We start from the raw sequence: 57,671 nt of genomic DNA, 5'->3' as shown, positions 1-57,671 counted from the left end.
CGGCACGGCCCGCTTCAGGCCGATCGGGAACACGGCGATGCCGCAGCCGATGTCGGAGCCGACGAGCAGCGGGTACAGCACCGTCGACGCCATCGCGGCGCCGATCGGCGCACCCTTGCCGGGGTGCAGGTCGGGCATGCCGGCGACGTGCAGCATGCCGTCGAGCGCGGCGACCTGGTGGCACTGCGCGACGGCGTCGGACTCGATCCAGCTGCCGGGGCCGGCGAACACGGAGACGGTGGCGGACATGGTCCTCGCTTCAGCGGGAGGAGGGGCATGGCAACACGGGATGTCCGTCAGCGCGTCATGCCGTCCATGATCGTTGGAACCCGCCGGCCGCGGCAACCGGTTTTCGGCGCCCCCCGGCACCCCGGCGCCCCGGGATCGCCGGAGCGCCGGAGCGTGCGTCGCGCTCAGTCGAGGGTGAAGGTGGCGTCGGCGCGGCTCGTGGCGTCGGTGGCGGTCTGCACGAACAGGTCGGCGCCGCTGTGCCGCACGTACCGGCCGGGGAAGTTCTGCGACTCGAACGACACCGCCGCGTCGCTGCCAGTGCCAGTCGAGAGCCCGGCCCGGCGGAAGAAGCTGGCGTCGGCCTTGAACGTCGCCGAGCCGTCGTTGCGCTCGACCCACACCTCGAAGTTCCTGTGCCGCAGGAAGTAGCCGGGGAAGTTCGTCGACTCCAGCGACACGGTGCCGCCGCCGTTGAGGCCGGTCACGATGCGGAACTGCGCGTCGGCGAGCGGCGTGACGTTCGCCTCGATGCGGGCCCGGAAGTTGTAGTGCCGCACGAAGCTGCCCGCGGAGTTGTACGACTGCAGCCGCACCGGCGTGACGCCGTCGGGCACCGGGATGCCGAAGTTCGGGGTGCCGTCGGCGTTCCAGTACAGCTTCTGCACGCGGGTGCGGCGGTTCGGGTCGTTGAGGGGGTCGCCGCTGATGTCGCGGTAGCTGCGGTCGTGGTAGACGAGGATGTCGCTCTGGCCGTCCTCCGACGTCGTGAACGAGTTGTGCCCGGGGCCGTACTGGCCGGTCGACGCGTTGCTGGTGAAGACCGGCTGCGGGCTCTTCACCCACGACGACGCACTGAGCAGGTTCGCCGACGCGGACGCGGTCAGCAGGCCGAGGCAGTAGTTCGCGTCGGTGGCGCTGGCGGAGTACGTGAGGAAGATCCTCCCGTTGCGCTGGATGACGGTCGGGCCCTCGTTGACCGCGTACCCGCGCTTCTCCCAGTCGAGGGTCGGCGTCGCGATCCGGACCGGCGTGCCGGTGATGGTCCACGGGTTGCTCATGCGCGCGATGTACACGTTGGAGTTGGTCGCGATGCCGGGCTCGGACTGCGCCCAGATCAGGTACCGGACGCCGCCGGCGACGAACGTCGAGGCGTCCAGGGCGAACGTGTCCCAGGCGGTGGTGATGCGGCCCTTCTCGGTCCAGGTCGCGGTGAGCGGGTTCGCGCCGGTGCCCTCCAGCACGTACATGCGGATCGCCCAGACGTTGTCGGTCGCGCCGGCGGCGAAGTACACGTACCACTTGCCGTCGATGAAGTGGATCTCCGGTGCCCAGATGTGCGCGCCCATGACGCCGCTGGAGTGCTTGCGCCAGATCACGGTCTCGGCCGCGGTCGACAGCCCCTGCAGGGTCGTCGCCCGGCGCAGGACGATCCGGTCGTACTCGGGGACGGTCGCGGTGAAGTAGTAATACCCGTCGGTGTGCTTGACGATCTGGCTGTCGGCGCGCTGGTTGACCAGCGGGTTGGTGAACTGCACGGCGGGCGACGCGGCGGCGGGCCCTGAGGTGACCACGAGCGTGACCACCAGCGCGGCGGACGTGACGATCAGGGCGGCAAGGACCGCGAGCAGACGGCGGCGCATGAAGACTCCTCGTGGCGGCGGGGGTACGTCATGTTTGCGCTCACATCGGCTCTTGTCAACGGCCCGGCGCTGTCGTCGTGTTCTTGCGCGCTCCTCGTGTGAACGCGAACATGACTGGTGCCTACGGCACCTGGTCGACCGTGCCCCGCGGGGTCGACGCGTTGCACCGGCGGATCCTGGCCGCGGTCAGCCGCGACCCGACGACGAGCCCGTAGCGGCGCACCGCCTCCATGCCGTAGTTGCTGCACGTCGGGATCTGCCGGCACCGCGTCGGCAGGTGCGGCGAGAGCCAGCGCTGGTACCCGCGGATCGCCACCATGCCGGCCCGCCCCGGCCCGCTGGCCCGGCGCAGCGGCTTGCGCGTCGGCGCGCTGACCGCCATCGTGCCGAGCAGCATCGTGCCCAGCATGAAGTTGCAGTCACAGCCCGGCACGTCGCAGCCGTCGCACCCGTCGCAGCCCGGCACGTCGCAGCCGCTGAGGCCGTCGCATCCGTCGTACCACTTCGACCTGCGCTGGCCCTCGTTCTCCGTCTCCACGGGCGGCATTGTGTCGTGCCCCCGCAACGTTGATCAAGCCTGCTGTCCGCTGTCCGTCCGTACTGGACAACGGACAGCGGACAAGCCCGGCCCTCCCGCCTGAGGGTCAGCGGCTGTGCAGGTGGGGCAGGTGCAGCTCGGCCGGCTCCGGGGGCAGGTCCTTGACGCCGGCGGCGACGGCCTCCTCGTGGCGGCGGTGTGCGGACGGCAGGGCGAGCGAGGCGACGACCGCGAGGACCGCGACGCCGGCGCAGACCCAGAAGCCGGCGGTGAAGGCGGCGTCGGTCGGCAGCCCGCGCGGGGTGCTCTTGGACGTGATGACGGCGGCCACGACGGCGGTGCCGATGCTGCTGCCGATGGTGCGGGCGATGGTGTTGACGCTGCTGGCCTCGCCGGTCTGGGCGGCCGGGACGCTCTCGATGATGGCGTTGGACATGGCGGCGAAGGACAGGCCGATGCCGGCGCCGGTGAGCACGCCCGAGGCGAGCACCTGCCAGACGGCGCCGTGGGCGACGGCCGGGAGGGCGAAGGCGGCGACGACCGCGGCGGCGCCGAGGAACATCGGGACCTTCGGGCCGAAGCGGCGGTTGAGCAGGCCGGCGATGGGGCCGAAGACGACCATCATGAGGACCGTCGGCAGCAGGAAGAGGCCGGACTCCGACACCGACTTGCCGAAGCCGTAGCCGGTGGCGGCGGGCAGCTGCAGCAGGGTCGGCACGAGCAGGAACGTGCCGAACATCGCGAAGCCGAGGATCAGGGCGACGAGGTCGGTGGCCCACACGCCGCGGATCGACATCAGGCGCATGTCGACCAGCGGCTCCTTCACCCGCAGCTCGACCAGCACGAAGCCGACGAGGGCGGCGACGCCGAGCGCGAGCAGGCCGGTGGTCTTGCCGTCGGTCCAGCCCCACGACTGGCCCTTGCTGATCGCGAGCAGCAGCGACACCAGCGACACGGACAGGATCCCGGCGCCGAGCACGTCGAGGCGGCCCGGGGTGCGCACCGGCGACTCCGGCATCCCGAAGATCGCGCCGAGCAGCGCCACCACGACCAGCACCAGGGGCAGCCAGAACAGCCAGTGCCACGACAGGTGCTCGACGATCGGCCCGGCGCCGACGATGCCGACACCGGCGCCGACGCCGAAGATCGCCGACAGCAGGCCGACGGTGACGGCCACCTTCTCGCGGGGGAGCTCGTCGCGGACGATGCCGATGGACAGCGGCAGGATCGCGCCGGCGGCGCCCTGCATGGCGCGGGCGACGATGAGCACCGCGAGGTTCGGGGCGAGCGCCGCGAGCAGGGTGCCGGCGGCGAGCACGGCCAGGACGCCGATGAGGACGCGGCGCTTGCCGGCCATGTCGCCGAGGCGGCCGAGGATCGGGGTCAGCACGGAGGCCGACAGCAGGTATGCGGTCAGGATCCAGCTGATGTCCGCGGTCGAGGCGTTCAGGTCGCGGGCGATGGTCGACATCGCGGGCGCCACCAGCGACTGGAGCACCGCGAAGGCCAGGCCGCCCAGCGACAGGTAGACCACCAGCAGCGTGCTGTTGGCGTGCCGGGCGGTGGCCGGCGGTTCCAGGGTTCGCGTCATGAGGTCCTCGCGGAGCTATGTAAACGATTGCTGACTTGCCAAGTATGGGCGGCCCGCGAGCTAAGTCAACAATCGTTTACGTCACACCGGGCGGCGTCTACGCTGGTGGCGTGACGAGTGAGGACGCGACCGGGGTGCGCCGCCGGGACGCCGCGGCGACCCGCCGGCTGCTGCTGGAGGCGGCCCGCCGCCGGTTCGCCGCGGACGGGTACACGGCCGCCACCGTGCGGGACATCGCCACCGACGCGGGCGTCAACGTCGCGCTCATCAACCGGTACTTCACGTCGAAGGAGGGCCTGTTCGAGGCGTGCCTGACGGGGGTCGGCGACGAGCTCGGCCGCACCGTCCGCGACGTGACGCTGGACCGGATCCCGCACGACATCGCGGCCCGCCTCGCCGGCCCGCACGCCGCCCAGCACCGCGCGCAGCTGCTCCTGCTGCTGCGCTCCTCCGGTGACGAGAAGGCCGAGGCGATCCGGGTCGACATCCTGCGCCGCTTCGCCGAGAAGATGACGGCGGCCGCCGGCCTGCGCCCCGACGACGCCGGGATCCTGCGGGCCCAGCTGGCCCTGGCCGCGTCCATCGGCATCGCGCTGCTGCGCGCCTCGACCGCCCTCGAGCCGCTCGCCTCCGCCGGTCAGGACGACCTCGTCGGCCCCCTCACCGACATGTTCACGGCCCTCATGGCACCACGCGACGCCTGAGTGTGCCACTTGGGCACACGATGGCTTGCTCGTGTGCCACTGGCGTGCCATAGTGGTGCCATGGACCTGAACTCGTATGTGGCCAACCTCGGACGTGAGTTCGCCACCCTCGCCGAAGCCGGCGGGGAGGAGGCGCGTGCGGTGGTCGAGCGGCTGACCGGGCCGCTCGAGTCGGCGATCCGCATGACGCTGCTCGAGGCGCTGTCCGCGGCCGCCGACGAGATCACCCTCGACCTCGCGCCGGGCTCGGTGGAGCTGCGGCTGCGGGGCCGCGACCCGAACTTCGTCGTGACCCTGCCGCCCGCCCCGGCCCCGGCCCCGGCCGACGCCAAGACCACGACGGCGGCGGACCTGGCGGCGGCCGAGCCGCTCCTCGCCGAGGACGGCCCGGCCGCACGGATCAACGTCCGGCTGCCCGAGCAGCTCAAGGCCGCGATCGAGGAGGCCGCCGCGAAGGAGGGCCGCTCGGTCAACGCCTGGCTGAGCCGGGCCGCCGCCGCCGCGCTCCAGCGGTCCGACCCGCGCGCCGAGCCCGCCGCGGCGGCGCCGCAGGCCAGGCAGGCGCTCACCGGCTGGGTGCGGTAGCCCGCACCGTTTCGTCATCACCCGCGCTCCACCACCACTGAGCTGCGTAAACGGCTCACCTACCCATGATGTGGGGACCACCATGCCTGAATTCAGTACCCCCGAATCGATCTCCGTCACTGTCGAGCTGGGCGTCGGCGACGTGCGCATCGTCGCCAGCGACCGCACCGACACCGTCGTCGAGGTCCGCCCGAGCAACGACGCCGACGAGTCCGACGTGCAGGCCTCGAAGCAGGTCCGGGTCGACTACGCCGACGGCGTGCTGCGGGTGACCGGCCCGAGGTCGCGGCTGTTCGACTTCTCCCGCAGGACCAGGTCGGTCGACGTGTCGATCGAGCTGCCCAGCGGCTCGCAGGTGTCCACCGAGCTCCAGGTCGGCGGCGTCCGCGGCGACGGCCGGCTCGGCGAGTGCCGCGTGCGGACCGGCGCCGGCAACGTCTCGCTCGCGGACACCGGCCCGCTGCGCCTGGACACGGCGGCCGGGCACGTCACCGTCGGCGGGGTCGCCGGCAACGCCGAGATCCACACCGGCACCGGCAAGGTCCGCGTCGGCGACGTGCGGGGCAGCGCCGTGGTCAAGAACTCCAACGGCGACACCACCATCGCGTCCGCCGCGGGTGACGTACGGGTGCGCAACGCCAACGGCGACATCGCCGTCGAGCGGGCCGGCGCGGGCGTCGACGCGAAGACCTCCAACGGCGCCATCCGCCTCGGCGAGATCGCCCGCGGCTCGGTCGTCCTCGGCACCGCGATGGGCGACCTGGAGATCGGGATCGCCGAGGGCACGGCCGCGTGGCTCGACGTCACCACCGGCTTCGGCCGCGTGCACAACCTGCTCGACAGCGCCACCAAGCCCGAGCCCACCGACGAGACGGTCGAGGTCCGCGGCCGCACCACGTACGGCGACATCACCGTCCGCCGCTCCTGACCTCTTTCGCAATGGAGGAACCGCCATGTTCGACAGATGGGGCAAGTTCGTCGTCCGGCGCGCCTGGTGGGTCATCGCCGGCTGGCTCGTGGGCGCGGCGCTGATCATCGGCCTGCTGCCCGGCCTCTCCGACATCACCAGCGGCGACCAGGGCAGCTTCCTGCCCGACAGCTACGAGTCCGTGCAGGCGATCAACCTGGCCAAGGCCGCGTTCCCGGAGCAGGCCACGTCCACCGCGATCGTCGTGGTGAAGCGCGCCGACGGCGGGCCGCTGACCGCCGCCGACCAGACCCGGGTCGGCGCCCTCGCCACCGCGATCGACGGCGCGCACGTCGCCGGGATCGGCAAGGCGCAGACCGGCCCGCAGGCCGTCGCGCCCAACGGCCTGGTGCAGCTCGTCACCGTGCCCATCACCGCCGCCCTGACCGACGCGCAGGGGCAGCTGGACGCGGTGACCGGGACCCGCGACGTCATCAAGGCCGACCTCGCCGGCACCGGGCTCAGCGCCGGCGTCGCCGGGCAGGTGGCCCAGGTCGTCGACAACAACGACACGTTCAACACCGCGTTCGCGGTCGTCGGCGCCGCCACGTTCGCGCTGATCATCGTGCTGATCCTCATCATCTTCCGCAGCCCGATCGCCGCGCTGCTGCCGATCGTCGTCATCAGCGTGGTGCTGCAGGTGTCGTCGAACCTGATCGCGGCCGCCGGCAAGGCGTTCGGCTTCAACGTCGACCAGAGCCTGCAGACGCTGCTGCTGATCGTCCTGTACGGCATCGGCACCGACTACCTGCTGTTCCTGCTCTTCCGGTACCGCGAACGGCTGCGCGCCGGCGAGGACCGCAAGACCGCGATGGTGCACGCCGTCGCCCGGGTCGGTGAGGTCATCACCTCGGCCGCGGCCGCCGTCATCGTCGCCTTCCTGGTGCTGCTGCTGGCGAGCTTCGGCGGGTTCGGCTCGCTCGGCCCGGCGCTCGCCATCGCCGTGTTCGTCATGCTGGTCACCGGCCTGACCCTGATCCCGGCCCTGGTGAGCCTGATCGGCCCGGCGACGTTCTGGCCGTCGAAGGCGTGGCGGCGCGAGCCGAAGGGCACCGCGTTCCTGCGCATCGGCGCGGCGCTCGGCCGGCGGCCCGCGGTCGCGGCGGTCGCCTCCGGCGTGGTGCTGGTCGCGCTCGCCGGCGGCGTCCTGCTGTACAAGGCGGACTACGACTTCGCGGCGGGCTTCCCGAGCACGACCGAGTCGGCGAAGGCCGCCGCCGACCTGGAGCGCGGCTTCCCGCAGGGCGCGCTGGACCCGACCGAGGCGTACCTCACCACCGGCGACGGCAGCCGGCTCACCCCCGCGCAGCTCGACCAGTTCGGCGCCGCCGCCGCCAAGGTGGCCGGGGTCGGCGGCGTCCAGCCACCGGTCACCGCGGCCGGCGGGACCGTGTCCCGCTTCGCCCTGCTGCTGTCGGTCAACCCGGCCTCCAACGAGGCGATCGACCTGGTCCACGACCACCTCCGCGCCGACCTGCACGCCGTCGCGCCGCCCGGCACGAAGGTCCTCGTCGGCGGCACCACGGCGATCTACGCGGACATCAACGCGGCCAACAACCGCGACCTGTCGGTGATCCTGCCCGTCGCGGCGCTGCTCATCGCGGTCATCCTCGGCCTGCTGCTGCGCAGCGTCGTCGCGCCGCTCTACCTGGTGGTCGCGGTGCTGCTCAACTTCGCCGCCACCCTCGGCGCCGCGATCTACCTGTTCCAGAGCCTTGCCGGGCGGCCGGGGGTGACGTTCCAGCTGCCGATCGTGCTGTACCTGTTCGTCCTGGCGATCGGCACCGACTACAACATCCTGATGATCGCCCGCCTGCGGGAGGAGGCGCGGGCCGGCAACGAGCCCCGGGCCGCCGCGGCGCTCGCCGTCCGGCACGCCGGCCCGTCCGTCGCCGCGGCCGGCCTGATCCTCGCCGGCACGTTCGCGGTCCTCGCCCTCGCCCCGGTGTCGTTCCTGCGGCAGATCGGGTTCTCGGTGGCGGCCGGCATCCTGCTGTCGGCGTTCGTGATGTCGATGTTCCTGGTGCCGGCGCTGACCGCGCTGCTCGGGCACGCCGCATGGTGGCCGGGGCACGGCGACGCCGCCCGGACCGCCGCCGTCGACCTCGGCAAGCGCCAGGAGGCACCGGCCGGGTCGCACTGACCAGGAAGGCCGCGAACGGCAGCGGCGGCACCGCCCCGGACCCGACCGTCCGGGGTGGTGCCGCCCTGTTGCCGTCGTCGACGCGGGGGTCAGTCGTCGTCGACGGCGACGCCGTGCAGGGTGGCGAGTCCGGCGAGGCCGTGGTCGTACCCCTGCCCGATCGCCCGCAGCCGCCACCGGCCGTCGCGCCGGTAGACGGTGGCGAGCAGCAGGCTGCGTTCGGTGGTGGCCGCGTCGAGGGTGGCGCGGGCGTGGGTGGCGCCGTCACCGGCCCGCGCGACGAACTCCACGGGTCCGAGGTCCCCGAACGTGTGCGTGCCGGTGATGGCGGCGGCGAGCACGATCCGGGTGACGTCCTCGGGGATCCGGCCGAGCCGGACGTCGACGAGCGCCTCGTGCGGCACGTCGAGGGCCAGCTCCACCGACCCGTCCGCCGCGGCGGGCTGGTTGTAGAAGACGAAGTCGGCGTCGGCGCGGACCTGCTCGTCCTGGTCGGTGAGGAACGCGACCACGTCCACCTCGGCGCCCGCGCCCGCCGGCCAGCTGACGGCGACCGTCCAGTCCTCGACGTCGTCGGGCAGGTCGATGACGGCGCCCCGGGACAGGACCACCGCCGCGGCCGGCGGCGGCTCGACCACCGCGGCGTCGGGTGCGGCGTCCGGTGCGGCGGCCGGCGGTTCGAGGGCGTCCGAGGTGTGGACGGGCAGGGCGAGGGCGGTGACGGTGGCCCAGCGGCGGTCGTTGTCCGCGCCGGGGAGGGCCACGACGCCGTTGACCCGGGCCGTCAGGTTGACCGCGGCGATCCCGCCCAGGTCGGCGATCCGGTTGCGGACCTCCGCCGCCTCGGCGTGGGTGCCGCCGAGCACGAGCAGGCACCGCCCGGCGAGCGGCCCCGCCGGTGCGGCGGCCCGCTGCGACGGCACGCCGGCCCGGGGGCGGTCCGCCGGCTTCGGCGTCCCGGGCTCCACGTCCGCCAGCAGCGACGCGAACGTGGCCTCGGAGACGACCGGCACGGCGTACATGGCGGCGGCGCGCAGCTTCGAGGTGGCGGCGGTCGCGTCGTTGGTGACGAGCAGGCCGGTCCTGCCGCTGACGGTGTTCATCACGTCGAGCCCCGCCTCGGTCGCGCGGGCCGCGAGGGCGTCCCGGGCCGTCGCGGTGCTCCCGGTGATGGCGACCTTCGCGCCCTGGATCAGGCGGCGGCCCTGCGTCCAGCGGCCCGGCCACGCCCACGGGCAGACGGGCCGCGGCAGCCGGGCCGGGTAGACCGGGTCGGCGGCGGCCGGGTCGCAGGCGCTCAGCGGCAGCTCGACCGCGAGGGTGTCGGCGGCGGCGAGGCTGTGCCGGAGGATCTCGGTGAGGACCCGGGTGTCGTCCTCGGCGTCGTGCGGCCGGGCCTGCGTCACGCCCCAGTGCGCGGCGAGCGCCGCCAGGGACAGGCTCGCCGTCGGCAGGTCGAGGCGGCGGCTCAGCGCGAGCGTGCACAGCCGTTGGCTGACCGGGAGGTGGTGCACGGCCCGGTGCGCCTCCGCGGCCAGGAACTTCCAGTCGAACGCGGCGTTGTGCGCGACCAGCACCCGCCCGTCGAGCAGCCGCGCGAGGTGCCCGACGACCGCGTCGAAGCGGGGCGCGCCGGCGAGGCGCTCGCGCGTGATCCCGTGGACGTGCACCGGGCCGGGGTCGCGCCCGGGGTCGACCAGGGTCGACCAGACCTGCCCGAGGGTCCCGTCGGACTCCATCTGCGTGACGGCGATCTGCAGCACCCGGTCGCTGGGCGCGTGCAGGCCGGTCGTCTCCACGTCGACGACGGCGTACCGCAGCGGGTACCGCGTCGCCGCGCTGGCCGGCAGGGTCAGCATGACCGTCACAACAGGGTCCTTCCGGTGGGCGGGAGGCGATTGTGAACCCACCGCGCCGCGGAACCCGGCCGCACCGCGCGGCGTGTCGCCGACCCGCGCCGAACGGTGGCGGGCCCGCGGGCGGAACGGTCACCCGCCATGCCCCGAACGGCGGTGGCGGTGGTGACGGCATGCGTTACCGTGCGGGAGGTGCAGAACGAGATCGTCGCGGTCACCGTCTATCCCCGGCAGGCCCGCGTCACCCGGCGCGGCCAGGCCACCCTCGAGGCCGGCGAGCAGCTCGTCGAGATCGGCCCGCTGCCGATGGGCATGGACACCGACTCGGTCCGGGTCAGCGGGCGCGGCCCGGCGACCGTCCTCGGCGTCGACGTGGTGCTCAAGCGCCACGCCGAGCCGTCCGACGGCACCGTGACGGCCGTCCAGGAGGAGCGGCGCGCGCTCGAGGACGAGCTGGCCGAGATCGCGGACACCGAGACGGTCCTGCGGCAGCGGCAGGCGTTCCTGACGACCCTCGGCGAGCGGGCCAGCGGCGCCTACGCGCGGGCCCTCGCCACCGGCGACGCCGCCGCGGAGACGGTCACCGCGTTCACCGCCACGATGGGCGGTGAGCTGTCGTCGGTCCTGGCCGGCGTCCGCGACCTGCAGCGCCGGCGCACCCGGGCCGCCGACCGGATCGCCGCCCTGGACCGGCAGCTGGTGGACCTGTCGGGCAAACGGGAGCCGGACGCGCACTTCGCGGTCGTCGCGCTCGCCGTGTCGGCGGCCGGGCCGGTCCAGCTGGACCTGTCGTACCAGGTGCCCGACGCCGGCTGGCGCTCCACCTACGACGTGCGGCTCACCGGCGAGACGCTGCGCCTGACCTGGTTCGGCCTGGTCGAGCAGCACACCGGCGAGGACTGGCCGGAGTGCGAGCTGGCGCTGTCGACGGCCCGCCCGTCCGGCGTCGTCGGGATCCCCGAGCTGCAGCCCTGGTACCTCGACCTGCTGATGCCGCCACCGCCGAGGCCGCCGATGCAGTCGTTCGCGGCCTACGGCGCCGCGCCCGGTGGCGCTCCCGCGCCCGCGATGGCCCCGGCGCCCCGCGCGATGGCGAAGGAGCAGTTCGACGGGTTCGCGGAGGTCGAGATCGCGCAGGCCACGGTCGAGGAGGGGCCGGTCGCGGCCACCTACCGCCCGGCCCGCGCGGTCCCGGTGCCCGCCGACGGCACCACGTCCCGCGCGACGGTGCTGGTGCTCGATCTCGGCAGCCAGCTCGACCACGTCGTCGCGCCGTCGCGCTCCACCGACGTGCACCTGCGGGCGAAGGTGACCAACACGTCGCAGCACACGCTGCCGCCCGGGCAGGCGGCCGTCTTCCACGAGGCCGACTTCGTCAGCAAGACCGCCCTGTCGACGTGGGCGCCCGGGGAGGAGCTGGAGCTGGCGCTCGGCCTCGACGACCGGGTCCGGGTCGAGCGGGAGCTGACCCGCCGCACCGCGACCAAGGCGACGCTGGGCTCCAGCCGGCGCCGCGAGGTCGAATACCGCACCACCGTCGGCAACTACACCGGCCGCCCCGTGCGGATCACCGTGCTCGACCAGGTGCCGGTCGCCCGCCACGACACGATCACCGTCAGGGAGACCGTCCTGGAGCCGCCGCCGGCGGAGCGCACCGACCTCGGCGTCCTCACCTGGCGCCTGGTCGTGCCCGAGGGGCAGAGCCAGACGGTGCGGCTCGGCTACCGCGTCGAGACCGCCAAGGGCGCCGAGCTGTCGGGCTGGCGCGAGTAGCGACCGCCGGGGCGGCGCGAGCAGCGGCGGAGAGCGCGGCAGGGGCCTGTCGATGTACAGTGCACTGGGTGGTCACTTCGATGACTTCCGCCCCGCCTCTGCGTGCTTACGACTTCCGGTACAAGCGCAATATCGCTGAGCTGCACTACTGCTATGTCCTGAACCCGGCCTCACCGCACAGCGACTGGGCGCTGCGGGAGATCATCCAGCCGGCGTTCCGGGTGCTGCACCGCGAGTTCGGCGTGACCGCCGAGCCCCTCGCCTACGGCAAGCTGCCGCAGGCGCGGCCCGGCGGCGCCACGTATGTCATCTACGGGCCGACGAACCCGCTGCTGATGTCGCCGGAGGAGCAGCACTACCTCGCGGCGCTCGCCGCGACCGGCGCCAGGACCAACATCATCTCGGTGTACCCGCTGACCGAGACGAACGAGGACCGGCCCGACTACGCCCTGGCCCGCACCGTCGTGCCGCAGCTGTGCGACGCCCTCGACATCAACGCGATCTACCCCGACCACCTCGACCTGGCCCGGGGGCTGCGCACCAACACCTGGCAGGACGTGCACGCCAACGCGATCGGTGAGACGGTCCGGGTCAAGTACCACCCGACGCAGAGCGTCGACCCGGGCGACCGGGCCGTGCTCGACCGGCTGCGCGTGCGGCACGCCGGGGAGGTCGCCGAGCTGGCCCGCATCCACCGGGACCACCACCTGTGGCAGCGCAAGCCCTACACCGACGGCTCGATCATGTTCACGCACGACGGGCACTGGCTGGTGTCCCAGACGGTCACCGACAAGTCGCGGATGACCGCCGCCGACTACGACCTGATCACCTCGTTCGACGAGGGGACGCAGAGCCTCACCTACACGGGGGAGCGCCTGCCGAGCTCCGACGCGCCCGAGTTCCTGACGCTGAGCGGCCTGATGGCCATGCAGGGCCGGCGGCCGCGGCTCCTCGTGCACTTCCACCACCGGGAGCTGACCCGCGGGCGGCGCCACCGCGACCTCGTCTCCGACACGCGGATCGAGGGCGGGCGCTTCGCCGCCGGCCGGCAGTTCTTCCGGGAGCTGCGGCAGAAGTCGACGAACTGGTTCATCATCCGCGAGCACGGCATGGTGTGGACCGGCGACTCGGTCGTGGAGTTCGAGGACTACGTCCGCTCCGTCGTGTCGGCCACGACCTGACGGCGGCGGAGGGTGCCGAGCGTGCGCCCTTTCACGAGCGCTGCGGCACCGCCTCCGCCGGCTCGGTCCGGGTCGCCGCCGTGACCTCGTGCCGGCGGGCCAGGAACAGCATCGGCAGCGCCATCACCTGCAGCAGGCCGCCCAGCACGAACGAGGTCGGGTAGCCCCACAGGTCGGCGGCCCGGCCCAGCCCCGGCTGGGTCACCACGCCGCCGCTGCTGGCGACGAGCGAGTCGAACGACAGCACAGTGGCCCGCCGGTCCGACGGCAGCAGGCCGTTGAGGTACGCCTGCCGCGACGGCAGGATCGCCGCGGACACCATGCTGTGCAGCGCGAGGAGGGCGATCGCGAGCGGTACACCACCCGCCAGCCCGAACCCGGCGAGCAGCGCGCCGTTGAGCGCCACCCCTGCGATGACCACCGACATCCGCCACCGGAACAGCGACTGGAACGCCATCGCGAGCAGGCCGCCGACGGTCTGCGCCGCGGCGTTGGCGGCCGCCGCGATGCCGAGCAGGCCGTAGGCGCGCCTGTCGCCGGCGAGCTGCAGCAGGTAGGGCTTCATGGTGAACGCGACGTAGTAGCCGACCCCGGCGGCGACCATCGAGCCGAGCATGACCCAGCGCACCGCCGGCCGTCCCCAGCCGTGCCGTACCGACTCCGTCAGCACCCGCCGCACGTCCTTCACCGTCCCGCTGCCCCGCCGGGGCGTGAACCCGATGTCGTGCATGACCCGCCACGCGACCATGGTGAGCGTCAGCAGCAGCGCGGCCCGGACGAGGAACGGGACGCCGACGTCGGTCGCCTGCGCCACGTACGCGCCGCCGAGCGAACCGGCGAGGGTGCCGATCCCGGCCGCCACCTGCCCCCGTGCGAACACCTGCTCCAGCCGGCCGTCGTACCGCAGGTGGTGCAGCGCGTCGACCAGCCACGCCTCGGTGGCGCCGGAGAAGAACGTGAAGCCGACCGCGAGGACGACCGACACCCCCGCCCACACCCACACCCCGGCGTGCAGGCGCCAGGCCAGCCAGTACAGCAGCGTCGTGACCGCCAGGGTGCCGCCGCCCAGCAGGTACGACGCCCGCCGCCCCCATGTGTCGGCGATCGACCCGGTGGGGATCTCGAACACGGCGTAGCCGAGCGTGAAGCACGCGTTGGCGGCGAGGGCCTCGGTGTTGCTCAGCCCCGCCTCGAACAGCAGCAGCGAGTTGATCCCCCAGATGAACGTGACGGCGAGGGTGTTGAGCAGCACCAGTGTGAGGTAGAGGCGGCGCACGTGGCGGCTCGTCACGGCCATGGCGGCAGCTTACGGCCTGAGCCCCGTCTATGTGGAGGTTTGTCGATGAGGGCGCGCCTCGGCCACGGAGCGCGGTCGGGTCCCGAGCGTCCCTTGGCTACAGTCATGGTCATGGGGAGTGAGTGGGGGAGTGACACGGCCGCGGGCACGCCGGTGGACCCGGTCGGCGCGGCCGAGGGCACGGCGGAGAGCGCGGCGGCGGACGGGGCCGCGGACGGCGACGGCTGGCAGCCGCGGTCGCGGGTCGGTGCCGTGGTGGCGGCGCTGCTCAACGGGGACCACGACGCGGCCGAGCAGGTCGCCGACGAGTCGCAGGAGCACGACCGGCACGCCGACAAGGACCCCGAGGTCCTGGCCGCCGCGATCCGGCTCGCCGTGTGCAGCCTGTTCGACGAGGACACCCCGCCCGACGCGATCGCCGACTACGTCGTGGTCATGGCCCGCGACGTCGAGGTCGACCAGGACGCGGCGGTGGCGCTCATCCGCGCCCAGCTCGGCCACGAGGACGAGATCCGCGCGTTTCCGGAGCAGGTGGTGATCGACACCACATGGTCGGTGTTCGGGTACCTGTGCGAGCAGCGCCTCGGCCGGGAGGACTCCCTGGAACTGATCGCGCAGGCCGAGGCGGAGACGCTGTAGCGGCCGGTCGGCCATCAGTCACCGAACGGCGGATCTCAATCCCGGCCGCCTGTGCCAACATCAACTTCCGTGGATGCTGAGACGCGGATCGTCGTGCGGTTCGAGGGGCCCGGCGCCGGTGCCGGCCCCCTCGCCTGGGGGCAGCGGCAGGTGTGGGCGGCGATGGTCGAGATCGACTCGTCGATGAGCATGGGCGGTGCGATGCCCGTCACCGGCGGGCGGACCGCCGAGGACTACGCGGCTGAGCTGCGCTTCTTCATGTGCCGCTACGCGGCGATGCGGACGCTGCTGCGCTTCGCGGACGACGGCACGGTGACGCAGGAGGTGTCCGGCTCCGGCGAGACCGCCCTGGTGGTGCTCGACGCGGCCGATGACGACGACCCGGCGGCGGTCGCCGAGGATCTCGCCACCCGGTGGCGGGAGCGCAAGTTCGACTACGAGCGCGAGTGGCCGCTGCGCATGGGCGTGGTCCGGCAGCACGGCGCCGTCACGCACGTGGTGGCGCTGATGTGCCACATCGCCGCCGACCTCGGCGGGGTCGCCGTGATGATGCGGGAGCTGGCCGGGCGGGACCAGGTCACCGGCGAGCCGGCCGGGCCCTACGAGGCGCCCCAGCCGCTCGACCTGGTCCGCCTCCAGCGGGAGCCGGCGATGACCCGGCAGACCGCCGCGGCGATGCGCTACTGGGAGTCGCACCTGCGCGCCATCCCGGCGTCGATGTTCGACGCCCCCGCCGACCGCGGGGCACCGGTGTTCTGCCGGCTTCGGTGGCGGTCCCGCGCCATGCACCTGGCCGCCGAGGCGGTGTCGGCCCGGCTCGGCGCCGACCCGGCGTGGGTGCTGCTCGCCGCCTTCGCCGCCGGCCTCGAACGGCTGCGGCCCGGCACCGGCCCGTTCGTCGCGATCAACATCATCAGCAACCGCTTCCGGCCGGCGCTGCGCGACGTGGTCAGCCCGATCACCCAGGACGGGCTGTGCGTCCTCGACGTCGCCGGGGTGAGCCCCGACGAGGCGATCGCCCGGGCCCGGACGGCGTCGATGAGCGCGTCGAAGTACGCCTACTACGACCCGGCGGCCCGCGCGGCGCTCACCGAGCGGGTCAGCCGGGAGCGCGGCGAGGAACTCGACCTCACCTGCATCTACAACGACCGGCGCACCCCCCGGCAGGCCGGGCCGGCGGCGTCGGTGCCCGCCGAGACGCGGGTGCTGTCGGAGGAGCCGCTGCGGTCCCTGGGGCCGAAGCTCATGATCGTCGTCGAGGACGTGCCGGACGTGGTCCAGCTGACCGTCGACGTCAAGACCCGGTTCCTGTCCCTGCCGGACCTGCGGGCGCTGCTGGACGAGATGGAGGCGTTCGTCGTGGACGCCGCCGGCCAGCCGGTGGCGTAATCCGCGCGGGAACGGGCACTGACCCGCATGCCTTACATCACTGTCGGGACGGAGAACGCCGGCCCCATCGACCTGTACTACGAGGACCACGGCGCCGGCCGCCCCGTCGTGCTGATCCACGGCTTCCCGTTCAACGGCGCCACCTGGGAGAAGCTGTCGATCCCGCTGCTGGCGAGCGGGCACCGGGTGATCACGTACGACCGCCGTGGCTTCGGCAACTCGTCGCAGCCGTCGACCGGCTACGACTACGACACGCTCGCCGCCGACCTCGACGCGCTGATGACGAAGCTCGACCTGCGCGACGCCGTGCTCATCGGTCACTCGATGGGCACCGGGGAGGTGACCCGCTACCTCGGCACCCGTGACTCCCGGCGGGTGGCGCGGGCGGTGCTGCTGGCGCCGCTCGCGCCGTTCCTGCTCAAGACCGCCGACAACCCCGAGGGCGTGGACCGCAGCGTGTTCGACGGCATCCAGGCCGCGATCCGTGAGGACCGCTTCGCGTACCTCACGAAGTTCTGCGAGGCGTTCTTCAACTGGGACGAGAACCGGGGCACGCTGGTGAGCGAGGAGGCGTTCCGGGCGCACTGGGAGATCGGCGCGCGGGGCTCCGCGAAGGGCACCCACGACTGCGTCGCCGCCTGGCTGACCGACTTCCGCCCCGACCTGCCGCGCATCGACGTGCCGGTGCTCATCGTGCAGGGCGACCAGGACCGCGTCCTGCCCTACGCGGCGACGGGCGGGCGCCTGCAGCCGATGCTGCCCGACGCCCGCCTCATCACGCTGCGGGGTGCCCCGCACGGCATTCCGTGGACCCACCCGAGGGAGGTGGTGGCGGCGACGATGGAGTTCATCGGCGCCACCGCCATGACGCACGCCTGAAGGGTCGTGCCGGGCCTTACCGAAGGGCCCGGCACGACCCGGTCATCAGCAGGCGCCCTGGTCCTCCCAGACGCCCCACTGGCCGGTGGTCGTCGGGTTCTCGCCCTGCGTCCACCACTTCGCGCGGTACTTGCGGCCGCTGTACTGCACGACCGTGTTGCCGCTGTACGCCGTGCCCGCGTTCCACACCGGCAGGCCCGCGCACCCGGTGCCCGTGGACGTGCTCGGCGACGTGCTCGGGCTCCTGCTCGGCGACGTGCTCGCGCTGGGCGAGGTGCTCGGGGACGTGCTCGGGCTCTTGCTCGCGCTCGGCGAGGCGGTCGGGGACGTGCCGGAGCAGACGCCCTGGTCGACCCAGACCGCGTTGGTGCCCGGGGTGTCACCCTGCGTCCACCACTGCGCCTTCCACGTGTGGCCGTTGTGCGACACCAGGTTCCCGCCGGTGTACACCGTGCCCGCCGCCCACGGCGGCGCCGTGCAGGTGCCGGTCGACGGGTTGCCCGAGACGGTGGGGGAGACGGTCGGCGCGGTGCCGCCGTGGCCGTAGTCGGCGGCGAGCGCGTAGGTCTGGCCGCCGATGGTGAGCGTGAAGTTCGACGGGCCCGAGATCGGCAGCTGGTAGTTGAGCGTCACCTCGGCGTAGGAGCCCGCCGCGATCGCCGGCACGTTGAGCCGCACCCGGTGGAAGTCGCCCTTGAGGCCGCCGACGTTGCTGCCGGTGTGGCCGGTCGACACGGTGGTCAGCGCCCAGCCGGACTGCTGGCCGAGGTTGCCGGGCGCGGTGGTCGGGTAGTCGAACTCCAGCTGCGAGCCGGCCGGGATCGCCGCACCGGTGTTGTTGATCAGCCGCAGCTCGGGGTTGATCGGGTAGTTGTTGTCACCCAGCGCGAACCCGCCCATCTGCACCCCGACGTTGAGCGTCTGCGTCGGCAGCGTGATGTTGGCCTTCTTCGCGCCGTACGGTGCGGCGGTCTTGAACTTGTCGTAGAGCAGGTTCGTCAGCGTGTTGCCCATGTACCACTCGTTGCGGGCCGCGTCCCACGCGTAGTCGCCGGCGAGCTCCCAGATCATGACGCCGCCGATGCCCTTGTTCACGACGTAGTCGGCCTTGGTACCGAGCGACTGGTCGTCCTCGGTGGACAGGAACACCTGCTTCTGCGCGTTCCACAGCCACGGCGCGACGAGGGCGCTGGAGTAGTTGCGGGTGTACGTGCCGGTGATGCGGTCCTCCGGGTCGGTGGCCGGGGTCAGCCCGTAGGCCTCCAGGTAGTCACCGGCCCGCCCCTCCTGCAGGTTCTTCGCGTGCCACATCGGGTTGGCGCCGGCCGGCACCTCGGCGTTGAGCTCTTCGTCGTGCCACAGGTTGTCGATGCCGACCGCGCCGTTGCCGCACGGGGTCGTCGAGCCGATGGCCCCGCCGGTGCCCGCCGGGCACTTCGTCTGGTCGGGCAGCGCCGCGCGTCCCCACAGGCCGTTGGTGCCGCCTGTCACGCCGCGCCAGCCCCGGGTGTAGTACGGGACGCCGATGTTGATCCGGCCGGACTGCATCGCGCCGCGGAAGTAGTGGTACGCCCAGTCCGTGTTCAGGTAACCGATGTTGGAGTACGCGCCGTACACGCCGCCCTGGGACAGCTCGGCGTCGTCGCCGTTGTCGTACAGCGCCGCGTTCGGGCCGACGAAGTGGTTCCACGAGCCGTGCAGGTCGTAGGACATGATGTTGACGTAGTCGAGGTACTGCAGCGCCTGGTAGGACTCCAGGCCGCGCAGCAGCCAGCCGGAGGCGGGCGCGGCGACGGTCACCATGTAGTACTTGCCGTCCGCCGCGGCGGCCGCGTCGAGCTTCTCCCGCAGCGTCTTCATCAGCAGGTGGTAGGAGGCGTTGAGCCCGGCCCGCTTCGCGTCCGCCTGGGCGAAGTCGAGCGGGTTGCCGGCCTTCGCGTTCGACGTCGGGTACTCGTAGTCGATGTCGACGCCGTCGAAGCCGTACGTGCGCAGGAACGTCACGACCGAGTCGGCGAAGGTGTTGATGCCGGCGGTGTTGATGCTGTTGTCGGCGTTGGTCGTCATCCGGTAGAAGCCGCCGGAGTCGACCCGGTCGCCGTTGTCGTTGAAGAACCCGCCGGTCTCGGCCCAGCCGCCGACGCTGATCAGCGTCTTGACCGCCGGGTGCTGCTTCTTGAACTTGTTGAGCAGGTTGAAGTGGCCGGTGTACGAGTAGGCCGGGTCCATCTCCGCGCCGGCGACGCCGGGCCACGTCATGTTCGTCGCCGCGTTGTTCGCCGCCGTCGGCGTGCCGACCGAGATCTTGTTGGCGCCGTCGACGTGCGCGAACGCGTAGTTGATGTGGGTGATCTTGTCCCACGGGATGTTGCTGGCCAGGTACGCGGGCGCGCCGTTCTTGCCGGTCCGCCAGCTGGTGAAGTAGCCGATGATCCGGCGGCCGTGGTCGGCGCCCAGGTTCTCCCGGCCGTTGGTGTCGTAGACCTTGCAGTACGGCACGGTGACGCCCGCGGTCGGGTAGAGCCCGTCCGGGCGGCAGGCAGCGTGGTCGACCTCCGCGTTGGCGGTGGTCACGAAGAACGCCGCGGACGCGGCCACGAGGGCCGCCGTCGCGGCGGACAAGAGGTGCAGGGTGCGTCGTCGCATAGAACCCTCCGCCAACCGTTAATAAAGTTAACAGTAAAGTGTCCTAGATGTATAACGGCATCGACGAGGGTGCGCAAGAGCCAGCCTTAGCGGAGCCTTAGCCCTGATCCACCGACGAATTGATGTGACCGTGATGGGCCGGGCGCGACGATGCCCTCGCGAGCTGGAAAGATAGAGGTTCTTGAGGCTTCCATCGTCCGGTTCGAGAGGGCACCGTCGAGGTGAGAATATCGCACGGCGCGACGCGGGTGCGCGCATCGTTTGATGATCCGAATCTGGTGTCGTGCGCTGGTGTGGAGCCGGTGATGACCCTCGCCCAGCGGTGTGACCTGCACGGCATCGTGGCTGCTCGGCTGCGTGTGCCAACGGACAAGGGGTCCAACGCGGCGGGGAAGGTCGCTGCGATCGTGGCGGGCATGGTGACCGGTGCGGACTCGATCGACGATCTGGACGTGTTGCGTCACGGTGGGATGCCGCTGCTGTTCGACGGGGTGTATGCGCCCTCGACGCTGGGGTCGTTCCTGCGGACGTTCACCCATGGCCACGTCCGGCAGTTGCAGGCAGCGTCGCGGCAGTTCCTGGTCCGGATGGCCGGACAGGCCCGGTTGCTGCCCAGCGCCGGCGCGGTCACGTTCGTCGACGTCGACTCGCTGCTGCGCAGGGTGTACGGCAAGCAGAAGCAGGGCGCCGGGTTCGGTCACGCCAAGGTCGGCGGCTACCAGGTGCTGCTGCGTGGCCTGAACCCCCTGGTGGCCACGATCAGCACCCCGGACGCGGCGCCGGTGATCGCCGCGACCCAGCTGCGCGCCGGCAACGCCGGCTCAGCCCGCGGAGCGGCATCGCTGATCGCCGAGGCCGTCGCCACCACCAAAGCGGTCCTGGCAGCCCAAGCAGCCCAACCCGCCACCGCCGCGACGACAGCCGCAACGGTGGCGGCTGAGATCATGGTCCGTGCGGACTCGGCGTTCTACTCCCGCACGGTGATCACCGCCTGCCGCCGGGCCAGGGTGCGGTTCTCCGTCACGGTCCGCATCGACGCCAAGGTCCGCGCGGCGATCACCGCGATCGACGAGGACGCCTGGACCGAGATCCGCTACCCGCAACCGGTCTGGGATGAGGACCAGCAGCGGTTCATCTCCCGCGCACAGATCGCCGAGACCACCTACACCGCGTTCGAAGGCACCCGCCACGAAGTCACCGCCCGGCTCATCGCGCGTCGCGTCCCAGACCTGAACAAGTCCACAGTGGATGGTCAAGGTGAGCTGTTCACCGTGTGGCGGTACCACGCCGCGTTCACCGACAGCCCCTACGTGCTCGTCCAGGCCGAAGCCCAGCACCGCGGCCACGCCATCATCGAACAGGTCTTCGCCGAACTCATCGACGGACCCCTCGCCCATCTACCCTCCGGCCGGTTCACCGCCAACAACGCCTGGCTGACCTGCATCGCCATCGCCCACAACCTCACCCGCACCGCCGCCACCCTGGCCGGACGACCCCACGCCACAGCCCGCGCCGCCACCATCCGCCGACACCTGATCAACGTCGCCGGCCGGATCAGCCGACACGCCCGCGAGGTCACCATCCACCTACCGCAACACTGGCCCTGGCAACACAACTGGCTACGACTGTTCACCACCGCGCACGCCCCACCCACCTGACCATCCACACAGGACAGTCACTCGCAGCCGACGCCGGCCACCCCACAACGACAGACCCCACCGAGACACGGAGCGCACCGGCAACCCGGCCGGTCACCCCCACGCGCCCGACCAACACCCAAGATCATGAACTCAGACCAGCCGAGCATCGAAACCTCATCGGTGGATCAGGGCTTAGTACGCGACTTATTTTCTGGACCGCTGTGTTTTCCGGACCGCTTTCTACCTCTGGGCGGCGCTGTACAGGTTGCGCATCGCGAGGATCGAGGACCGGACCTCCTGGAGCAGCTCGGTGGTCGCCAGGGGGCGTCCCCACTCGGCCGTCGCGAGGTCGTCCATGCCGATGGTCTCGATGCCGCAGCCGTACGTGAGGCCGAGCAGCCGGACCGCGTCGCAGTGCTGGTGCCGGACGTAGGGGTCGTTGGTCACCAGCAGCACCCGGTCCGTCCGCAGGGGCCTGCTGACGTGCTCGGCCCAGCCGATCAGGGTGCAGGCGGTGCTGGCCCGCAGCGGGAGCCGGGTCGACGCGGCCGCCAGGACGTGGATGCCGCCGTCCGGCCACGTCTGGTGCCACCAGCCGTCGCCGGTCTCGGTCCTCGCCGGCTCCGGCAGGTCGAGGAACCGGCGCAGCGCCGCCGTCATCATGTCGGCCTCGGTCTCCAGCTCGCCGAGGCCGAGGCGGAGGCCTTCCCGGTGCTCCCGGTCGTCGCGGTGCCGCAGGCTGCCCAGCCCGGCGACGGTCGCGGCCGTCGTGCCGCCGCGGAGCAGCCTCGCCGTGAAGTCGACGCGGCCGAGGGTGACCCGGATGCCGCCGCCGAGGACGACGACGTGGTCGTAGTGCTCATGGACGGGCTTCGGGCGGCCGCCGTTGCCGAGGGCGTGGATGAGGTCGCGGATCCGCTCGTCGTCCGCGCCGTAGCCGACGCGGGCGGTGTCGAACCGCTCCTTCGTCCCGGCCCTGAAGTCCCAGACCTTCGAGAAGTCCGCGACGTGGTCCAGCGCCTCCCGCGCTGGCGCGTCGGGCACCGCACCGCCGAACCTGGCCACGAGCTCGCGCATCTGGGGCGAGGCGACCCAGCCCTCGATCGCGGCGGACGGATCCGTCCCGCCGGGCTCGCACGGCGGCAGCGGGAACGGCTCCATGCCGGCGAAGCCTACCTTCTCCAAAGTGGACGGTCGGGAGTATGACGCGATGATCGACTGCGAGATACCGTGTCGATACGCTCACGCCCCGGAGGTGGCCCCGCATGACGACCGCAGCACTTGCCCGCGGTGCGAACACCGCGATCGACGAGACGGCGGTCACGGCCCTCGTGGCCTGGCGCGCCGGCGCGACCGTCGACGCGTGCGCGCTGCTGGTCGGCGAGGGCGGCAAGGTGCGCGGCGACGCCGACTTCGTCTTCTACAACCAGCCGCGGGACGCCACCGGCGCGGTGTCGCTCAGCGCCGACGGCCCGCGCGCGGCGACCCTCGCGGTCGACCTGGCCCGGGTCCCCGCGGACGTGGCGAGCGTCGTCATCGCGGGGTCGATGGACGACGGCACGTTCGACACCGTGCCCGGCCTCGAGGTCACCGTGAAGGGCCGCCGCGGGCAGGTCGTCGCGCGGTTCCCCGTCCGCGACGTGGAGCCGGTCACCGCGATGGTGTTCGGCGAGTTCTACCGGCGGCAGGGCAGGTGGAAGTTCCGCGCCGTCGGGCAGGGCTGGTCCTCCGGCCTCGCGGGCCTGGCGACCGACTACGGCGTCTCGGTCGACTCTGACGACTCCGTCGCCGAGGCGTCGGGTGCGTTGCCGGCGGAGCGCCCGCGCCCCGACTGGTACGTCGCACCTCGTGACCCTTCGCTGCTGCGGTGGTGGAACGGCACCGAGTGGACGATGCAGACGGTTCCGCTCATCCACGACACGCCGGCGGTCTGCGGCCGGTGCGGCGGGCCGAAGTACCGCAGCTACGCCGGCATACCGTCCACCTGCCGCCGGTGCGACCCCGAGATCGCCAACGTGCTCAACGTGTGGCGGGCCAGGGCGACCCGGGTCCTCGCCGCCACCGGCACGGCCGAGCCGGCCTGGTCGGAGCTGTGGGCCGAGCTGCGCTACCACCGGGTGCGCGAGGACGCCGGCCGCGAGACGCTGCGCCCCGTCGCCCTGCACCACCTGCACCAGCTGCTGACGTTCGCGTTCGCGGACGAGGTGATCGAGCAGCACGAGATGGACGCCTTCGACGACGCGGTCCGCGCGCTCGGCGTCGTCGACCCCGCGATCAGCCAGATGCGCCGCCGGCTGCGGCGCGGCCTGGAGCTCGGGCTGATCAGCGGCGGCGACGTGCCCCGGGTCGCCTCCAGCACCCTGCACCTCGACGCGGAGGAGATCCTGCACCTGGAGGTGCCGGCGACGCGGGTACGGCAACTGGCCAGCGGCACGAAGCGCGACGGCGGCCGGCTGATCGTCACCAACACCAAGCTGCGCTTCGTCGGCGACAGCGCCGGCTCCGACCTCGTCTGGGCGAAGGTCATCGAGGCGCGCCCCGAGTACAGCACCGTCGTCGTCGCCGCGACCACCTCCCGGGGCGGCGGCACGTACGAGGTCGGCGACCCCGAGTACGTGGCCGCCGTGCTCACCGGGGTGCTGCGCGTGGCGAAACGCACCGCGGTGGCGCCGGCGCAGCGCGACTCCCGCTCCGTGTCGCCGGCGATCCGGGCCGAGGTGTGGCGCCGCGACGGCGGCGCGTGCGTGGAGTGCCAGGCCACCGAGTACCTCGAGTTCGACCACGTCATCCCGTGGAGCCGCGGCGGCGCGACCAGCGTCGGCAACCTGCAGCTGCTGTGCCGCCGCTGCAACCTCGCCAAGGGCGCCCGGATCTAACTTTCCTGGATTTCTTCAGCTGCGCTGGATTTCGAGGGCCTGCCAGGTCGCGAGGTCTTCGATCTCCTTGTCGACCGCTGCCCTCGTCTCGGCGTCGAACGGCTCGTCCTCGTGGACCGCGTTGATCCGCAGGACACGCTGCTTCCGGTCCGCGGTGGCGTCGAGCTTGCCGACGAGCCGTTCGCCGACCAGGATCGGCAGCGCGTAGTAGCCCCACCGGCGTTTCGCGGCCGGCTTGTACATCTCCAGGCCGTAGTCGAACCCGAACAGCTCCAGGGTCCGCTTCCGGTCGTGGATGAGCCGGTCGAACGGCGACAGCAGCGCGGCCCTGCCCTCGAAGGGCTCGCCCAGGCGCTCCAGCTGCGCCGGGTCGACCCGCCAGACGCCCTTGACCCCCTCGACCACGGCGGGCTCACCGACGTCGCCGACGCCCCACGGCTCGATCGGCACCTCGGTCGTCTTCGCCCGCGCGACGCCCAGCGCCCGCAGCCGCCGCTCGCCCCGCAGCCGGACCACCTCCTCCGCCGGCACCGGCGGGTGGTCCGGGTACACCCGCCCGGCCAGGTCCCACAGCCGGTCCCGCCCCTGCCGCCCCGCGACCGCCACCTCACCGCACGCCGCCATCAGGTCGAGCAGCCGGATGACGTTCTGGTCGTTGGTCCAGCCCGTCGACGCCCACGGCATCGCGCACGTGTCGGGGATGGCCCGCGACGGCAGCGGCCCCTCCGCCGTCAGCCTGGCGAGGATGTCCTTCCGGCACGCGTCGTTGGCCCGCATCCACTCCGGGTGCCGCCGGTACTTGAACGCCCCGGGCGCGTCGTCGCGGCGCAGCGCCATCTCCGCCGTGTACAGCGCCAGGTCCTCTGCCGGCCGGACCGTCGCCGCCAGCTCGATCAGCTCCCTGCGCTGCAACGCCCCGACCAGCTCCGCTGGCGCGTACCCGCCGGCGCCGAGCCTGCTCCACGCCACGAGGTCCGCGGTCGGCGCGATGGCGGCGGTCGGGTCGATCTGCAGCAGCGCCAGGTGCCGCACCGTCTCGAGCAGCCCCGCCGGCCGCTCGCCGCCCAGCAGCTGCGCCCGCACGGCGATCCGCCGCGCCTCAACGATCGATATCCGGTGCGTCGTCACCCTGCGAGGCTAGCCCTTTCGATCTTGGCTACCCCTCCTGGGTGGCTTCTCTCGCATGGCCGCCTGCGCCACCACGCTGGTCGGCGCGGCTGCCCGGTAGGCACCGCCTCGTCGATGCCGCCAGTCGGTAGGCACCGCCTCGTCGATGCCGCCGGCCGGTGGGCGCCGCTGCCCTGGTGGGCGCCGCCGCACTGATGGGCGTCGCCGGTCGATAGGCGCTGCCTGCCCGGTGAACGCTGTCGCGCGGGTGGGCGCTGCCGGGCTGGTGAGTGCCGCCGGGTCGGTGGGCGTCGTCGTCGATGCGGTAGGCGAGAAGCGGTCGAGGCCGGTGCGCCGTGGACCGCTTGCAAGCAAACCTTACCCCAGCGATGGAAATTGATCTCCGGAGTCGTTGCTGTCCGTAGTCTACGCTGCTCCGCCTGGCTGACAGGGGCTTGCGGAAGGTGAAGGGACCGGCACGTCCCGTGGGGGCGGCGTGCCGGTCCGCAGGGTTGTCAGCGCTTCATGCCGTGCTCGATCGCCTCGATGATGCGGGGGCGCAGCTCGGCGGCATTGATGATGGCGTCCACGGAGCCGACGGTGACGGCGCGCTGGATGTTGTGCACGCGGTCGAACTCGGCGGCCACCTCGCCCAGCTTCTCGGCGCGGACCGCGGAGTGCACCTCGGCGAGCTGCGCGTTGAGCGCCGCCCGTTCCGCGCCGGTCGCGGCGGCGACCCGGGCCTGCAGGTCGGTGACCCGCGGGTCGGTGGCGGTGCGGTTGTTGACGTCGCCCGTGAAGACCACCGCGGCGGCCGGGGCGCCACCCAGTACCGACGCGAACGAACCCTCAAGGGCGAGCACGGTCATGTTCGGGTTGAGGGCCTTGGAGAAGACGACGAACGCGCCGCCGTGGTAGCGGGAGATGACGCAGAAGACGATCGGGCCGTCGAAGTTGACGATCGCGCGGCCGATCTCGGCGCCGTACTCCAGCTGCAGCTTGCGCATCGACTCGGGGGAGCCGTCGAAGCCCGACAGGTTGGCGAGGACGACGAGCGGGCGGTTGCCGGAGGCGGCGTTGATCGCGCGGGCGGTCTTCTTCGACGAGCGCGGGAAGAGCGTGCCGGCGGTGTACGTGTCGGGGCCGTCGGTGGGCGGGAAGCCCCGCCGCGGCACGGAGCGGGACTCGATGCCGATGAGGCAGACGGGCCAGCCGCCGATGTGCACGTCCTGCACCGCGGACGTCTCCGCGTCGGCCATGCCGGCCCAGCGCTCCAGGACCGGGTGGTCCTGGTCGGAGACGGCCCGCATGACGGTCCGGATGTCGAAGGGCTTCTTCCGGTCGGGGTTGTGCGTGGCGGAGAAGATCTGCCCGACCGTGGTGAAGTCACTGCCCGCGACATTGTGCGGGAAGTCCGAAATGTCCCGGTCGACGGCGTCCGCGGTCAAAGCCTTACGCGGACCGGACTCGCCGGGCACCACGTACGTGTGGTCGTAGTGCGCCATGAGGATGTCCCGGGCGGCCGGCAGGTGCGGCGCCCAGTACTGCGCCTGGCCGTTGGGGCCCATGACCCGGTCGTAGCCGCCGATGCCGTAGTTGTCCTCGGCGGAGACGCCGCCGGAGAAGTCCAGCGACTGCTTGCCGGTGAGGACCATCGCCGAGTCGGGGGTCATGACCAGGATGCCCTTGGTGTGCATGAGCATCGTCGCCTCGGCGTTCCAGTACGGCTGGGCGCCGACGTTGATTCCGGCGACCACGATGTTGATCTCACCGCCGGCCTGGGTGAACGTGACGATCCGCTTGAGGGCGGCCGCGACCCAGTCCATGTTCTCGGTGCCGGAGCTCATCGAGATCTTCGCGCCCGCCGACAGCGCGAACCACTCCAGGGGCACCTGCATCGAGGCGGCGAGGTCGAGGGCGGCGATCACCCGGGAGCACTCGGGCTCGGCGAGGGCGCCGAGCGCCTTGGTCGGGTCGCCGAGGAGCACGACGCGGGTGATGCCCTCGGGGTGCCGGTCGGTCGGCGTGGTGACGACACCGCAGACGATCGCCGCGGTGTTGCGCCCCTTCGGCCGGTCGACCGGCACAAGGACGCCGTCGACGAGGTCGTGCTCGACGAAGGAGCCGAGCAGCGAGGTCAGCTCGTACGGGTAGACGTTGCCGCGCCGGGCCGCCTGCAGGACCTTCTGGCGGTAGTCGTCCAGGGGCCGCAGCGGCTCGGTCGACGGCTTGTCGACGGACACCTGCACGCCGTGGCCGTGGTTGAGGGTGATGCGGACCGCGACCTCGCTGAGGTCACCCGCCGAGGTGCGCTGGCGGGCGATGAACTGCACCTCCTCGAGGCCGGCGCCGGCAGTCGTCGGCAGGATGCGCTGGACGAGCGCGTTGAGCTCGTCGCCGGTCAGTTCGGTCGACGGCCACACGTACATGAGGATCCGGTTGGTGTCGAACCGCTTGTTCTGCGGGCGCTGCGCCTGGATGTTGCGGATCGCGTCGAGCCCGGCGGTGATCGCGTCCTCGACGGCGGGCAGCGCGACCAGGCGGCCGTCGGCCTCGCGCAGCGGCGTCAGGTCGCGGACCTGGCCCATCGCGATGAGCCGCTCGTCGGCCGGGTTGCTGCGCGCGACCGCCTTGAACAGGTAGATCTCCTCATCCGCGGACGGCAGGCGGGTGAGGTCGAACTCGCGCAGCCGGTGCAGCTGGAGCCGCTGCGCGATCTGCGGGTGCAGCCCGCGCAGCAGCCGGTCCTCATCAAAGCCACCGGCGGAGGGGCGGAAGGTGAAGTGGTGGTGCATGACGGCGCCGCTGGTGCCGGCCACGGTGGTGGTGATGCGCCGGACCCCGTTGGGCAGCGGCTGCTCCGTCAGCAGTTGCCGCAGCCGTACGGCCATCGCGTCCGCGTCCGGCTGGTCCTCCCAGGTGACGTAGAGGTCCGCGACGAGACCGTGCTCGGCGACGCCCGCGGCCAGCTCGCCGACCGCCCCGATCGCGGCCGGCAGGGCGGCGATGTCGACGGCGGTGGTGACGACCCGGACGGTGCCGGATCCGTCGGTGCGTTCCGCGGTCACGAACCGGCAGCCGCCCGCCTCCCGCACGGTGACGCCGGACAGCGCCCGGTTGCCGTAGTACCGGCGGGTCACGACCTCCAGCAGCGCCAAGGCGTCGCGGCCGGGGCGCCCGATCCGCTGGCCGATGAGCCGCACGAGCGGCTCGGCGCTGGCGACCATCGCCTGGATCCGCTCGGCGCGGTCGGGTGCGTCGGGGTTGCGGTCGAGGTGCTGCAGGTCGGCGCGGACCGCGGCGTAGACCTTGGCGCGGTTGCGGCGCAGCAGCGGCTGGGCGAACCAGCGGAAGACGACACCGCGGGCGAGGTCCGACACGGCGGGGAAGCGCACCTGGGTGGCCTCGACGAGGTGCTCGAGGGCCAGGCCCGCCCGCTCGTTCATCGACTCCACCGGCGGCGGGCCGGCCAGCCACTGGCGCAGCAACTCCAGCACGACGGCGACGTCGGTGGACATCCGCTGCTGGGCGAGGAAGATGCGGAAGACCGCGGACTCCAGCTCCGGGGTGCGGTCCAGCTCGGTGACGCCGTAGTGGCCCAGCGCCTTGCGCAGCTTGGCCTGGAACCCGTCGGGGAGGCCGGCCCGGTCGACGTCGAGGCTCTGCAGGTAGCTGTGGAAGTACTCGCGCGGGCTGTGCACGGGGCTGCCCGGCTCCTCCTCGAACTCGCCGCCGGGCTTGTTGCGGCTGAGCTCCGACAGGTCGGCGAACGTGGTGAGCAGGTCGATCTCGCCCTGCAGCGGCCGCCCGCCCAGCTCGGCGCGGGCCGCGAGGTAGCCGGTCAGCAGCCGCCGCCCGTCCTGCGGGTCGACGTCGAAGCCGAGCAGCAGGCTGCACAGGTCCTGCAGGCCGCGCTCGACCCGCTCGGCCACGCTCACGCCGTCGCGCTCGGGCGGCAGCTCGATGTCGACCGTCTGGGTCTCGACGACCTCGTCGGCGGAGGCGTCGTCGGCGAGGGGCTCCAGGCGCATCAGCGGCGCGCCGGTCTCCACCTGGCTGCCGACGGACACGGGGCACTCGCGGACCCGGGCACGGAACGGCGCGCGCAGCACCGTCTCCATCTTCATGCTCTCCAGCACGAGGATCGGCGCGCCGGCCTCGACCTCGTCGCCGACCACGAGGGGGGTCGCGACGACCAGCGCGGGTGCGGGGGAGCGCACGACGCCGCCCTCGTCACGGCTGACGCGGTGGGTGATGCCGTCGACCTCGACGAGGTGGACCGGGCCGTGGGTGGCGGTGACGAGCCGGAAGCGGCGGCCGTTGACGACGATCCGGCCGCTGTGGGCGTCGAAGCGCTCGATCTCGACGTCGACGGGGTGCACGTCGCCGCCGCCGGAGACGCCGACCCGGTAGCGCTTCTGGCCCACGCGGGCGACGCTCACCCGATACCCGACGCCGCGCAGCTTCAGGTCGAGGGGGCGGCCGGTCTCGTGCTGGACCTGGGGGCGCCCGCCGTGCGCGGTGGACAGCAGCCGGTGCCGGCTGATCTCCTCCTCGTCCTGGTAGGCCTCGATCGCGGCGGCGGCGAGGGCGACCGCGGAGTGGCGGTGGCTGACGAGCCGGCCCTCGGCGCGGACCCGGTCGATCCAGCCGGTGTCGGCGCTGGCGTCGATGACCTCGGGCTGGTCGAGCAGGTCGAGCACGAAGCTCTTGTTCGTGGTGCCGCCCTCGATGACGACGGTCGTCTCGGCCATCGCGCGGCGCAGGCGGCCGAGGGCCTCGTCGCGGTCCCGGCCGTACGCGATGATCTTCGCGATCATGGAGTCGAAGTCGGCGGGGATGGAGTCGCCCTCGCTGACGCCGGTGTCGACGCGGATGCCGGGGCCGGCGGGCAGGACCAGGCGGGTGATGCGGCCGGGTGACGGCGCGAAGTCCCGGTCGGGGTCCTCGGCGTTGAGCCGGGCCTCGACGGCGTGGCCGAGCTCGTCGGGCTTCGGGCCCTCGAGGCGCCCGCCGCCGGCGACGTGCAGCTGCAGCTTCACCAGGTCGGTGCCGGTGGTGATCTCGGTGATCGGGTGCTCGACCTGCAGCCGGGTGTTGACCTCCAGGAACGCGAACAGCCGCTCACCGGGGTGGTACAGGAACTCGACGGTGCACGCGCCGCGGTACCCGACGGTGATCGCGAGCCGCTCGGCGGACGCCTTCAGCTCGGCGGCCTGTTCCTGCGACAGGACCGGCGACGCGGACTCCTCGATGATCTTCTGGTTGCGCCGCTGCACGGAGCAGTCGCGCACGCCGAGCGCCCAGGCGGTGCCCTGCCCGTCGGCGATGACCTGCACCTCGACGTGCCGGGCGCCGGTGACGAGGCGCTCCAGGAAGACCACGCCGGAGCCGAACGCGCGCAGCGCCTCCTGGCTGGTCCGCTCGTAGGCATCGGTCAGGTCCTCGGCGGAGGTGACCTTGCGGATGCCGCGCCCGCCGCCGCCGGCGGTCGCCTTGAGCATCAGCGGGTAGCCGATCTGCTCGCCCGCGCGCAGCGCCTCGTCCAGTGTGGACACCGCGCCGCGGCTCCACGGCGCGACCGGCACCCCCACCTCCTCGGCCACCAGCTTCGAGCCGATCTTGTCGCCGAGCTTGCGCATCGCCTCGGCGCTCGGGCCGACGAACGTCACCCCGAGCTTCTCGCACAGCTCCGCGAACGCGGGGTCCTCGGCGACGAAGCCCCAGCCGACCCAGGCGGCGTCGGCCCGGGTCTCGACGAGGGCCCGTTCGAGGACGGCGTGGTCCAGGTACGGCCGGGCGGAGGCGGGGCCGAGCGGGTAGGCGACGTCGGCCTCCCGCACGAACGTCGCGGTGCGGTCGGCGTCGGTGTAGAGGGCGATCGTCTCGATCCGCTCCCCGGTTTCGGCCGAAAGATCCCGGACGGCGTGGATGAGCCGCATCGCGGCCTCACCACGGTTGACGATGGCGACACGACTGAACACCGGTTGAGCCTCCCAATTGCCCCACACGCAGCAGGCGACGTCCGGGTCCCGGAGCGCCGCCTGCACCTGGCTACACCCTGCGTGATTACCGCCGAGTACGCCACTGTGCCGCACGACGCATCCCGCACCCCTCGCGTTGTAAGAATCCTACAAAGGACTTCCGGGTCGACGCGCGGGTGGACAGTGACCGGCATCACCCAACTATCACCTTGCGTACCCACTTCGTTCATCTCCGACACTGCGCAGTCATCCCCGGCCATCCCCGGTGCCGCGCGGTCAGCGTGTCTCCCACATCGAGGCCGAGGTGGGTGGCTCGAACTCCTCGAAGACCAGGAGGGTGCGGGTGTTCACCACGCCGGGCATGCCCTGGATGACGTCGAGGACGAGGCGGCGCAGGTCCGCGTTGTCCTTGGCGCGGACCAGCAGGATCACGTCGAACTCGCCGCCGACGAGGGCGATGTGCACGACGCCCGGCAGGGCCCGCAGGCGCTCGCCGACCACCCGCCACTCGGCCTGGCGCAGGTTGACCGTCACGTACGCCGACGTGCCCATGCCGGCGGCCACGTGGTCGACGTCGGCGTGGAAGCCGCGGATGACCCCGGTGTCGCGCAGGCGCTGGACCCGGGCGTAGGCGTTCGCGCGGGAGATGTGCAGCAGTTCGGCCAGGGTGCGCATCGACATGCGGCCGTCCCGGCTGAGCTCCACGAGGATACGCCGGTCGATGTCGTCGAGCGGGGCGGCCACCTGTCTCGCCCACCTTCCTGAACGAGCCTTTAGGTTGGACGTTTGGCATCGTACGACGCCCTGAACACGAACATCTTCTCGGTTTGGCGCCGGAAGTGGAACGCGAATGGCGCGAGGCCCAGGATTGCGGCATGACGCGTGACCCGAGTCACCTGCTACCGGGCGACGAACCGGTCGCCCTCATCGACGCGCACGGCCAGGCCCTCGACCCAGGGCGCCACGCGCTTCCGGGCAACGAAGCACTCGTCACGGCGCTCGGCGCGCTGCTCACCGCGCGGCGGCTCAACGACCAGGCCTACGCGCTCGTGCGGCAGGGGCGGCTCGCCGTGTACCCGTCGTCGCACGGGCAGGAGGCGTGCCAGGTCGCCGCGGCGCAGGTCCTCGACGCCGGCGACTGGCTCTTCCCCACCTACCGGGACACGGTCGCCGCGGCCGTCAAGGGCGTCGACCCCGTCGAGGCGCTCAGCCTGCTCAAGGGCGACTGGCACTGCGGGTACGACCCGTACGAGCACAACGTCGCCCCGCACGCGACGCCGCTGGCCACCCAGCTGCCGCACGCGGTCGGGGTCGCGCACGCGGCCAGGCTCCGCGGCGAGCCGACCGTCGTCATGGCGATGTGCGGCGACGGCGGCACCAGCGAGGGCGACTTCCACGAGGCGCTCAACTTCGCCGCCGTGTTCCAGGCGCCGGTGGTCTTCTTCATCCAGAACAACGGCTACGCCATCAGCGTCCCGCTGTCGCGGCAGACCGCGGCGCCGTCCCTGGCGCACAAGGGGATCGGCTACGGCATCAAGGGCGAACGCGTCGACGGCAACGACATGGCCGCCCTGCTCGCCGTGCTCGGCGCCGCTGTCGAGCGGGCCCGGTCCGGCGGCGGGCCGCAGCTGGTCGAGGCGCACACGTACCGGATGCAGGCGCACACCAACGCCGACGACGCCACCCGGTACCGCGACGACGCCGAGGTCGCGGCGTGGGTCGAGCGCGACCCGATCGCCCGGCTGCGGGCGTACCTGACCGGCCAGGGGCTGATCGACGACGCGACGATCGCGGCCTTCACCGAGGAGGCCGAGCGGGTCGCCACGCACCTGCGCGACGGCCTCAACCGGGACGTCGAGCCGGACCCCGCCGACCTGTTCGCCCACGTGTACGCGACCCCCACACCCCAGCTGCGCGAGCAGGCGGCGATGGTGGCGGACGAGCTGAGCCGCGAAGGAAGCCCCCGATGACCACAACCACGCACGAGAAGCTGTCGATGGCGCAGGCGCTCAACCGGGCCCTGCGCGACGCGCTCGAAGCAGACCCCACGGTGGTCGTGTTCGGCGAGGACGTCGGCGCGCTCGGCGGCGTCTTCCGGATCACCGACGGCATCACCGCCGACTTCGGCGAGGCACGCTGCTTCGACACGCCGCTCGCGGAGTCCGGGATCGTCGGGATGGCCGTGGGGATGGCGATGAACGGGATGCGTCCCGTCGTCGAGATGCAGTTCGACGCGTTCGCCTACCCCGCGTTCGAGCAGATCGTCAGCCACGTCGCGAAGATGCGCAACCGCACCCGTGGGCGGGTGGCGCTGCCGATGGTCATCCGCGTCCCGTACGCCGGCGGCATCGGCGGCGTCGAGCACCACTGCGACTCGTCGGAGGCCTACTACGCCCACACCCCCGGGCTGCACGTGGTCGCGCCGTCGACGCCGTCGGACGCCTACACGCTGCTGCGGGCGGCGATCGCGTCGCCGGACCCGGTCGTCTTCCTCGAGCCGAAGAAGCTCTACTGGAGCAAGGAGGAGGTCGAGCTGCCGTCCGGGGCGCCCGGCATCGGCACCGCCGTCATCCGCCGCGACGGCACCGACGCGACCCTCATCGCCTACGGGCCCGCCGTCCCCGTCGCGCTGGAGGCCGCCGAGGCCGCCGCGCAGGAGGGGCGGAGCCTGCAGGTGGTCGACCTGCGCTCGATCGTGCCGTTCGACGACGAGACCGTGTGCGCGGCGGTGCGCTCCACCGGCCGGGCCGTGGTCGTCGCGGAGGCCGCCGGGTTCGCCGGGGTCTCCGCCGAGATCGTCGCCCGGGTCACCGAGCGCTGCTTCAACGCCCTGGCCGCGCCGATCCGCCGGGTCGGCGGGTTCGACATCCCGTACCCGCCGCCGAAGCTGGAGCACTTCCAGCTGCCCGGCGTGGACCGGGTCCTGGACGCCGTCGACGACCTGCAGTGGGAGCAGTGATGGCGACGTTCCTGCTGCCGGACCTCGGTGAGGGGCTCACCGAGGCGGAGGTCGTGCGGTGGCTCGTCGCCGAGGGCGACACGGTGACCGTCGACCAGAGCGTCGTCGAGGTCGAGACGGCGAAGTCCGTGGTGGAGGTGCCGTCGCCGTACGCGGGCCGGGTCGAGACCCTGCACGCCCGGCCCGGCGCCACGGTCCAGGTCGGCAAGCCGCTCATCTCGATCGCCGCCGCGGAGCGCGAGCCCGTGAGCGTGGCGGCGGCCGCCAAGGAGGCCTACCGGGAGGAGGAGCGGGCCGGCTCCGGCAACGTCCTCATCGGCTACGGCACCACCGGCGCCACAGGCGCCACCGGAACCGGCCGCACCCGCCGCCCGCGCGCCAACGTCCGCCCGGCCGCGCCCGCGTTCCCCGCCCCGGCGGCGCGGAAGGTCCCCCTCGTCGTCTCGCCGCTGGTGCGCAACCTGGCCCGCGCCAACGGCGTGGACCTGCGCACCGTGCAGGGGACGGGTGAGGGCGGCGTCATCACCCGCGCCGACGTGGAGCGCGCCTGCGTCACGACAGCCGTCGCCGCGTCGGTACCGGGAGAGCGCCGGATCCCGCTCAGCGGCTTCCGCCGCAGCGTCTCGGCGGCGCTGAGCCGCAGCCGGGCAGAGATCCCCGAGGCGACCGTCTGGGTCGACGTCGACGCGACGAAGCTGTGGCAGCTGCGCGAGAGCGTCCCCGCCGGGCCGGGCCTGATCGCGTACGTCGCCCGGTTCGTGGTCGCGGCCCTGCGCGAGCACCCGGTGTTCAACGCCCGCCTCGACACCGTGCGCCAGGAGATCGTCGAGCTCGACCGGGTCGACCTCGGCATCGCCGTGCAGGGCGCCCGCGGCCTCGTGGTGCCCGCGGTCATGGACGCCGGTGCGATGACGACCACCCGGCTCGACCAGGAGATCCGCGCGGTCACGGCCAGGGCGCGCGAGGGCCGCTCGACGGCGCAGGAGCTGTCGGCGGGCACGTTCACGCTCAACAACTACGGCGCGTTCCGGGTCGACGGCAGCGCGGCCATCATCAACCACCCGCAGGTCGCGATCCTCGGCCTGGGCCGGATCATCGACCGGCCGTGGGTCGTCGACGGCCAGCTGTGCGTCCGTAAGATCGCGCAGATGAGCTTCGTGTTCGACCACCGCGTGTGCGACGGCGGCACCGCCGCCGGGTTCATGCGTAGCGTCGCCGACGCCATCGAGGAACCCGCCTCCGTCATCGCCAGGCTGTGACGGTCGTCCTGCTCGACGGGTCGCCCCTGCGGGGCGGCCCGTCCGCCGACGTCGCCCTCGGCCCGCACCTGCTGCGCGCCGGCGCCGGCCGGGAGTTCCTGCGGATCTTCTCGCCGGCGCCGACGGCCGCGTTCAGCCGGCGCGACACCCTGCGCCCGGGCTACCCAGACGCCGAGGAAGCGGTCCGCGCGGCCGGCTTCACCCCGGTGATCCGCCCACAGGGCGGCACCCTGGCGCTCTACCACGAGGGCAGCGTCGTCGTGGACCACGTGTGCCGCACCCCGGACGCGTCCCGTGACCCGGTCGGGCGGTTCCGGCGGTTCGCGGCCATGCACGCCGCCGTCCTCACCGGGCTCGGCACCGACGCCCGGATCGGCGCCGTCCCGGGCGAGTACTGCCCCGGCGAGTACAGCATCAACCTCGGCGGCACGGTCAAGGTCGTCGGCTCGGCCCAGCGGGTCACCCGGGACGGGTGGCTGTTCAGCTCCGTCTTCCAGGTGACGGGCGCCGGCCTGCTCCGGGCGCCGCTGACCGCCGCCTACGCCGCGCTCGGCTACGACTTCGACCCCGCCACCGCCGGCGCCCTGGAGACCGTGACGGTCGAGGCGGTCACGGCGGCGCTGACGGACGCCTACAGCATGCTGCGGGCCTGACCGAGCGGCTGGAGCAGGTCGGTGAGGGCGGCGACGACGCCCTCATCCACCCCGGCGGTCATCCGGGTGGTCGGCACCGAGACCGAGACGGCGTCGGTCGCCGGCACCGTCAGCGGCACCGCCATCGCGAAGCACATGATGCCGTCCGCGTTCTCCTCGCGGTCGACGGCGTACCCCGTCTCGCGGACCGTGGCGAGGGCCCGGTGCAGCGCGTCGCGGTCGGTGATGGTGCCGGCGGTCAGCCGCTGCAGCGGCCAGCTGAGCATCGCGTCGGCGTCGGCGTCGGGGTGCTGGGCCAGCAGCGCCTTGCCGAGGGCCGTCGCGTGCGCGGGCAGCCGGCGGCCGACGGCGCTGTAGAGGCGCAGGCGGTGGGTGGAGTCCCGCTTGGCGAGGTACACGATCTGGTCGCCCTCGATCCGGCCGAGGTGGACGGTCTCGCCGAGCCGGCGGGAGAGCTCGTCGAGGACCCCAGACATCACCGCGACGCTGTCGTCGCCGTCGAGGTAGGCGGCGCCGACCTGCAGGGCGCGCATGCCGAGCCGGAAGCGGGTGCCGGTCTCGTCGGCGCGGACCCAGCCGCGGGCGGTCATGGTCCGCATGAGCCCGTGCAGGCTGCTCTTCGGGATGTCCAGCGCGCGGGCGAGGTCGACGAGCGTCCAGGCGCGCGGCTGATCCGCGAGGACCTCGAGCACGTCAAGGGTGCGCCCGGCTGACTTGACCGGCTGGAAGTCGTCCTGCACGGCGCCACTGTAGCGAACGGGCCGCGCTTGCACTATGTTCACACCCGTGACTGACGTTCATAGGAGTGAACAGCTCGCCCTGGGGCGGGTCGTGCCTGTGGTGGTCCTCGAGGACGCCCGGCACGCGGCGGCGCTCGGCGACGCCCTCGTCAAGGGCGGCCTCAAGGCCGCCGAGATCACCCTGCGCACCGCCGCCGGCCTCGACGCGATCGAGGCCATCGCCGGCCGTGACGACCTGGTCGTCGGCGCCGGCACGGTGCTCACCGCCCAGCAGGCCGAGCGGGCCATCGCCGCCGGCGCCCGGTTCGTGGTGACGCCGGGCTTCGCGCCCGCCGTCGTCGCCGCGTGCCAGGACGCCGGCGTGCTCGTCGTGCCCGGCGCCGCCACCGCCACCGAGATCCAGATGGCCCTCGACGCCGGCCTGGACATCGTGAAGTTCTTCCCGGCCCAGCAGCTCGGCGGCGCACCGATGATCAAGGCTCTCGCGGCGCCGTTCCGCGGGGTGCGGTTCATCCCCACCGGCGGCATCACCCCCGAGGTGATGCCGGACTACCTCGCCCTGCCGCAGGTCCTCGCGGTCGGCGCGAGCTGGATCGTCGCCCCCGACCTCCTGCAGGCCGGGCGCTGGGACGCGGTGGCCGAGCGGGCCGCCGCCGCGGTGGAGGCGGCGGCATGACGCTCACGCTACGCCCCAAGGACGAGTGCCGTTACGACCTCGTCTCACTCGGCGAGGTGATGCTGCGCCTCGACCCCGGCGCCGGCCGGGTCCGCACCGCCCGCACCTTCCAGGCGTGGGAGGGCGGCGGGGAGTACAACGTCGCCCGCGGCCTGCGCCGCTGCTTCGGCCTACGCACCGCGATCGTCACCGCGTTCGCCGACAACGAGATCGGCCGCCTCCTGGAGGACCTCATCCTGCAGGGTGGGGTCGACACGTCGTTCGTGCGCTGGGTGCCGTATGACGGGATCGGCCGCGCCACCCGCAACGGGCTCAACTTCACCGAGCGCGGCTTCGGTGTCCGCGGCGCCGTCGGCACGTCCGACCGCGGGCACACCGCCGCCAGCCAGCTGCGCCCCGAGGACGTGGACTGGGATCACCTCTTCGGCACGCTCGGGGTCCGCTGGCTGCACACCGGCGGCATCTACGCGGCGCTGTCGGAGACCGCGCCGGCCACCGTCGAGGCCGCGATGACCGCCGCGCGCAGGCACGGCACGGTCGTCTCGTACGACCTCAACTACCGCCCGTCGCTGTGGAAGGCGGTCGGTGGCAAGGCCCGCGCGCAGGAGGTGAACCGCCGCCTCGCCGGCCTCGTCGACGTGATGATCGGCAACGAGGAGGACTTCACCGCCTGCCTCGGCTTCGCCGTGCCCGACACCGACATCCACGCCGGCGCGCTCGACGCCGGCAACTTCAAGGCGATGATCAAGGAGGTCGTCGAGGAGTACCCGAACTTCGCGGTCGTCGCGACCACGCTGCGCGCCGTGCACAGCGCCACCGTCAACGACTGGGGCGCCGTCGCCTGGGCGGGCGGCGAGTTCGCCGAGGCGACCCACCGGCCGGCCCTGGAGATCCTCGACCGGGTCGGCGGCGGCGACAGCTTCGCGTCCGGGCTCATCTTCGGCCTGCTCGAGCGCGACGGCGGCATCGCCACCGCGGTCGAGTACGGCGCGGCGCACGGCGCCCTGGCCATGACCACCCCCGGCGACACCTCGATGGCGAGCCTCGCCGAGGTCGAGTCCCTGGTGCGCGGCGGCGGCGCCCGCGTCCAGCGCTGAGCGTCCCAGCGCTGGACGCCCAGGGTCGCGCGTCCAGCGCTGGGCGTCCGGCAAGACCACGGCACGGCGTCCGGCGCCGTCCGGCATCACGGTGTCCGAAGCACAGCGTTGTTGACCCCGGCGGGCAGGCCTCGCACAGCCGCCCGCCGGGGTCCGTCATCGGTACAGGAGCCGACTCAACTGTCGCGGAGAACCCCCGGTGGCGCTGTCCGCCCGCCGGCCGTCAATCGCCGGACGGGCGGGGGTCGCCGGTGGCGCGCAGGATGTCGGCGTCGAAGGTGCGCCGCGCCCGGAGGATGATCCAGGCGCCGAGCCCCAGCGGCAGCAGCAGCACGGTGAACGCGCCGCGCAGCGAGCCGGACCCGCCGCCGCCGAGCGCGTCGGAGGCGGCCCCGACGAGGAACGGGCCGGCGGCGCCGCCGAGGGTGACGACCGCGTTGAGGACCGCGAAGCCCAGGCCGCGCCGGTGCGCGGGCACCACGTCGGCGTTGGCCGCCGTCAGGTTCGGGATCGCCGCGGAGAACCCGGCGTTGGCGAGGAAGTAGCCGGCGATCTGCACGGGCAGCACCGGCACGAGCGCGGCGACGGCGAGGCCCAGCGCGCCGATGAACAGGGCCGTGCCGGCCAGGACCATCCGCCAGCCTGGGCGCCGGCCGTGGAAGCGGTCGCCGTTCCGGCCGCCGACGATCACCCCGAGGACGATGCCGACGCCGCCGACCCCGCCCGCGATCCCGGTCGCGGCCGCCTCCTCCAGGCCGAACTCCCGCTGGTAGAACGTCGGCATCCAGAAGAACAGCCCGCCGAGGCCGACGAACATGATGGTCAGCCCCGCGACCACCGACCGCAGCGTCGGGATCCGCACGAGCTGCCGCAGCTGCCGGTGTACGGGCACCGCCGCGGCCTCCGTCGGGTGTTCGACGGGTGCGACACCGGCGGCCAGCGCGCCGATACGGTCGCCGAGGCCGCGGACCGGCTCGCGGACGGTGAGGCACAGCAGCGCGATGACGGCCCCCGGCACGGCCACGAACAGGAACGCGTGCCGCCACCCGACCGCCTGCGCGAGCGAGCCGCCGACGAGCACCCCGACCGGCAGCCCGACGAAGTACCCGAGGCGCTCCAGCCCGAACGCGCGCGCCCGGCCGCCGGGCGGGAAGTAGTCCGCGAGCAGGCTGGAGGCGGGCGGGTTGTAGAGCTGCCCCGCCGCGCCGAGCAGCACCCGGATCGCGAAGAGCACCGCGTAGGACGTGGCCAGCCCCGTCCCGAGGGTCAGCACCGCCCACGTGCCGACGACGCCGGCGATGATCCGGTTGCGCCGGCCGGTGTCGGCGAGCCGGCCGGCCGGCAGCAGCAGCACCACGCCCGCGATCGCCCCCGCGGTGGGGATGGCGCCGACCGCCTTGTCGCTGAGCCCGAACTCCGCCTGGATCTGCGGCACGACCCCCGCCAGGAGGTTGTATTCGACCCGGTCGACGAACGCGACCAGCGCCACGCAGATCGCCGGCCACCACCCGAGCGGCGCGGTCCGCGCGGGCTCGACCGCCACCTTGGGCCGCCCGGCGTACGCCTCCACCAGCACGGTCCCGCCACGGTCGGTCTCGGTGCCCATGGCGGCCTCCCCAGTAGGGAAACAGTGTTTCCCTTACAGTCCTGGGGTCACGATAGGCGCCGGGCCCGCCCCACCACAAGATCGGGCCTCGCTCCCGCCGACGGCGGAGGCGATCGCGGCGGCGACGGCGCGCTCGATGACGTCGAGGGCGGGGGCCGGCGCGGGCAGCAGGCGCCGAGGGTCGGCGGGTGGCGTGTGCGGGGGCGGGTCGCCGGGGGAGGGGGCGTAGCGGACGGGACGGTCGAGCAGCCAGGCGAGCAGTGCGGCGATGTCCGCGCCGCCGATGAGGGTGTCGCCGTGCAGGTGGTACGTGGCGCCGGCGTGCCGGTCCGGGCGGCCAGCGGCGAGGTCCGCGGCCGATTCGGCGGCGACGCGGGCGGCGGCGTCGGTCACGTCCCGCAGGGCGACGAGTGGCCACCGGCGGTCGCCGAGCGGGGCGGTGAGGACCCCGGTGACCGCGGCGGAGACGGCCGCGGCCGCGGCGAGCGCGGCGAAGGACTCGGCGACGGGCGCGCACCGCAGGACCGCCGTGCCGGGCGCCGGCGCGCGGCCGTCCACGCGCGCGACGTGCCGGACGCCGGCGGGGCCGACCAGAGGGCCGACCAGCACGTCGACGCCCGTGACGGCGAGTGTCAGAGTGGGCTGCGGGCCGGCGCCGGGCACGGTGGTGGTGTCGCCGGGGACGCCGCTGACGGGAATCATGGTCCTGAGCATCGACGGCGGTGCGCGGGCGGAGAAGGAGGCACTTCCGTGTCGGTCGCGAACACCGGGGTAACCCCGCAGGCCGGGCCGTGCGGCGACGACGACTGCGGCATCCGCGACCTCCTCGCCCGGCTCGGCGACCGGTGGACGGTGCTCGTGCTGGTCGAGCTGTCGCACGGGGTGCGGCGCTTCCGCGAGCTGGAGCGGGCGATCCCCGGCATCTCGCAGCGGATGCTGACGGTCACCACCAAGCGGCTGTGCCGCGACGGGCTGGTCGAGCGGACGGCGTACGCGACGATCCCGCCGCAGGTGGACTACCGGCTCACGCCGATGGGCCGCAGCATGGCCGGCATCATCACCGCGCTCGCCGACTGGTCACGGGACAACATGGCCGCGATCGGCGCGGCCCGCGCCCGCTGGGACGCCACCCAGCCGCCGGTCTAGCCGCCGATCTGGCCGCTGATCTGGCCGCTGACCTCGCCGGTCTGGTCGCGCCGGTTCCGGTTCAGGGCGTAGAGGACGGCGAGGCTGCCCGCGGTGATGACGCCGCCGGCGATGAGGATGCCGGCGCCGTTCTCGCGGACGCGTCTGCGCTCCTCATACGTGGCGGACGAGCCGCGGGAGGACACGCAGCGCTCGCCGGGGCGCATGTGCTGCCCGCCGCAGTCGACGTCGTCGCTCCACGGCTGCCGGACGAGCCCGGTGCACAGCAGGACCACGCCGACGGCGAGCACGCCCACCATCACCTTCACCGGCGTCGGGGTCCGCTCCGGCGGTGGGGAAGAAGACATCGCCGCACCCTCATTTCTGTAGTGGTCGCTAGACAATGGGCACCATAGATGAATTCTCTAGCGAGCGCTATACAATGACCGGCGTGACGACGCGGCGGGGGCGGCCCAGGCAGTTCGACCGGGGCGAGGCGCTGCGCGCGGCCGTGGAGGTCTTCTGGGCGCGGGGTTACGAGGCGACGTCCGTCAACGACCTCGCCACCGCGATGGGCGTCGGCGTGCCCAGCCTGTATGCCGCGTTCGGCAGCAAGCGGGCGCTGTTCGAGGAGGTCGTGGCCGAGTACACCCGGCTCTACCGGTCGTTCATGCAGGCCGCGATCGACGAGGAGCCGACGCTCACCGCCGGCGTGCGGCGGCTGCTGCACGAGGCCGCCGCGGCCTGCACCCGGCCCGGCCTGCCGCGGGGGTGCCTGGTGATCAGCGCGGCCACCAACACGACCTCACCGGAGGCCGAGGAGCTGCTGCGCGGGCTGCGGCTCGCCGGGCTCCAGGCGCTCGAGGCGCTGATCGGGCAGGCCGTCGAGGCCGGCGAGCTGCCCGCCGGCACGGACCCGCGCGGGCTGGCCCACTTCGTCACAGGCACCCTGCAGGGCATGGCCCATCAGGCCCGCGACGGCGCCGACCGGGAGGCCCTGGAGGCGGTCGCCGATCTGGCCATGCGGGCATGGCCCGCGCGGTAGGGAGAAAGACGGATGTTGATATGACCATGCCTTGGGTGGTCACCTGGTAGCTCGTTCACCTCCACCACCCAAGGAGGCTAGATGAGCCACCCCCGCAGGGGCACCATCCCACTCGCGATGGCCGGTGCCGTCGCGCTCGTGGTCGCCGCGATCAGCCCGGCCGGCGCCGCGCCGGCCGACGCGGTGACCGCCGAGACGTCCGCTCCCTACCTGGTGAGCGGGGTCGGCACGCTCGACCAGCGCAACCAGGTCGCCGGGACCGGCGCCGCGATCGATGGCATCGACCACGGCGTCGCGGACATCACCGCGACCCCGTCCGAGGTCGCGAGGCTGCGGCAGCTGGGCTTCACCGTCACCCGCGCGCTGCGGCCGGCGACGCCGGGCGGGCCCGCGACGATCCTCGACTTCCCGTCGGCGGACTCGATGTACCACAACTACGCGGAGATGACCGCCGAGCTCAACCAGGCCGTCGCCGACCACCCGGCGATCCTGCGCAAGAGCAGCCTTGGCACGTCGTACGAGGGCCGGGACATCCCGGTCATCAAGATCTCCGACAATGTCGCGGTCGACGAGAACGAGCCGGAGGTGCTCTACACGGCGCACCAGCACGCCCGCGAGCACCTCACCGTCGAGATGGCGCTGTACCTGATCAAGCAGCTCACCGACGGCTACGGCACCGACACCCGGATCACGAACGTGGTGAACTCGCGCGAGATCTGGATCGTGCCGGACATGAACCCCGACGGCGGCGAGTACGACATCGCCACCGGCGCCTACCGGTCGTGGCGCAAGAACCGGCAGCCGAACAGCGGCAGCAGCAACGTCGGCACCGACCTGAACCGCAACTGGGGCTACAACTTCGGCTGCTGCGGCGGGTCGTCGAGCTCGACCAGCTCGGAGACCTACCGCGGGCCGTCGGCGTTCTCCGCGCCGGAGACCCAGCGGGTGCGCGACCTCGTGCTGAGCCGGCGCGTCGGCGGGGTGCAGCAGATCAAGACGCACATCGACTTCCACACCTACGGCAAGCTCGTGCTCTGGCCCTTCGGGTACACCACCTCGAACACCGCACCGGGCCTGGACGCCGACCAGGAGCTCACCTTCCGCACCCTCGGCACCCAGATGGCCGCCACCAACGGCTACACCCCGGAGCAGGCCAGCGACCTGTACATCACCGACGGCACCATCGACGACTGGCTGTGGGCCGACCAGGGCGTGTGGTCCTACACGTTCGAGATGTACCCGGGCAACTCCGGCGGCGGCGGCTTCTACCCGCCGGACGAGGTCATCGCCGCGCAGACCGCGCTCAACCGGGAGGCGAGCCTGCAGATCGCCGAGTACGCCGACTGCCCGTACCGGGTGATCGGCAAGGAGGCCCAGTACTGCGGCACCGCGCCCGGCACCACGGTCTGGTCCGACGACTTCGAGACGAACCTCGGCTGGACCACCAACCCGTCGGGCACTGACACCGCGACCACCGGCGCCTGGGAGCGCGGCGACCCCGAGGCCACCGACTCCAGCGGCCCGAAGCAGCTCGGCACCACGGTCAGCGGCAGCAACGACCTGGTGACGGCGCGCCTGGCCGGCGCCGACGCCGGGGCCAACGACGTCGACGGCGGCACGACGAGCGTGCGCTCGCCGAGCATCACGCTGCCGTCGAGCGGGACGCTGACGCTGAGCTACTCCTGGTACCTCGGCCACGGCAGCAACGCCTCGTCGGCGGACTTCTTCCGGGTCGGCGTCGTCACGGCGAGCGGCACGACCGTGCTGGCCACGGTGGCCGGCGCCGCCTCCGACCGGGACGCGTCCTGGTCGACCGGCAGCGTCAACCTCAGCGCGTACGCCGGGCAGAGCGTCCGGATCCTGTTCGAGGCGGCGGACGCGTCGACGGCCAGCCTGGTCGAGGCCGGCGTCGACAACGTCGTCATCCGGCAGTCCTGACGAAAGAAATGTGGCCGCCCGTGTCTACGGCACGGGCGGCCCGCCGCGTGTATAGGGACGTGACGTTCGAGGAGTACGCGTTCGCCCGCGCCGGGGCGCTGCTGCGCTTCGCCAGGCTGCTCACCGATGACGAGCACCGCGCCGAGGACCTGGTGCAGGACGTCCTGGCCAAGGCCTACGCCCGCTGGGGCCGCATCGCACGCACCGACCGTCCGGACGTCTACGTGCGCCGGATGCTGGTCAACACCCACCACTCGTGGTGGCGGAGGCGCAGCAGCCGCGAGGTGACCGTCGAGGCCGTCGGCGAGCGGCCCGCGACCGGGGACGAGGCCGCCGAGGTGGCCGAGCGCGACGCGCTGTGGCGCCTGGTCCGGCAGCTGCCCAAGAGGCAGCGCACCGTCATCGTCCTGCGCTACTACGAGGACCTGGACGACGCGCGGATCGCCGAGATCCTGGACTGCTCCACCGGCACCGTGCGCACCCACGCGAAACGGGCCCTCGACACGCTGCGCGCCGCGCCGTCTGCCATCTCCACGGGAGGGTCCCGATGAACCTCGACGATCGGCTCACCACCATGCTGCGGGACCGCGCCGGCGGCGACGCCGACCCGGCGCCGATCGTCGCGCACGCCCGCCGCCGCGGGCAGCGGATCCGGTTGCGGCGCAGGGCCGGTGCCGTGGCCGCCGCGGTCGCCTGTGCCGTTCTCGTCGCGTTGGCGGCGTCGGTACCGACGAAGCCCGCGCCGGACGGGCCCGCCGCGCCGGCCGTGGCGCTCGGCCTGCCGCCGGCCCCCGACGTGCCCGGCGCGCTGGAGCAGCCGGACGCGGTCGGATCCGACCCGGGCACCGTCCACTTCGCCGCCGACGACCTCGCGGCCGGCGCCGAGTACGCGACCTGGAGCACCGGCCCGGGCATCGAGAGCGTCCAGTTCCTGCGCCGCGCCACGGTCACGCTCGCCGCCACCGCCGACAAGCTCGACGCGGCGGGGTCGCAGCTGGAGTCGGCGGGGACGCCGGGGGCGCCGGTCGGCGTGACCGTGGGCGACCGGCCGGGGACGGCGCGGGTGGACGCGGGACCCGCCGGCGGCCAGGCCCTGTGGTCCGTGCGCTGGCAGCCCGTGGGCACCCTGTGGGCCAGGCTCGACCTGTACGCCGGCGGCAGCGACGAGGCGACGGCCGCCGCGGCCCGGATCACCTTCGACACCGCGCACCGCTGCGTGGTGCCCTTCGGCATCGAGCGGTTCCCCGCCGGCGCGGACGTCCTGGGCTGCTCGCTGACGCTCGGGCGGCAGACCGGCTTCGCCGAGGGCGCCCTCACGATCGGCGACCACGACCGCTGGCTCACGGTCCGGGCCGAGCGCACCCCGCCGGGGATGGAGCACACCACCGGCGACCTGGTCGCGGGGCCCTACCGGGTGGCCCGCGCCGGCGACGGCCTGCTGGAGATGCTCGTGCAGCCGTGCCTCGTCGACCTGTTCCTCACCGACCGCGGCAAGGGCTACACCGAGCAGGACGGCCTGCAACTCCTGGCGGGCTACCTGCCCGTCCAGGACCTGGAGCATCCCGAGCGCTGGTGACTTCGCGGCCTCTGTCCACATTGGAGATGACGGGGCGACGGGGACCGTGGCGCGGGTCTATGGTTCGCCTCGACAGACGTCCATCGTCACGGGGGGTCTCCAATGTCACGAAACCCTGCGTCATCCCGAAGTCGGCGGGCCGGGCTCGTCGCGGTCCTCGTCGCGGCCGGCGGTGCGGTGCTCATCCACCCGCCGGCCGCCTCCGCCACCAGCCAGCAGGCGCTCCGGCCGACCAGCTGGACCTACACCGACTCCCGCACGCCCGACAAGGCCTACACCGGCAGCGCCGCCGCCGCGCCCGTCGGGGCCTGGCGGGACGCCGCGGGCAAGCACAAGTCCCGGTCCTACTTCAGCTACGACATCAGCGCCTACCGGGGGATGCGGATCAACGCGGCCGGCTTCGTCCTCGCCGAGACGCAGGTCACCGACTGCCGCAAGGAACGCACCTGGCAGCTGTGGAGCACGGACCCGGTCACGTCCACGACGTCGTGGAACCGGCCGCCGCGCGAGCGGCAGCGGTTCGAGGTGACCGGCGCCGACGCCTGCCCGTCCAGCTACATCGGCGTCGACCTCGGCACCGTCGTGCGCGACGCGCTCGCCGCGGGCCGGCGCACGGTCACGTTCGAGCTGCGGGTCCCCGACCGCCTGGAGGGCAACCTGCACTACGGGCGGCACGTGCGCAACGACCCGGCGCTGATCATCAACGCCAACGGCATCCCCGGCACACCCGCCCAGCTCACCGTCGACGGGCGGTCCTGCGACACGGGTGGCCCGCTGTGGGTCACGACCGACACGCCGCAGCTGACCGCGCTGCTCACCGACGCCGACATCAACGACACCGGCGGCGGTGACGTCGCCTACGGCAGGTTCGCGGTGTGGCCGGTCGACCGGCCGCAGGACCGGGTCGAGCTGCCGGAGAACTTCGCCGGGTACACGCCGGCCCGGTCGTGGGGCAGCATCTCGGCCGGCATCCTCACCGACGGCGGCACCTACGCGGTCGCCGCCCAGTCCCGCGACGACATGGACGTGTCGCCGTGGAGCGCCGAGTGCCGCTTCACCGTCGACACCAGCCACCCCGCGCCGCCGGTCGTGTCCTCCACCGACTACCCGCCCGGCGCCCCCGCGCACGGCGGCCCGGGGATCCCCGGCGCCTTCACGTTCACGGCCAACGGGACCGCCGACGTCGCCGGCTACCAGTACGGCGAGTCCTACTTCAGCATGACCAGCGTCGCCGCCCCCACCCTGGGCGGGCCGGTCACGATCCAGCTCGCGCCGTCCCGGGCGGGGATCCTGACGCTGTACGTGCAGAGCGTCGACCGCGCGGGCAACCTCTCCGAGATGGTGTCCTACCGGTTCCTGGTCCGGAACACGGCACCGGCGATCGAGGACGCCGACCCCGACGCGTGGCTGGGCGACCCGCACCACCTGACGTTCGCCGCCAACCTGGACGGCACGGTCGCCTACACGTATCAGATCGACGGCGGCACCCAGCAGACGGTGCCGGCGGAGGCGGACGGCAAGGCGCGAGTCACGGTGGTGCCGGGCGCCGAGGGCACCACGGTCTCGGTGTTCAGCACCACCGCGGCCGGGGTGCGGTCGGGCGCGAGCTCGCGGACGCTGTTCGTCGACACGGAGCCCTTCGTCGATTCGGCGGACTTCCCGACCGACGGCTCCCCGGGCAGGCCGGTCGGCACCGAGGGCGTCTTCACGCTGAAGCCGCACATGCACGGCGTGGTCGCCTACACGTACCAGTTCAACCAGGGGCAGGTGGACGAGCAGCCGCCGGGGACGGTCGCCGCCGGCGCCGACGGCACCGCGACGGTCCGCTTCACCCCGGGCCGGGCGGGCTACAACACGCTGACGGTCACCTCCAGGACCGCCGACGGCACCGAGTCGGAGATCACCGGCGTCTCGTTCGTCCCGGCGTCGATCGCGCCGGTCGTGACGTCCGCGGACTACCCGCCCGGCGACTGGCAGGGCGGCGGCGGGCCCGGCGTCGAGGGCACGTTCGTGTTCCACCCGACCGCGGCCGGTGTCGTGTCCTACACCTACCAGTTCGGCGCGGAGCAGCAGCAGACGGTCGCCGCCGAGGCGGACGGCACGGCCACGGTGCGGTGGACGCCGCTGGAGTACCCGGCCGTCACCGGCGGCTGGGTGGACCTCCTCGTCCGCAGCACCAGCGACGGCGGGCCGGTCTCCGACTGGGCCTACGTCACCTTCCGGATCAGGCCGCCGTCCTGATCAAGCCGTCCTGACCCGGTCTTCCGGGGCCGGGCCGTGCGGCACCCGCCGCGCGGCCCGGCGCTTCAGTGGCTGCCGGTCTTCGCGAGGTCGGGCTCGGCGGCGGGCCTCCCCGCGACCGGGGTGGTCGGGCTGCCGGGCGCGATCCGCAGGTGGACCGTCGCGCCGGTGTCGATGCCCAGGGCGAGGAACTCGTTGCGGGTCACGGTCACGATGACGTCCTCGCCGGCGGCGGTGGTCACGTCGATGCGGATCTCGAAGCCGATCCGGGTGATCCGCGCGACCTGCCCGGTCACGTCGTCCGGGGCGGACGGGTCCGCGGGGCCGGCGCCGATCTGCAGGTCGTGCGGGCGCACCAGGCGGCCGCCGAGCTGGGTGACCGGGCCGAGGAAGCGCATGACGAAGTCGTTGGCGGGGCGGTCGTAGAGGTCGTCGGGCGAGCCGATCTGCTCGATCCGCCCGTCGTTGATGACCACGATCTCGTCGGCGACCTCGAGGGCCTCCTCCTGGTCGTGGGTGACGAAGACGGTGGTGACCTCGACCTCGTCGTGCAGGCGGCGCAGCCAGTCGCGCAGCTCCTTGCGGACCTTGGCGTCCAGGGCGCCGAAGGGCTCGTCGAGCAGCAGCACCGTCGGCTTGATCGCCAGCGCCCGGGCCAGGGCCATGCGCTGCCGCTGGCCGCCGGACAGCTGCGCGGGCAGCCGGTCGGCGAACTGCTGCAGGTGCACCAGCTTGAGCAGCTCGTCGACGCGCTCGGCGATCTCGTCCTTCGGGCGCTTGCGGATCTGCAGGCCGAAGGCGACGTTGCGGCGCACCGACATGTGCTTGAACGCGGCGTAGTGCTGGAACACGAAGCCGACGTTGCGCTTCTGCGGCGGGAGGTCCGTCGCGTCGACGCCCTCGATCTCGACCCGGCCGGTGTCGGCGCGTTCGAGGCCCGCGATGATGCGCAGCAGCGTGGACTTGCCGCCGCCGGACGGGCCGAGCAGCGCCGTGAGGCGGCCCGAGGGGATGCTCACCGACACGTTGTCGAGCGCGACGAAGTCCCCGAAGCGCTTGCCGACCCCTGCGATTTCGATGCTCAACGGTCTTCCTTCGGCCGGAGGACGGATACGACGATGATGCTCGCCACCGCGACGAGGGCGAGGAGGAACGCGGTCGCGTAGGCGCCGCCCTTGTCGAAGTTGAGGTACTTCTCCTCGACCACGAGCGGTGCGGTGCGGGTGAGCCCCAGCACGTTGCCGGACACGATCTTCACCGCGCCGAACTCGCCGAGCGAGCGGGCGAGGCTCAGCACGACGCCGTAGATGATGCCCCACTTGATCGACGGCAGGGTGATGCGGCGGAAGGTCTGCCACGCGTTGGCGCCGAGGCTGCGGGCGGCCTGCTCCTGCTCCTCGCCGATCTCCTCGAGGACCGGCACGACCTCGCGGATGACCAGCGGCAGGGCCACGAAGACGGTGGCCATCACCATGCCGGCCTCGGCGAAGATGATCTGCAGGCCCCAGCTCTCCAGGGTCGGGCCGAACCAGCCGTTGCGGCCGCCGTAGACGAGCACCAGCGACAGGCCGACGACGACGGGCGACACCGACAGCGGCACGTCGAGCAGGGCGTTGAGCAGGCGCTTGCCGGGGAAGCGGTAGCGCACGAGCAGGATCGAGATGCCGACGCCGAAGACCGTGTTGATGAGCACCGCGATGATCGCGATCTCGACCGACAGGTGCAGCGCGTGCACGATGTCCGGGTCGGTGAGGATGGCCTGCAGGTCGTCGAAGCCGTTCTTGAAGGTGTTCTGGCCGACGAGGTACACCGGCCAGGCCACCAGGAAGAACAGGTAGACCACGACGACCAGCCGGACCAGGTAGGTGACCGGGCCGCGCCGGCGGGTCCAGGCCTTGCCGCCGCCCTTCCTGACCGGGGGTGCGGCGGTCTTCTCCACAACGGCGGTGTCAGCCACGGCGGACCGTCCTTCGCTGGATCACGTCGAGGATCACGATGACGGCGAACGAGATCACCAGCAGCACGGTGGCGACGGCGGCCGCGTTCTCCAGGTGGTCGTTCTCGATGCTGCTGAAGATGCGCACCGAGGTGACCTCGGTGCGCATCGGGAGGTTGCCCGACAGCAGGACCAGCGAGCCGTACTCGCTGACGCCGCGGGCGAAGGACAGCGCGGCCCCGGCGGTGATCGCCGGGGTGAGGCTGGGCAGGATGACCCGCCAGAAGATCGTGAACCGGCTGGCGCCCAGCGAGGCGGCGGCCTCCTCGACGTCCTGGTCGAGCTCGGCGAGGACCGGCTGCACGGTCCGCACGATGAACGGCAGCGTCACGAACAGGAACGCGACGAAGACCGCGACCCGGGTGTTGGCGATGTCGACCCCGATGGGGCTGTTCGGCCCGTACAGCGACAGCAGCACCAGACCGGCGACGATCGTCGGCAGCGCGAACGGGATGTCGACGAGGACCTCCAGGACGCGCTTGCCGAAGAAGCGGTCCCGGACCAGCACCCACGCGATGAGCGTGCCCATGACGACGTTGACCAGCGTGACGCCGATCGAGGTGAAGATGGTGAGCTCGATCGACGCGAGGGTCTGCTCGGCGGTGATCGCGTCCCAGAAGCCGCTCCACCCCGCGGAGCCGGCGACCGCCACGACCGCGGCGAGCGGGATGAGCACCAGGAGGCTGAACCACAGCATCGCGACCCCGAGCCCGAGCCCGGAGACGCGCGTGAGGGGGTGCCCGGACACGGCCGACCGGGCCGGCCGGCGGTTGCCCGCCGACCGGCCCGTGACCGTGGTCTCGGATGTCACTTGGCCTTGCCCGAAGCGGCGATGATCTTGACGATGAGGCCCTCTTTCTCGTCGAAGAACTTCTTGGACAGCTTCGACCAGCTCTCGAAGTCCTTGTCGACGGTGAGCAGCTTCTTCGGCGCCGGGAACGGGTTGGCGGGGTCGATGGCGCCCTCGACGCCCTTGGTGTCGACCCCGGAGATGATCGGCCGGAAGCCCTTGAGCACGAACTGGCGCTGACCGTTGGCGCTCAGCACGAAGTCGAGCCACTCCTTCGCCTTCGGGTCGGCGTTGGTGAGGATCGCGCCCGGGTTCTCGATCAGGATCGTGGTGTCCGGGTAGACCCAGTCCAGCTTCTCGCCGCTCTGCCGGGCCAGGATGGCCTCGTTCTCGTAGGCGAGCAGCACGTCACCGGTGCCGCCGAGGAACGCGGTGGTGGCGTCGCGGCCGCTGCCGGGCAGCGCGACGACGTTGCCGAAGAGCTTGGTGAGGAACTCGCCGGCCTGGGCGTCGGTGCCGCCGTTGGCGGTGACGTGACCCCATGCCGCCAGGGCGTTCCAGCGGGCCGCGCCCGAGGAGGCCGGGTTCGGGGTGACGATGCCGATACCGGGCTTGACCAGGTCGTCCCAGCCCTTGATGCCCTTCGGGTTGCCGGGGCGCACCGCGAGGACCACGACCGACGAGGACACGATGCCCTTGGTGGGCCCGGCGTTCCAGCTCGGGTCGACCAGCTTGGCGTCGACCAGGCGGGTCACGTCGCTGGACACCGAGAAGTGCACGTAGTCGGCCTTGAGGCCGGCGACGACCGCGCGGCTCTGGTCGCCGGAGGCGCCGTAGGAGGTCTGGAACTTGACGCCCTTACCGGCCGGGGTCTTGTTCCACTCCGCGGCGATGGCCTTGTTCGCGGCCTCGGGCACCGCGAAACCGACGATGTTGAGCGTGGTCGACGCGCCGGCGGCGCCGGCGTCGTCCTTCTTGGTGGTCCCCGCGCACGCCGACAGCAGTAAGCCGGCGGTGAGCATGAGAGCGGCGGCCGCTCTGATCCGGTGCTTCATGGGGAACCTGTCCTCCTGGGGTCGGCTGTGCTCAAGGGGGTGCTGCGGTGGTCGTCGTCAAGTTCCAGCCCGGGGTCGGCGAGCAGGTCGGCGAGGGTGGCCCGGTCGACGATCGCGTTGACCGCGTCGTCGACCGACAGCCAGACCTTGCGCAACCCGCGGCCGACCCCGTCGTACGTCGCCTGCCCGGTCGGCAGGCCACGCACCGTGGTCAGTGCGCCGTTCATGGCGCGGAGGATCTCGCCGACCGTGATGGCTGCCGCCGGTCGGGCGAGGCCGTATCCCCGCTCCGTGCCGCGGTGGCTGTGCACGAGCCCGACGCGGCGTAGTTCGAGAAGCACCGTCTGCAGCGATCCGATGGACATCCGCTCGCTGTGCGCCAGCTCTGATGCCGTGATCCGGCCCGGCTCCGCCGCGGCGATCGCGAGCATCGCCCTGATCGCGTAGTCGGCACGGACAGAGATGTGCACCTCGCTGTGCTCCGATCGGTCCCCCGGCGCCTATTGCCTATCTTGTCTAGTTAGTAGGTAGGAATAGAATAGTTGCGGAGCGACGGGTGTCAAGACGTGTGGGTTGCGTTACACCGAGCGGGTGCCGAGTGTGTGCCGGGCGGGGGTCAGGCCTGCTGGGCGCGCTCGGTGACCATCTGCAGGAGCACGGGGTCGATGACCTGCGGGTCCGCGCCCGCCAGCAGCCGCACGAGCGCCGGACCGGCGTCCCGCGCCACGACGACCGTCAGGCTCGTCGACTCGAGCTGCGCCGGCGCGAGCCGGATGCCGTCGGACTGCGCGCCGTCGGTGGTCAGCACGACGACACAGCCGGCGCTGACCCCGGCGGTCCCCCAGCCGGCGGCGTCGACGCCGCGGGCGAGGTCCTTGAGCCGCGTGTCGACGGACGTGTTGGGCCGCCCGTCGGCGAACACCCGGCAGGGGTGCCCGTTCGCGGGGTTCAGCTCGTACCGGCCGGGGCGCACACCGTCGAGCACGGCCACGAACGCCACGCTCCGGTCGCACACCACCGCGAACCGGAGCGCGCCGCCGCCCCGCCAGGGCATCGCCCGGGCCGCGGGCAGCGGCCCGAGCACGTCGTCGAGCCAGTCCGGCGGATGGGCGCCGTCCAGCCAGTACCGCTCGCGGAACCGCTCGAACAGCTGCCCGCGCTCCTGGTTGGCCCGGGCGGTCTCCGACTGCGCCATGTCCTGCCGGGCGTACCGCTCGACCTCGTGCACCGCGGCGACCTGGCCGCCGAACGCGACCAGCGTGAACACGACCATCACGAGGTTGATGAACGGGTCCTCGTCGATGCGGGTCAGGTAGGTCACGCCCGGCACCGCGTAGCAGGCGAGCGTCGCCGCGGCGGCCGGGCCGAACAGCCGCCGGGTGCCCAGCCCCCGGCGCAGGGCCGCGGCGACGCCGACCGGCGCCGCGACGATCAGCGCGCCGCCCCACCAGGCCCAGTCGAGCAGGACCAGCCCGCCGAGCCCGCCGGCCAGGGCGAGCACGCCGGCGGCGATGTTGCGGCCCAGGTCCGGGTCGGTGGTCGGCGGCTCGATCAGCCGCGGACGGACGGCCCCGGGCGGGTCGTCCGGCAGGACCCTGGTCGACGCCGGCGCGGGACTGGCGAACGACGACTCCCGGGTGGTCACGAGGTCCGCGGCGCGCAGCAGGTCCTCGCGCAGCCGCCGGGCGGACTCCTGCCGGTCCGCCGGGTCGGGCGACAGGGCCCGGCGCAGCACCGTGGCGGCCGGCTCGGGCACCGCGTCGAGCGCCGACCGGCCCGGCCCGGCCGGCGGGCCACCGGTCAGCAGCGTGTGCAGGGTGGCGCCGAGGGAGTAGATGTCCGACGCGACGCTCTCGGAGTCCCCGGCGTGCACCTCCGGCGCCGTGTACCCCAGCGTGCCGATCCGCGCCGTCGCCGTGAACCGGCCGTCGTCGCGGTGGATCGCGGAGATGCCGAAGTCGGACAGCACCGCCGCGCCGTCGCCGGTGAGCAGGATGTTGCCCGGTTTGATGTCGCGGTGCAGGATGCGCGCCGCCGCCTCGTGCGTGTGGGTGAGGGCCTCGGCCACCTCCGCGCCGATGCGCAGCGCGTCGCCGACGGGCAGCGTCCCCTCCACCGCCAGCCGGTCGGCGACCGACCCGGCGTAGAGGTCCATGACCACGTATCCGCGGCCGTCGGCGGTGAAGTCGGCCTCCAGCAGCCGCACGACGTGCGGGCGGCCCTGCAGCGCCTGGAGTGCCTGGACCTCGCGGCGGAACCGCCGCCGGTCGGCGTCGTCGAGGTCCCGGCGGTACACCTTGATCGCGACGGCGGAGGAGTCCATGGTCGCCTTGCGCGCCCGGTACACGTGCGCCTGCCCGCCCCGGGCGCTGACCAGCGTCAGGTCGCGGTAGCCGTGGATCTGCGGCGCAGTGGCCATGAGGCCTCCCGGATGGCAGGGCTGCGGCGAGTCTAACCGCCACCGCATCGACCACCGGCGGCTTTGCCGGACGCCCTCACCCGCCCTCACCGCCCTCACACCGGCGGCCGGCTCCCGGACGCCTATGCTCCAACCCGTCACCGGACGACGGGGGGAGTGCGTGATGGCAGCAGCGGGGTGGCCGGAAGTGGCCGACGAGCTCGTCGGGGCGCTCGCGGCGCTGCGGCCCGAGGCGGCGATCTCCCTCTCCGGCGGCGACGGGTTCGTGCAGTTCATCCGCTTCACCCGCGGCTACAGGCTGGACGTGCCGTCGGTGTACATGCTCACCCGGGACGTGCCGGAGCGGGCGGCGGACCTCGCCGCGCTGGGGTGGCAGCCGGACGAGGACGGGGCGGAGACTCTGTGCTTCCCGGAGGTCCCGGCGCCGGTGGAGCCCGCCACGGCCCGGCGGCTCGCCGACGTGATCGTCCGGACGCTGCGCGACGTGCACGGCTTCGCCGACCCGGCCGAGGTGACGTACACGTCGTTCGACAACAACGGGATGCGGGCGCCGCAGCTGCGCACGGTCGCGGCCGAGGCCGGGCAGGAGGTGCCCGACGACCGGGACCCGGCCACGCTGCTGCCGGCGCCCTCAACGGCGTGGCGGCGGCTGTGCGCGGTCTTCGCCGGCGGGCTCGGCGACTGGTCCCGCGGCGCGTTCGACCGGCTCGTCGCCGAGCAGGGCTGGCAGCCGGACGGCGACGAGCTCCTGGCCGCCGGCGGCGAGCGGATCGAGGCGCACGACTGGGACGCCGGGTACTACGGGCACGGCGAGATCAGCTCGCTGAGCGCGCGGCTGCCGGTCGGCGAGGCCGGCGTCGCCGACGACTTCCGCCGGGCGCTCGCCGCCGCCGTCACGGTGCTCGGCCACCCGCCGATCGTCGGCTCCGAGGGCCGGATGCCCCTCGCGCGCTGGCGCGGCGAGGACACCACGCTCACCCTCGAGGCCCTGTGGGGCCGGCACATCCGGCTGACGGCGGAGCCGACCGGCCCGCGCGAGAACGTCATCTACAACAAGCAGAAGTGGATGATGACGCCGGACGACTGGGCCCCGGACGAGCTGTGGTTCACCGAGCCCGACGTCGAGGCGCCGCAGGCGAAGGCCCTGCACGGCATGATGACCTACTGGCACTCGCCGTCGGAGACCCTCGACGGGACCGTGGACGAGCTGCGGGTCCTGTTCGCGTCGTGGTGCTCCGCGCTGCCGATGCTGCACCCGTACGCCAGCAGTGCCCGCTGGCGGTTGCGCCGCACCAGCGGGACCCTGGTCGCCGAGGGCGAGTTCACCCGCGAGCGGGTGACGGCCCGGTTCGGCTGGTCCGACGAGTTCGGCGAGCGGGTGGAGACCGTCCCGGGCGGGGACGTCGCCGCCGACCTCGCCGCCCGGGTGGCCGCCGCCCTCGACCGCGCCGGCGTCACCGCGCCCGGCGATCTGGACGGCGGCGCGTGGTCCGACACCCCCGCCGAGCGCCTCAACGCCCTCCGGCTCACCGTCAGGCGCTGAGGCTTCCTCGACGTCGCGCCGCTACGGGCGGACCGGCAGGATGTGCACGCCCGGCTGGGTGCCGCCGGTCGAGGTGCGGGTCAGCCCCGTCGGCGACGGGTCCAGCAGCGCGCCGTCGGTGCGGGACCCCGGCAGCTCGACGAACGTCCCCGGCTGCCCCGTGCCGTTGGAGTAGCCGACCCCGGCGGGCACGGAGCTGAGGTCACCCTTGTCCCATTGGAGGCGGGTGTACCGCAGCACGATGTCGAACGCGCCAAATGCGACGTCGCCGCGGTCGACGAGGTACAGCTGGAACGCGTTGAGCTTGTCGTCGTGCCGGTCGTAGTAGCCGACCCCGTTGAAGTCGACGCAGAAGGCGCGCCGGCCGTCGACGGTGCCGCCGCCGTAGCGGACCGGCTGGGAGCCCGCGCCGCGGGTGTCGACGTCGGCGAACCAGGCCGCGACGATCGGGGTGCGGATGGTGTCCATCGGCACCGCGGTGAACGTCGACAGCGGCCCGTCGAACGTGACGTTGCCGTTGTTGTTGACCCACAGCGAGCCGAACGTCCGGCCGTGGAAGTTCAGGTCGAACGGCAGGGTCACCTCCGGGCTCGACTGGTCGTCGTTGGGGGCGACCTCCGTGGCGTTGCAGGTGAGGTCCAGCTGCCGGCCGTCGGCCCGCAGCTCGTACCGGCCGGTGAAGCCGCCCTGGTCGGTGACGCGCAGCTCGTACCGGCCGGACTCGCGCAGCCCGGTGAACCCGAGCGTGCCGCAGCCCTCGCCGCGGGTCCGGCCGACCGGGCGGCCGCTCGGCGCGACCAGCGTGACCGCGAACGTGCCGTCGCCCGGGCAGACCCCGAACGTGGACACCGTGACCGAGTCACCGGCCTGGAGGGTGACGGTGAGGACGTCGACCGCGAACGGCGCGTCGAGCGACCCGGTCACCTTCTGTCCCAGGGTGATCTCGGTGGTGGTCTCCACGGTTTGCGCCAGCGCGGCGAGGTCCACCGTGGACCGCAGCCGGTTCGCCACCACGCCGGCGTCGGCGGCGAACGTGTCGTCGCCGGTGATGCCGACGTCCAGCACGCACTGTTCGAGCCCGCCACCCGGCCGCAGCGCCCGGCAGACGGTCTCGGCGTGCGCCCGGGCCGCGGCCGGCAGCGCCGCCACCGACGCCTGGTCCACCGGGTCCACCGGGGTGACCCGGTCGGCCGGCAGGACGCTGCGCAGCAGGGAGGCCTGCCCGGTCACCCGCCAGCTCGCGGCGAACGACCCGTACAGCTGCGCGCGGTCCCGGAGGTCGCGCAC

General features: G+C 72.9%; 46 protein-coding genes (2 of these 46 running past the window's edge). 24 read left to right on the top strand and 22 right to left on the bottom strand.

Annotated features, from left to right (window positions below; all coding sequences use genetic code 11):
• From ACQEVZ_RS56730 to ACQEVZ_RS56715, 4 genes are all read right to left on the bottom strand, one after another.
• A protein-coding gene (locus ACQEVZ_RS56730; protein WP_354891063.1) for an RNA ligase RtcB family protein crosses the window boundary here: on the bottom strand, nt 1–249 show its 5' portion. It extends 855 nt beyond the left edge of the window; the window shows 249 of its 1,104 coding nt (coding positions 1–249); its start codon is at nt 247–249; its stop codon lies off the left edge, out of view.
• Nucleotides 250–413: 164 nt separating this feature from the next.
• A complete protein-coding gene (locus ACQEVZ_RS56725; RefSeq protein WP_433384582.1) occupies nt 414–1,871 on the bottom strand; it encodes a family 43 glycosylhydrolase in 1,458 nt (485 codons plus the stop codon).
• A gap of 121 nt (nt 1,872–1,992) precedes the next feature.
• Nucleotides 1,993–2,409 carry a membrane protein insertion efficiency factor YidD gene (gene yidD, locus ACQEVZ_RS56720; RefSeq protein ID WP_433384579.1) on the bottom strand — a complete coding sequence of 139 codons (417 nt, stop codon included), beginning with the start codon at nt 2,407–2,409 and terminating at the stop codon, nt 1,993–1,995.
• A 106-nt stretch (nt 2,410–2,515) separates the two neighbouring features.
• Entirely contained in the window at nt 2,516–4,000 is a 1,485-nt protein-coding gene (locus ACQEVZ_RS56715; RefSeq protein WP_433384576.1) for an MFS transporter, read from the bottom strand.
• Nucleotides 4,001–4,110: 110 nt separating this feature from the next.
• Here ACQEVZ_RS56715 and ACQEVZ_RS56710 point away from each other — a divergent pair, with 110 nt between their 5' ends.
• The 4 genes from ACQEVZ_RS56710 (at nt 4,111) to ACQEVZ_RS56695 (ending at nt 8,399) form a co-directional block, all read left to right on the top strand.
• Complete coding sequence (locus ACQEVZ_RS56710; RefSeq protein ID WP_344501956.1) at nt 4,111–4,704, top strand: TetR/AcrR family transcriptional regulator; 594 nt, start codon at nt 4,111–4,113, stop codon at nt 4,702–4,704.
• A 60-nt stretch (nt 4,705–4,764) separates the two neighbouring features.
• Entirely contained in the window at nt 4,765–5,289 is a 525-nt protein-coding gene (locus tag ACQEVZ_RS56705; RefSeq protein WP_433384571.1) for a toxin-antitoxin system HicB family antitoxin, read from the top strand.
• Between the two features lie 82 nt (nt 5,290–5,371).
• A complete protein-coding gene (locus ACQEVZ_RS56700; protein WP_354891066.1) occupies nt 5,372–6,217 on the top strand; it encodes a DUF4097 family beta strand repeat-containing protein in 846 nt (281 codons plus the stop codon).
• Between the two features lie 25 nt (nt 6,218–6,242).
• Complete coding sequence (locus ACQEVZ_RS56695) at nt 6,243–8,399, top strand: MMPL family transporter (RefSeq protein WP_433384568.1); 2,157 nt, start codon at nt 6,243–6,245, stop codon at nt 8,397–8,399.
• A gap of 89 nt (nt 8,400–8,488) precedes the next feature.
• On the opposite strand, the gene ACQEVZ_RS56690 is transcribed toward ACQEVZ_RS56695, so the two are convergent.
• The gene (locus ACQEVZ_RS56690) at nt 8,489–10,258 is read right to left on the bottom strand and encodes a TerD family protein (protein WP_433386192.1); all 1,770 of its coding nucleotides are present in this window, start codon (nt 10,256–10,258) and stop codon (nt 8,489–8,491) included.
• 189 nt (nt 10,259–10,447) lie between these two features.
• On the opposite strand from ACQEVZ_RS56690, the gene ACQEVZ_RS56685 reads away from it, so the two are divergent.
• Both ACQEVZ_RS56685 and ACQEVZ_RS56680 read left to right on the top strand, forming a co-directional pair.
• On the top strand, nt 10,448–12,028 hold the full coding sequence (locus ACQEVZ_RS56685; RefSeq protein ID WP_433384565.1) for a DUF4139 domain-containing protein: 1,581 nt from the start codon (nt 10,448–10,450) through the stop codon (nt 12,026–12,028).
• An 80-nt stretch (nt 12,029–12,108) separates the two neighbouring features.
• The gene (locus tag ACQEVZ_RS56680) at nt 12,109–13,209 is read left to right on the top strand and encodes a hypothetical protein (RefSeq protein WP_433384562.1); all 1,101 of its coding nucleotides are present in this window, start codon (nt 12,109–12,111) and stop codon (nt 13,207–13,209) included.
• 31 nt (nt 13,210–13,240) lie between these two features.
• Here the strand turns inward: ACQEVZ_RS56680 and ACQEVZ_RS56675 are convergent, their stop codons facing one another.
• The gene (locus ACQEVZ_RS56675; protein WP_433384559.1) at nt 13,241–14,506 is read right to left on the bottom strand and encodes an MFS transporter; all 1,266 of its coding nucleotides are present in this window, start codon (nt 14,504–14,506) and stop codon (nt 13,241–13,243) included.
• A gap of 111 nt (nt 14,507–14,617) precedes the next feature.
• Here ACQEVZ_RS56675 and ACQEVZ_RS56670 point away from each other — a divergent pair, with 111 nt between their 5' ends.
• The 3 genes from ACQEVZ_RS56670 (at nt 14,618) to ACQEVZ_RS56660 (ending at nt 17,413) form a co-directional block, all read left to right on the top strand.
• The gene (locus ACQEVZ_RS56670) at nt 14,618–15,145 is read left to right on the top strand and encodes a hypothetical protein (RefSeq protein WP_433384556.1); all 528 of its coding nucleotides are present in this window, start codon (nt 14,618–14,620) and stop codon (nt 15,143–15,145) included.
• Nucleotides 15,146–15,214: 69 nt separating this feature from the next.
• Nucleotides 15,215–16,534 carry a condensation domain-containing protein gene (locus ACQEVZ_RS56665; protein ID WP_433384553.1) on the top strand — a complete coding sequence of 440 codons (1,320 nt, stop codon included), beginning with the start codon at nt 15,215–15,217 and terminating at the stop codon, nt 16,532–16,534.
• Between the two features lie 27 nt (nt 16,535–16,561).
• Nucleotides 16,562–17,413, top strand: a complete 852-nt coding sequence (locus tag ACQEVZ_RS56660; RefSeq protein ID WP_433384550.1) for an alpha/beta fold hydrolase — start codon at nt 16,562–16,564, stop codon at nt 17,411–17,413.
• A 45-nt stretch (nt 17,414–17,458) separates the two neighbouring features.
• Here ACQEVZ_RS56660 and ACQEVZ_RS56655 read toward each other — a convergent pair whose 3' ends face one another.
• Nucleotides 17,459–20,059, bottom strand: coding sequence for a chitinase C-terminal domain-containing protein (locus ACQEVZ_RS56655; RefSeq protein ID WP_433384547.1), 2,601 nt, complete (start codon nt 20,057–20,059; stop codon nt 17,459–17,461).
• Nucleotides 20,060–20,280: 221 nt separating this feature from the next.
• Here ACQEVZ_RS56655 and ACQEVZ_RS56650 point away from each other — a divergent pair, with 221 nt between their 5' ends.
• Complete coding sequence (locus ACQEVZ_RS56650; RefSeq protein ID WP_433359550.1) at nt 20,281–21,717, top strand: IS1380 family transposase; 1,437 nt, start codon at nt 20,281–20,283, stop codon at nt 21,715–21,717.
• Nucleotides 21,718–21,939: 222 nt separating this feature from the next.
• Here ACQEVZ_RS56650 and ACQEVZ_RS56645 read toward each other — a convergent pair whose 3' ends face one another.
• On the bottom strand, nt 21,940–22,860 hold the full coding sequence (locus ACQEVZ_RS56645) for a hypothetical protein (protein WP_433384544.1): 921 nt from the start codon (nt 22,858–22,860) through the stop codon (nt 21,940–21,942).
• A 104-nt stretch (nt 22,861–22,964) separates the two neighbouring features.
• Here ACQEVZ_RS56645 and ACQEVZ_RS56640 point away from each other — a divergent pair, with 104 nt between their 5' ends.
• Nucleotides 22,965–24,575 carry a TerD family protein gene (locus ACQEVZ_RS56640; protein ID WP_433384541.1) on the top strand — a complete coding sequence of 537 codons (1,611 nt, stop codon included), beginning with the start codon at nt 22,965–22,967 and terminating at the stop codon, nt 24,573–24,575.
• Nucleotides 24,576–24,590: 15 nt separating this feature from the next.
• On the opposite strand, the gene ACQEVZ_RS56635 is transcribed toward ACQEVZ_RS56640, so the two are convergent.
• The 3 genes from ACQEVZ_RS56635 to ACQEVZ_RS56625 all read right to left on the bottom strand — a co-directional run bounded on the left by ACQEVZ_RS56635 (nt 24,591) and on the right by ACQEVZ_RS56625 (nt 32,410).
• Nucleotides 24,591–25,703, bottom strand: coding sequence for a DNA glycosylase AlkZ-like family protein (locus ACQEVZ_RS56635; RefSeq protein WP_433384538.1), 1,113 nt, complete (start codon nt 25,701–25,703; stop codon nt 24,591–24,593).
• A 494-nt stretch (nt 25,704–26,197) separates the two neighbouring features.
• Entirely contained in the window at nt 26,198–31,666 is a 5,469-nt protein-coding gene (locus ACQEVZ_RS56630; RefSeq protein ID WP_433384535.1) for a biotin carboxylase N-terminal domain-containing protein, read from the bottom strand.
• A gap of 276 nt (nt 31,667–31,942) precedes the next feature.
• Complete coding sequence (locus ACQEVZ_RS56625; RefSeq protein ID WP_344501971.1) at nt 31,943–32,410, bottom strand: Lrp/AsnC family transcriptional regulator; 468 nt, start codon at nt 32,408–32,410, stop codon at nt 31,943–31,945.
• 131 nt (nt 32,411–32,541) lie between these two features.
• Between ACQEVZ_RS56625 and pdhA the strand changes: the two genes are divergently transcribed.
• Genes pdhA through ACQEVZ_RS56605 form a run of 4 tightly spaced genes read left to right on the top strand, consistent with a single transcriptional unit; the run spans nt 32,542 to nt 36,537 of the window.
• A complete protein-coding gene (gene pdhA / locus ACQEVZ_RS56620) occupies nt 32,542–33,636 on the top strand; it encodes a pyruvate dehydrogenase (acetyl-transferring) E1 component subunit alpha (RefSeq protein ID WP_433384532.1) in 1,095 nt (364 codons plus the stop codon).
• Nucleotides 33,633–34,625 carry an alpha-ketoacid dehydrogenase subunit beta gene (locus ACQEVZ_RS56615; RefSeq protein WP_354891078.1) on the top strand — a complete coding sequence of 331 codons (993 nt, stop codon included), beginning with the start codon at nt 33,633–33,635 and terminating at the stop codon, nt 34,623–34,625. Before pdhA ends, ACQEVZ_RS56615 begins: the two co-directional genes overlap by 4 nt.
• Nucleotides 34,625–35,884, top strand: coding sequence for a dihydrolipoamide acetyltransferase family protein (locus ACQEVZ_RS56610; RefSeq protein WP_433384528.1), 1,260 nt, complete (start codon nt 34,625–34,627; stop codon nt 35,882–35,884). Before ACQEVZ_RS56615 ends, ACQEVZ_RS56610 begins: the two co-directional genes overlap by 1 nt.
• Nucleotides 35,881–36,537 carry a lipoyl protein ligase domain-containing protein gene (locus ACQEVZ_RS56605; RefSeq protein ID WP_433384525.1) on the top strand — a complete coding sequence of 219 codons (657 nt, stop codon included), beginning with the start codon at nt 35,881–35,883 and terminating at the stop codon, nt 36,535–36,537. The genes ACQEVZ_RS56610 and ACQEVZ_RS56605 overlap by 4 nt, the downstream gene beginning before the upstream one ends.
• On the opposite strand, the gene ACQEVZ_RS56600 is transcribed toward ACQEVZ_RS56605, so the two are convergent.
• Nucleotides 36,516–37,277: an IclR family transcriptional regulator gene (locus ACQEVZ_RS56600; RefSeq protein ID WP_433384522.1), complete on the bottom strand. Its 762-nt coding sequence runs from the start codon at nt 37,275–37,277 to the stop codon at nt 36,516–36,518. The two genes, ACQEVZ_RS56605 and ACQEVZ_RS56600, sit on opposite strands and share 22 nt — an antisense overlap.
• Nucleotides 37,278–37,323: 46 nt before the next feature.
• On the opposite strand from ACQEVZ_RS56600, the gene eda reads away from it, so the two are divergent.
• Together eda and ACQEVZ_RS56590 are read left to right on the top strand one after the other, a co-directional pair.
• Nucleotides 37,324–37,953 (top strand): bifunctional 4-hydroxy-2-oxoglutarate aldolase/2-dehydro-3-deoxy-phosphogluconate aldolase, encoded by a 630-nt coding sequence (gene eda / locus ACQEVZ_RS56595; RefSeq protein ID WP_360559050.1) that lies wholly within the window; start codon nt 37,324–37,326, stop codon nt 37,951–37,953.
• Nucleotides 37,950–39,050: a sugar kinase gene (locus tag ACQEVZ_RS56590; protein ID WP_344501979.1), complete on the top strand. Its 1,101-nt coding sequence runs from the start codon at nt 37,950–37,952 to the stop codon at nt 39,048–39,050. Before eda ends, ACQEVZ_RS56590 begins: the two co-directional genes overlap by 4 nt.
• Nucleotides 39,051–39,273: 223 nt before the next feature.
• Here the strand turns inward: ACQEVZ_RS56590 and ACQEVZ_RS56585 are convergent, their stop codons facing one another.
• Both ACQEVZ_RS56585 and ACQEVZ_RS56580 read right to left on the bottom strand, forming a co-directional pair.
• Nucleotides 39,274–40,656, bottom strand: coding sequence for an MFS transporter (locus ACQEVZ_RS56585; RefSeq protein ID WP_433384518.1), 1,383 nt, complete (start codon nt 40,654–40,656; stop codon nt 39,274–39,276).
• Nucleotides 40,657–40,689: 33 nt separating this feature from the next.
• A complete protein-coding gene (locus tag ACQEVZ_RS56580; RefSeq protein WP_433384515.1) occupies nt 40,690–41,358 on the bottom strand; it encodes a hypothetical protein in 669 nt (222 codons plus the stop codon).
• A 48-nt stretch (nt 41,359–41,406) separates the two neighbouring features.
• Between ACQEVZ_RS56580 and ACQEVZ_RS56575 the strand changes: the two genes are divergently transcribed.
• The gene (locus tag ACQEVZ_RS56575; protein ID WP_433384512.1) at nt 41,407–41,802 is read left to right on the top strand and encodes a winged helix-turn-helix transcriptional regulator; all 396 of its coding nucleotides are present in this window, start codon (nt 41,407–41,409) and stop codon (nt 41,800–41,802) included.
• Here ACQEVZ_RS56575 and ACQEVZ_RS56570 read toward each other — a convergent pair.
• Entirely contained in the window at nt 41,799–42,149 is a 351-nt protein-coding gene (locus ACQEVZ_RS56570) for a hypothetical protein (RefSeq protein WP_433384509.1), read from the bottom strand. The two genes, ACQEVZ_RS56575 and ACQEVZ_RS56570, sit on opposite strands and share 4 nt — an antisense overlap.
• 83 nt (nt 42,150–42,232) lie before the next feature.
• Here ACQEVZ_RS56570 and ACQEVZ_RS56565 point away from each other — a divergent pair, with 83 nt between their 5' ends.
• The 5 genes from ACQEVZ_RS56565 (at nt 42,233) to ACQEVZ_RS56545 (ending at nt 48,581) form a co-directional block, all read left to right on the top strand.
• The gene (locus ACQEVZ_RS56565) at nt 42,233–42,826 is read left to right on the top strand and encodes a TetR/AcrR family transcriptional regulator (protein WP_433384506.1); all 594 of its coding nucleotides are present in this window, start codon (nt 42,233–42,235) and stop codon (nt 42,824–42,826) included.
• Between the two features lie 81 nt (nt 42,827–42,907).
• Complete coding sequence (locus ACQEVZ_RS56560) at nt 42,908–44,764, top strand: M14 family zinc carboxypeptidase (protein WP_433384503.1); 1,857 nt, start codon at nt 42,908–42,910, stop codon at nt 44,762–44,764.
• A gap of 59 nt (nt 44,765–44,823) precedes the next feature.
• A complete protein-coding gene (locus ACQEVZ_RS56555; RefSeq protein WP_344502337.1) occupies nt 44,824–45,315 on the top strand; it encodes a SigE family RNA polymerase sigma factor in 492 nt (163 codons plus the stop codon).
• Complete coding sequence (locus ACQEVZ_RS56550; protein WP_433384500.1) at nt 45,312–46,340, top strand: hypothetical protein; 1,029 nt, start codon at nt 45,312–45,314, stop codon at nt 46,338–46,340. Before ACQEVZ_RS56555 ends, ACQEVZ_RS56550 begins: the two co-directional genes overlap by 4 nt.
• 102 nt (nt 46,341–46,442) lie before the next feature.
• Complete coding sequence (locus ACQEVZ_RS56545; protein ID WP_433384497.1) at nt 46,443–48,581, top strand: hypothetical protein; 2,139 nt, start codon at nt 46,443–46,445, stop codon at nt 48,579–48,581.
• Nucleotides 48,582–48,646: 65 nt separating this feature from the next.
• Here ACQEVZ_RS56545 and ACQEVZ_RS56540 read toward each other — a convergent pair whose 3' ends face one another.
• From ACQEVZ_RS56540 to ACQEVZ_RS56515, 6 genes are all read right to left on the bottom strand, one after another.
• Nucleotides 48,647–49,666: a sulfate/molybdate ABC transporter ATP-binding protein gene (locus ACQEVZ_RS56540; protein ID WP_354891087.1), complete on the bottom strand. Its 1,020-nt coding sequence runs from the start codon at nt 49,664–49,666 to the stop codon at nt 48,647–48,649.
• Complete coding sequence (locus tag ACQEVZ_RS56535) at nt 49,663–50,538, bottom strand: sulfate ABC transporter permease subunit (protein ID WP_344501987.1); 876 nt, start codon at nt 50,536–50,538, stop codon at nt 49,663–49,665. Before ACQEVZ_RS56535 ends, ACQEVZ_RS56540 begins: the two co-directional genes overlap by 4 nt.
• Nucleotides 50,531–51,388: a sulfate ABC transporter permease subunit CysT gene (cysT, locus tag ACQEVZ_RS56530; protein WP_433384492.1), complete on the bottom strand. Its 858-nt coding sequence runs from the start codon at nt 51,386–51,388 to the stop codon at nt 50,531–50,533. Before cysT ends, ACQEVZ_RS56535 begins: the two co-directional genes overlap by 8 nt.
• Nucleotides 51,385–52,422 (bottom strand): sulfate ABC transporter substrate-binding protein, encoded by a 1,038-nt coding sequence (locus ACQEVZ_RS56525; protein ID WP_433384489.1) that lies wholly within the window; start codon nt 52,420–52,422, stop codon nt 51,385–51,387. Before ACQEVZ_RS56525 ends, cysT begins: the two co-directional genes overlap by 4 nt.
• Nucleotides 52,419–52,892: an RrF2 family transcriptional regulator gene (locus ACQEVZ_RS56520; RefSeq protein WP_344501990.1), complete on the bottom strand. Its 474-nt coding sequence runs from the start codon at nt 52,890–52,892 to the stop codon at nt 52,419–52,421. The genes ACQEVZ_RS56525 and ACQEVZ_RS56520 overlap by 4 nt, the downstream gene beginning before the upstream one ends.
• Before the next feature lie 146 nt (nt 52,893–53,038).
• Complete coding sequence (locus ACQEVZ_RS56515) at nt 53,039–54,841, bottom strand: serine/threonine-protein kinase (protein ID WP_433384485.1); 1,803 nt, start codon at nt 54,839–54,841, stop codon at nt 53,039–53,041.
• 163 nt (nt 54,842–55,004) lie between these two features.
• Between ACQEVZ_RS56515 and ACQEVZ_RS56510 the strand changes: the two genes are divergently transcribed.
• Nucleotides 55,005–56,384, top strand: a complete 1,380-nt coding sequence (locus tag ACQEVZ_RS56510) for a TY-Chap domain-containing protein (protein WP_433384482.1) — start codon at nt 55,005–55,007, stop codon at nt 56,382–56,384.
• 21 nt (nt 56,385–56,405) lie between these two features.
• Here the strand turns inward: ACQEVZ_RS56510 and ACQEVZ_RS56505 are convergent, their stop codons facing one another.
• Nucleotides 56,406–57,671, bottom strand: the 3' portion of a protein-coding gene (locus ACQEVZ_RS56505; protein WP_433384479.1) for a nidogen-like domain-containing protein. It continues 2,466 nt past the right edge of the window; 1,266 of the gene's 3,732 nt are visible here — the last part of the coding sequence; the start codon falls outside the window, past its right edge; the stop codon is at nt 56,406–56,408.

Origin of the sequence: Dactylosporangium sp. CA-152071, from assembly GCF_050936335.1 — a bacterium.
Classification (GTDB): Bacteria; Actinomycetota; Actinomycetes; order Mycobacteriales; family Micromonosporaceae; genus Dactylosporangium; species Dactylosporangium maewongense.
The sequence above is the reverse complement of the archived record's forward strand: the minus strand, read 5'-3'. Positions and strand labels throughout refer to the sequence as shown.

What these genes read in the sequence shown, in the direction of transcription:
- ACQEVZ_RS56725 (WP_433384582.1), bottom strand. Translation starts at nt 1,871, where the DNA reads ATGCGCCGCCGTCTGCTCGCGGTCCTTGCCGCCCTGATCGTCACGTCC.
- ACQEVZ_RS56715 (WP_433384576.1), bottom strand. Translation starts at nt 4,000, where the DNA reads ATGACGCGAACCCTGGAACCGCCGGCCACCGCCCGGCACGCCAACAGC.
- ACQEVZ_RS56705 (WP_433384571.1), top strand. Translation starts at nt 4,765, where the DNA reads ATGGACCTGAACTCGTATGTGGCCAACCTCGGACGTGAGTTCGCCACC.
- ACQEVZ_RS56700 (WP_354891066.1), top strand. Translation starts at nt 5,372, where the DNA reads ATGCCTGAATTCAGTACCCCCGAATCGATCTCCGTCACTGTCGAGCTG.
- ACQEVZ_RS56695 (WP_433384568.1), top strand. Translation starts at nt 6,243, where the DNA reads ATGTTCGACAGATGGGGCAAGTTCGTCGTCCGGCGCGCCTGGTGGGTC.
- ACQEVZ_RS56690 (WP_433386192.1), bottom strand. Translation starts at nt 10,258, where the DNA reads ATGCTGACCCTGCCGGCCAGCGCGGCGACGCGGTACCCGCTGCGGTAC.
- ACQEVZ_RS56680 (WP_433384562.1), top strand. Translation starts at nt 12,109, where the DNA reads ATGACTTCCGCCCCGCCTCTGCGTGCTTACGACTTCCGGTACAAGCGC.
- ACQEVZ_RS56675 (WP_433384559.1), bottom strand. Translation starts at nt 14,506, where the DNA reads ATGGCCGTGACGAGCCGCCACGTGCGCCGCCTCTACCTCACACTGGTG.
- ACQEVZ_RS56670 (WP_433384556.1), top strand. Translation starts at nt 14,618, where the DNA reads ATGGGGAGTGAGTGGGGGAGTGACACGGCCGCGGGCACGCCGGTGGAC.
- ACQEVZ_RS56660 (WP_433384550.1), top strand. Translation starts at nt 16,562, where the DNA reads ATGCCTTACATCACTGTCGGGACGGAGAACGCCGGCCCCATCGACCTG.
- ACQEVZ_RS56655 (WP_433384547.1), bottom strand. Translation starts at nt 20,059, where the DNA reads ATGCGACGACGCACCCTGCACCTCTTGTCCGCCGCGACGGCGGCCCTC.
- ACQEVZ_RS56645 (WP_433384544.1), bottom strand. Translation starts at nt 22,860, where the DNA reads ATGGAGCCGTTCCCGCTGCCGCCGTGCGAGCCCGGCGGGACGGATCCG.
- ACQEVZ_RS56640 (WP_433384541.1), top strand. Translation starts at nt 22,965, where the DNA reads ATGACGACCGCAGCACTTGCCCGCGGTGCGAACACCGCGATCGACGAG.
- pdhA (WP_433384532.1), top strand. Translation starts at nt 32,542, where the DNA reads ATGACGCGTGACCCGAGTCACCTGCTACCGGGCGACGAACCGGTCGCC.
- ACQEVZ_RS56615 (WP_354891078.1), top strand. Translation starts at nt 33,633, where the DNA reads ATGACCACAACCACGCACGAGAAGCTGTCGATGGCGCAGGCGCTCAAC.
- ACQEVZ_RS56610 (WP_433384528.1), top strand. Translation starts at nt 34,625, where the DNA reads ATGGCGACGTTCCTGCTGCCGGACCTCGGTGAGGGGCTCACCGAGGCG.
- ACQEVZ_RS56590 (WP_344501979.1), top strand. Translation starts at nt 37,950, where the DNA reads ATGACGCTCACGCTACGCCCCAAGGACGAGTGCCGTTACGACCTCGTC.
- ACQEVZ_RS56585 (WP_433384518.1), bottom strand. Translation starts at nt 40,656, where the DNA reads ATGGGCACCGAGACCGACCGTGGCGGGACCGTGCTGGTGGAGGCGTAC.
- ACQEVZ_RS56580 (WP_433384515.1), bottom strand. Translation starts at nt 41,358, where the DNA reads ATGATTCCCGTCAGCGGCGTCCCCGGCGACACCACCACCGTGCCCGGC.
- ACQEVZ_RS56570 (WP_433384509.1), bottom strand. Translation starts at nt 42,149, where the DNA reads ATGTCTTCTTCCCCACCGCCGGAGCGGACCCCGACGCCGGTGAAGGTG.
- ACQEVZ_RS56560 (WP_433384503.1), top strand. Translation starts at nt 42,908, where the DNA reads ATGAGCCACCCCCGCAGGGGCACCATCCCACTCGCGATGGCCGGTGCC.
- ACQEVZ_RS56550 (WP_433384500.1), top strand. Translation starts at nt 45,312, where the DNA reads ATGAACCTCGACGATCGGCTCACCACCATGCTGCGGGACCGCGCCGGC.
- ACQEVZ_RS56545 (WP_433384497.1), top strand. Translation starts at nt 46,443, where the DNA reads ATGTCACGAAACCCTGCGTCATCCCGAAGTCGGCGGGCCGGGCTCGTC.
- ACQEVZ_RS56525 (WP_433384489.1), bottom strand. Translation starts at nt 52,422, where the DNA reads ATGAAGCACCGGATCAGAGCGGCCGCCGCTCTCATGCTCACCGCCGGC.
- ACQEVZ_RS56515 (WP_433384485.1), bottom strand. Translation starts at nt 54,841, where the DNA reads ATGGCCACTGCGCCGCAGATCCACGGCTACCGCGACCTGACGCTGGTC.
- ACQEVZ_RS56510 (WP_433384482.1), top strand. Translation starts at nt 55,005, where the DNA reads ATGGCAGCAGCGGGGTGGCCGGAAGTGGCCGACGAGCTCGTCGGGGCG.